This is a genomic window from Micromonospora sp. NPDC004336 (genome assembly GCF_053602615.1).
This window is the reverse complement of sequence record NZ_JBSGDY010000022.1, coordinates 1-52,624: the sequence shown is the minus strand read 5'-3', so window position 1 is coordinate 52,624 and position 52,624 is coordinate 1. Positions and strand designations below refer to the sequence as shown.

General features: G+C 74.9%; 50 protein-coding genes and 1 pseudogene. 21 read left to right on the top strand and 30 right to left on the bottom strand.

Annotated elements, in window-relative coordinates:
* The 3 genes from ACWENR_RS07980 to ACWENR_RS07970 all read right to left on the bottom strand — a co-directional run.
* Window positions 1-246: helix-turn-helix transcriptional regulator (locus ACWENR_RS07980; protein ID WP_452276279.1), on the bottom strand; the 246-nt coding region annotated here is incomplete at its 3' end.
* A 136-nt stretch (window positions 247-382) separates the two neighbouring features.
* The gene (locus tag ACWENR_RS07975) at window positions 383-1,537 is read right to left on the bottom strand and encodes an acyl-CoA dehydrogenase family protein (protein ID WP_452276278.1); all 1,155 of its coding nucleotides are present in this window, start codon (window positions 1,535-1,537) and stop codon (window positions 383-385) included.
* Between the two features lie 107 nt (window positions 1,538-1,644).
* Window positions 1,645-3,177 carry an acyl-CoA carboxylase subunit beta gene (locus ACWENR_RS07970; RefSeq protein WP_452276277.1) on the bottom strand — a complete coding sequence of 511 codons (1,533 nt, stop codon included), beginning with the start codon at window positions 3,175-3,177 and terminating at the stop codon, window positions 1,645-1,647.
* A 207-nt stretch (window positions 3,178-3,384) separates the two neighbouring features.
* On the opposite strand from ACWENR_RS07970, the gene ACWENR_RS07965 reads away from it, so the two are divergent.
* Window positions 3,385-3,945 (top strand): snapalysin family zinc-dependent metalloprotease, encoded by a 561-nt coding sequence (locus ACWENR_RS07965; RefSeq protein WP_452276276.1) that lies wholly within the window; start codon window positions 3,385-3,387, stop codon window positions 3,943-3,945.
* A 54-nt stretch (window positions 3,946-3,999) separates the two neighbouring features.
* On the opposite strand, the gene ACWENR_RS07960 is transcribed toward ACWENR_RS07965, so the two are convergent.
* The 5 genes from ACWENR_RS07960 to ACWENR_RS07940 all read right to left on the bottom strand — a co-directional run bounded on the left by ACWENR_RS07960 (window position 4,000) and on the right by ACWENR_RS07940 (window position 11,995).
* Entirely contained in the window at window positions 4,000-4,920 is a 921-nt protein-coding gene (locus ACWENR_RS07960; RefSeq protein ID WP_452276275.1) for a hydroxymethylglutaryl-CoA lyase, read from the bottom strand.
* Between the two features lie 171 nt (window positions 4,921-5,091).
* Window positions 5,092-6,459: an acetyl-CoA carboxylase biotin carboxylase subunit gene (locus ACWENR_RS07955; RefSeq protein WP_452276274.1), complete on the bottom strand. Its 1,368-nt coding sequence runs from the start codon at window positions 6,457-6,459 to the stop codon at window positions 5,092-5,094.
* An 85-nt stretch (window positions 6,460-6,544) separates the two neighbouring features.
* Entirely contained in the window at window positions 6,545-7,168 is a 624-nt protein-coding gene (locus ACWENR_RS07950; RefSeq protein WP_452276273.1) for a TetR/AcrR family transcriptional regulator, read from the bottom strand.
* Window positions 7,169-7,351: 183 nt separating this feature from the next.
* A complete protein-coding gene (locus tag ACWENR_RS07945) occupies window positions 7,352-10,204 on the bottom strand; it encodes a hypothetical protein (RefSeq protein WP_452276272.1) in 2,853 nt (950 codons plus the stop codon).
* Window positions 10,205-10,207: 3 nt separating this feature from the next.
* Window positions 10,208-11,995 carry an HSP90 family protein gene (locus ACWENR_RS07940; protein WP_452276271.1) on the bottom strand — a complete coding sequence of 596 codons (1,788 nt, stop codon included), beginning with the start codon at window positions 11,993-11,995 and terminating at the stop codon, window positions 10,208-10,210.
* 117 nt (window positions 11,996-12,112) lie between these two features.
* On the opposite strand from ACWENR_RS07940, the gene ACWENR_RS07935 reads away from it, so the two are divergent.
* The 7 genes from ACWENR_RS07935 to ACWENR_RS07905 all read left to right on the top strand — a co-directional run bounded on the left by ACWENR_RS07935 (window position 12,113) and on the right by ACWENR_RS07905 (window position 18,944).
* Complete coding sequence (locus tag ACWENR_RS07935) at window positions 12,113-13,408, top strand: MFS transporter (protein WP_452276270.1); 1,296 nt, start codon at window positions 12,113-12,115, stop codon at window positions 13,406-13,408.
* A 118-nt stretch (window positions 13,409-13,526) separates the two neighbouring features.
* The gene (locus tag ACWENR_RS07930; protein WP_452276269.1) at window positions 13,527-14,072 is read left to right on the top strand and encodes a SigE family RNA polymerase sigma factor; all 546 of its coding nucleotides are present in this window, start codon (window positions 13,527-13,529) and stop codon (window positions 14,070-14,072) included.
* Complete coding sequence (locus tag ACWENR_RS07925; RefSeq protein ID WP_452276268.1) at window positions 14,069-15,241, top strand: hypothetical protein; 1,173 nt, start codon at window positions 14,069-14,071, stop codon at window positions 15,239-15,241. The genes ACWENR_RS07930 and ACWENR_RS07925 overlap by 4 nt, the downstream gene beginning before the upstream one ends.
* A gap of 53 nt (window positions 15,242-15,294) precedes the next feature.
* Window positions 15,295-15,969, top strand: coding sequence for a response regulator transcription factor (locus tag ACWENR_RS07920; protein WP_452276267.1), 675 nt, complete (start codon window positions 15,295-15,297; stop codon window positions 15,967-15,969).
* Between the two features lie 90 nt (window positions 15,970-16,059).
* The gene (locus ACWENR_RS07915) at window positions 16,060-16,998 is read left to right on the top strand and encodes an ABC transporter ATP-binding protein (protein ID WP_452276266.1); all 939 of its coding nucleotides are present in this window, start codon (window positions 16,060-16,062) and stop codon (window positions 16,996-16,998) included.
* Complete coding sequence (locus ACWENR_RS07910; protein WP_452276281.1) at window positions 16,998-17,747, top strand: ABC transporter permease; 750 nt, start codon at window positions 16,998-17,000, stop codon at window positions 17,745-17,747. Before ACWENR_RS07915 ends, ACWENR_RS07910 begins: the two co-directional genes overlap by 1 nt.
* A gap of 63 nt (window positions 17,748-17,810) precedes the next feature.
* Window positions 17,811-18,944, top strand: coding sequence for a sensor histidine kinase (locus tag ACWENR_RS07905; RefSeq protein WP_452276265.1), 1,134 nt, complete (start codon window positions 17,811-17,813; stop codon window positions 18,942-18,944).
* A gap of 31 nt (window positions 18,945-18,975) precedes the next feature.
* On the opposite strand, the gene ACWENR_RS07900 is transcribed toward ACWENR_RS07905, so the two are convergent.
* On the bottom strand, window positions 18,976-19,878 hold the full coding sequence (locus ACWENR_RS07900; protein WP_452276264.1) for a sulfurtransferase: 903 nt from the start codon (window positions 19,876-19,878) through the stop codon (window positions 18,976-18,978).
* A gap of 108 nt (window positions 19,879-19,986) precedes the next feature.
* Here ACWENR_RS07900 and ACWENR_RS07895 point away from each other — a divergent pair, with 108 nt between their 5' ends.
* Together ACWENR_RS07895 and ACWENR_RS07890 are read left to right on the top strand one after the other, a co-directional pair.
* On the top strand, window positions 19,987-20,514 hold the full coding sequence (locus ACWENR_RS07895; protein WP_452276263.1) for an RNA polymerase sigma factor: 528 nt from the start codon (window positions 19,987-19,989) through the stop codon (window positions 20,512-20,514).
* Window positions 20,507-21,772, top strand: coding sequence for a hypothetical protein (locus ACWENR_RS07890; protein ID WP_452276262.1), 1,266 nt, complete (start codon window positions 20,507-20,509; stop codon window positions 21,770-21,772). Before ACWENR_RS07895 ends, ACWENR_RS07890 begins: the two co-directional genes overlap by 8 nt.
* Before the next feature lie 181 nt (window positions 21,773-21,953).
* On the opposite strand, the gene ACWENR_RS07885 is transcribed toward ACWENR_RS07890, so the two are convergent.
* From ACWENR_RS07885 to ACWENR_RS07870, 4 genes are all read right to left on the bottom strand, one after another.
* On the bottom strand, window positions 21,954-22,400 hold the full coding sequence (locus ACWENR_RS07885) for an imidazolonepropionase-like domain-containing protein (RefSeq protein ID WP_452276261.1): 447 nt from the start codon (window positions 22,398-22,400) through the stop codon (window positions 21,954-21,956).
* Between the two features lie 3 nt (window positions 22,401-22,403).
* Window positions 22,404-23,171 carry an SGNH/GDSL hydrolase family protein gene (locus tag ACWENR_RS07880; protein WP_452276260.1) on the bottom strand — a complete coding sequence of 256 codons (768 nt, stop codon included), beginning with the start codon at window positions 23,169-23,171 and terminating at the stop codon, window positions 22,404-22,406.
* Window positions 23,172-23,332: 161 nt separating this feature from the next.
* The gene (locus tag ACWENR_RS07875) at window positions 23,333-24,496 is read right to left on the bottom strand and encodes a hypothetical protein (RefSeq protein ID WP_452276259.1); all 1,164 of its coding nucleotides are present in this window, start codon (window positions 24,494-24,496) and stop codon (window positions 23,333-23,335) included.
* Window positions 24,493-25,023 carry a SigE family RNA polymerase sigma factor gene (locus tag ACWENR_RS07870; RefSeq protein ID WP_452276258.1) on the bottom strand — a complete coding sequence of 177 codons (531 nt, stop codon included), beginning with the start codon at window positions 25,021-25,023 and terminating at the stop codon, window positions 24,493-24,495. Before ACWENR_RS07870 ends, ACWENR_RS07875 begins: the two co-directional genes overlap by 4 nt.
* A gap of 152 nt (window positions 25,024-25,175) precedes the next feature.
* Between ACWENR_RS07870 and ACWENR_RS07865 the strand changes: the two genes are divergently transcribed.
* The 4 genes from ACWENR_RS07865 (at window position 25,176) to ACWENR_RS07850 (ending at window position 28,667) form a co-directional block, all read left to right on the top strand.
* Entirely contained in the window at window positions 25,176-26,945 is a 1,770-nt protein-coding gene (locus ACWENR_RS07865) for a proline--tRNA ligase (RefSeq protein ID WP_452276257.1), read from the top strand.
* Between the two features lie 56 nt (window positions 26,946-27,001).
* Window positions 27,002-27,427: a CBS domain-containing protein gene (locus ACWENR_RS07860; RefSeq protein WP_452276256.1), complete on the top strand. Its 426-nt coding sequence runs from the start codon at window positions 27,002-27,004 to the stop codon at window positions 27,425-27,427.
* 158 nt (window positions 27,428-27,585) lie between these two features.
* Window positions 27,586-28,014, top strand: coding sequence for a SufE family protein (locus ACWENR_RS07855; protein WP_452276255.1), 429 nt, complete (start codon window positions 27,586-27,588; stop codon window positions 28,012-28,014).
* Between the two features lie 20 nt (window positions 28,015-28,034).
* Window positions 28,035-28,667: a DsbA family oxidoreductase gene (locus tag ACWENR_RS07850; protein ID WP_452276254.1), complete on the top strand. Its 633-nt coding sequence runs from the start codon at window positions 28,035-28,037 to the stop codon at window positions 28,665-28,667.
* Window positions 28,668-28,783: 116 nt separating this feature from the next.
* Here ACWENR_RS07850 and ACWENR_RS07845 read toward each other — a convergent pair whose 3' ends face one another.
* The 5 genes from ACWENR_RS07845 to ACWENR_RS07825 all read right to left on the bottom strand — a co-directional run bounded on the left by ACWENR_RS07845 (window position 28,784) and on the right by ACWENR_RS07825 (window position 32,841).
* Entirely contained in the window at window positions 28,784-29,332 is a 549-nt protein-coding gene (locus tag ACWENR_RS07845) for a YbaK/EbsC family protein (protein ID WP_452276280.1), read from the bottom strand.
* Between the two features lie 121 nt (window positions 29,333-29,453).
* Window positions 29,454-29,648 (bottom strand): hypothetical protein, encoded by a 195-nt coding sequence (locus tag ACWENR_RS07840; protein ID WP_452276253.1) that lies wholly within the window; start codon window positions 29,646-29,648, stop codon window positions 29,454-29,456.
* Between the two features lie 37 nt (window positions 29,649-29,685).
* Window positions 29,686-30,471, bottom strand: coding sequence for an SDR family oxidoreductase (locus ACWENR_RS07835; RefSeq protein ID WP_452276252.1), 786 nt, complete (start codon window positions 30,469-30,471; stop codon window positions 29,686-29,688).
* A 165-nt stretch (window positions 30,472-30,636) separates the two neighbouring features.
* On the bottom strand, window positions 30,637-31,278 hold the full coding sequence (locus ACWENR_RS07830) for a GAP family protein (RefSeq protein ID WP_452276251.1): 642 nt from the start codon (window positions 31,276-31,278) through the stop codon (window positions 30,637-30,639).
* 165 nt (window positions 31,279-31,443) lie between these two features.
* Window positions 31,444-32,841 carry an MFS transporter gene (locus ACWENR_RS07825; RefSeq protein WP_452276250.1) on the bottom strand — a complete coding sequence of 466 codons (1,398 nt, stop codon included), beginning with the start codon at window positions 32,839-32,841 and terminating at the stop codon, window positions 31,444-31,446.
* Window positions 32,842-33,196: 355 nt separating this feature from the next.
* Between ACWENR_RS07825 and ACWENR_RS07820 the strand changes: the two genes are divergently transcribed.
* Complete coding sequence (locus ACWENR_RS07820; RefSeq protein WP_452276249.1) at window positions 33,197-37,657, top strand: HAD-IC family P-type ATPase; 4,461 nt, start codon at window positions 33,197-33,199, stop codon at window positions 37,655-37,657.
* Between the two features lie 58 nt (window positions 37,658-37,715).
* Window positions 37,716-38,519, top strand: coding sequence for an MBL fold metallo-hydrolase (locus ACWENR_RS07815; protein ID WP_452276248.1), 804 nt, complete (start codon window positions 37,716-37,718; stop codon window positions 38,517-38,519).
* Window positions 38,520-38,605: 86 nt separating this feature from the next.
* Here ACWENR_RS07815 and ACWENR_RS07810 read toward each other — a convergent pair whose 3' ends face one another.
* Entirely contained in the window at window positions 38,606-39,025 is a 420-nt protein-coding gene (locus tag ACWENR_RS07810; protein ID WP_452276247.1) for a CBS domain-containing protein, read from the bottom strand.
* An 86-nt stretch (window positions 39,026-39,111) separates the two neighbouring features.
* Window positions 39,112-40,098: an L-threonylcarbamoyladenylate synthase gene (locus ACWENR_RS07805; protein WP_452276246.1), complete on the bottom strand. Its 987-nt coding sequence runs from the start codon at window positions 40,096-40,098 to the stop codon at window positions 39,112-39,114.
* Between the two features lie 138 nt (window positions 40,099-40,236).
* On the opposite strand from ACWENR_RS07805, the gene ACWENR_RS07800 reads away from it, so the two are divergent.
* Both ACWENR_RS07800 and ACWENR_RS07795 read left to right on the top strand, forming a co-directional pair.
* The gene (locus ACWENR_RS07800) at window positions 40,237-40,773 is read left to right on the top strand and encodes a VOC family protein (protein WP_452276245.1); all 537 of its coding nucleotides are present in this window, start codon (window positions 40,237-40,239) and stop codon (window positions 40,771-40,773) included.
* The gene (locus ACWENR_RS07795; protein WP_452276244.1) at window positions 40,766-41,587 is read left to right on the top strand and encodes a MerR family transcriptional regulator; all 822 of its coding nucleotides are present in this window, start codon (window positions 40,766-40,768) and stop codon (window positions 41,585-41,587) included. Before ACWENR_RS07800 ends, ACWENR_RS07795 begins: the two co-directional genes overlap by 8 nt.
* 170 nt (window positions 41,588-41,757) lie before the next feature.
* Here ACWENR_RS07795 and ACWENR_RS07790 read toward each other — a convergent pair whose 3' ends face one another.
* A complete protein-coding gene (locus ACWENR_RS07790; protein ID WP_452276243.1) occupies window positions 41,758-42,360 on the bottom strand; it encodes a hypothetical protein in 603 nt (200 codons plus the stop codon).
* Entirely contained in the window at window positions 42,360-43,244 is an 885-nt protein-coding gene (locus ACWENR_RS07785; RefSeq protein ID WP_452276242.1) for an ABC transporter ATP-binding protein, read from the bottom strand. The genes ACWENR_RS07790 and ACWENR_RS07785 overlap by 1 nt, the downstream gene beginning before the upstream one ends.
* Window positions 43,245-43,372: 128 nt before the next feature.
* On the opposite strand from ACWENR_RS07785, the gene ACWENR_RS07780 reads away from it, so the two are divergent.
* Window positions 43,373-44,140, top strand: coding sequence for an HAD family hydrolase (locus ACWENR_RS07780; protein WP_452276241.1), 768 nt, complete (start codon window positions 43,373-43,375; stop codon window positions 44,138-44,140).
* 191 nt (window positions 44,141-44,331) lie between these two features.
* Here the strand turns inward: ACWENR_RS07780 and ACWENR_RS07775 are convergent.
* From ACWENR_RS07775 to ACWENR_RS07765, 3 genes and pseudogenes are all read right to left on the bottom strand, one after another.
* Window positions 44,332-46,008 (bottom strand): annotated as a pseudogene (locus tag ACWENR_RS07775) (TlrC/CarA/OleB/SrmB family ABC-F type ribosomal protection protein); the annotation flags it as partial.
* Between the two features lie 277 nt (window positions 46,009-46,285).
* Window positions 46,286-46,423 (bottom strand): hypothetical protein, encoded by a 138-nt coding sequence (locus ACWENR_RS07770; RefSeq protein ID WP_452276240.1) that lies wholly within the window; start codon window positions 46,421-46,423, stop codon window positions 46,286-46,288.
* Between the two features lie 191 nt (window positions 46,424-46,614).
* The gene (locus ACWENR_RS07765; RefSeq protein WP_452276239.1) at window positions 46,615-47,829 is read right to left on the bottom strand and encodes a serine hydrolase domain-containing protein; all 1,215 of its coding nucleotides are present in this window, start codon (window positions 47,827-47,829) and stop codon (window positions 46,615-46,617) included.
* Window positions 47,830-48,122: 293 nt separating this feature from the next.
* On the opposite strand from ACWENR_RS07765, the gene ACWENR_RS07760 reads away from it, so the two are divergent.
* Together ACWENR_RS07760 and ACWENR_RS07755 are read left to right on the top strand one after the other, a co-directional pair.
* Window positions 48,123-48,854 (top strand): MarR family transcriptional regulator, encoded by a 732-nt coding sequence (locus ACWENR_RS07760; protein WP_452276238.1) that lies wholly within the window; start codon window positions 48,123-48,125, stop codon window positions 48,852-48,854.
* 70 nt (window positions 48,855-48,924) lie between these two features.
* Complete coding sequence (locus ACWENR_RS07755; protein WP_452276237.1) at window positions 48,925-49,482, top strand: DinB family protein; 558 nt, start codon at window positions 48,925-48,927, stop codon at window positions 49,480-49,482.
* 50 nt (window positions 49,483-49,532) lie between these two features.
* Here ACWENR_RS07755 and ACWENR_RS07750 read toward each other — a convergent pair whose 3' ends face one another.
* The 5 genes from ACWENR_RS07750 to ACWENR_RS07730 all read right to left on the bottom strand — a co-directional run.
* Complete coding sequence (locus ACWENR_RS07750; protein WP_452276236.1) at window positions 49,533-50,027, bottom strand: DinB family protein; 495 nt, start codon at window positions 50,025-50,027, stop codon at window positions 49,533-49,535.
* 98 nt (window positions 50,028-50,125) lie between these two features.
* On the bottom strand, window positions 50,126-50,776 hold the full coding sequence (locus ACWENR_RS07745) for an HAD family hydrolase (protein WP_452276235.1): 651 nt from the start codon (window positions 50,774-50,776) through the stop codon (window positions 50,126-50,128).
* 43 nt (window positions 50,777-50,819) lie between these two features.
* Entirely contained in the window at window positions 50,820-51,884 is a 1,065-nt protein-coding gene (locus ACWENR_RS07740) for a hypothetical protein (RefSeq protein WP_452276234.1), read from the bottom strand.
* Window positions 51,881-52,219 carry a PadR family transcriptional regulator gene (locus tag ACWENR_RS07735; protein WP_452276233.1) on the bottom strand — a complete coding sequence of 113 codons (339 nt, stop codon included), beginning with the start codon at window positions 52,217-52,219 and terminating at the stop codon, window positions 51,881-51,883. Before ACWENR_RS07735 ends, ACWENR_RS07740 begins: the two co-directional genes overlap by 4 nt.
* 153 nt (window positions 52,220-52,372) lie before the next feature.
* A partial coding sequence (locus ACWENR_RS07730; RefSeq protein ID WP_452276232.1) for a hypothetical protein occupies window positions 52,373-52,624 on the bottom strand: 252 nt, incomplete at its 5' end.

Below are 52,624 nucleotides of genomic sequence, written 5' to 3'. Positions count from 1 at the left end.
GGCGGCGAGGAACGCCGACCGGGCCGCCCCGGCCAGCTCCAGCGCGTCCGCGAGCAGCTCGACGGTGGTGCGCTGGGGCCGGGACGACCGGCCCCGCTCCAGGTCGCGGACGGTCCGGACGCCGACGCCGGCCCGCGACGCCAGCTCGGCCTGGGTGAGGCCGGCGGCGAGCCGGTGCCCGCGTAACAGCTCCGGCAAGCCGGTACGACCGCCCGGATGCCGCGAACGATCATGATCCGGAGTCATGGCCAGGAAGAGTACGGACGGGGTGCGACCGCCGGCAGGCGAGCGTCGCCCTGCCGACGGCGGGGTGCGGATATCCGACAGCGGAACCGGGTCCGGCAGCGGAATCGGTCGCCCGACGCCGCCGGACCCGACGCCGTCACATGCCCAGGTCGCGCGCGATGATCATGCGCTGCACCTCGGAGGTGCCCTCGCCGATCTCCAGGATCTTGGAGTCGCGCCAGAAGCGGGCCACCGGGTACTCGTTCATGAAGCCGTAGCCGCCGTGGATCTGGGTCGCCTCGCGGGCGTTGTCCACCGCGATGGTGCTGGCGTGCAGCTTGGCGATGGCGGCCTGCCGCTTGAACGGCTCGCCGGCGAGCATCCGCGCGGCGGCGTCGTAGTAGGCCAGCCGGGCGGTGTGCGCCTTCATCTCCATGTCGGCGATCTTGAACTGGATGGCCTGGTAGTTGCCGATCGGCTGGCCGAACGCCTGGCGGTCCTTCGCGTACTTGATCGACTCGTCGACGCAGCCCTGGGCCAGGCCGACGGCCAGCGCGGCGATGGCGATCCGCCCCTCGTCGAGGATGCGCAGGAACTGGGCGAAGCCCCGGCCGCGCTCGCCGAGCAGGTTGGCCGCCGGCACCCGGCAGTCGTCGAAGGTCAGCTCGTGGGTGTCCGAGGCGTTCCAGCCGACCTTGGAGTAGCCCGGCGCGACGGTGAAGCCCGGCGTGCCGGAGGGCACGATGATGGTGGACAGCTCCTTGGCGCCGTCCGGGCGGGTGCCGGTGACCGCGGTGACGGTGACCAGCGCGGTGATGTCGGTGCCGGAGTTGGTGATGAACGCCTTCGAGCCGTTGATCACCCACTCGCCGGTGGACTCGTCGAGCACGGCCCGGGTCTGGGTGCCGCCGGCGTCCGAGCCCGTGCCCGGCTCGGTCAGCCCGAAGCCGGCCAGCGCCTCGCCGCTGAGCAGCTTGGGCAGCCACTGCGCCTTCTGCTCCTCGGTGCCGAAGCGGTAGATCGGCATCGCGCCCAGCGAGACCGCCGCCTCCAGGGTGATCGCCACGCTGGAGTCGACCCGGGCCAGCTCCTCCAGCGCGAGGCAGAGCGCGAAGTAGTCGCCGCCCATGCCTCCGTGCTCCTCGGCGAAGGGCAGGCCGAACAGGCCCATCTTGCCCATCTGCCGGATCACCTCGTACGGGAAGGTGTGCTTCTCGTAGTGCTCCGCGATGACCGGGGCGACCACCTCGCGCGCGAACTCGCGCACGCTCTCCCGGAGCGCCTCTTGCTCCTCGGTGAGCCGGAAGTCCATGGAATCCTCCTGTGTGGATGGGCCGCCGGGCGCTCGTGACGCCGGGAACGGACGGGTCGCTGGTGCGCGGTGCGGGCCCGGGCCGGCCGGATGGGCCGGCGGCGGGATCAGACCGGGGTGACGCCGTGCCGGCGCCGGGAGAAGTGCCGCTCCTTGGTGCGGGCGGCGGCGAACCGCCGGACCAGCTCGGCGCGCAGCTCGTGCGGCTCGACGATCGCGTCGACCACCAGCTCGCTGGCGAGCCGGACGACGTCGATGTCGCGCTCGTACTCCTCGCGCTTCGCGGCGACGAACGCGGCCCGCTCGGCCTCGTCCCCGATCGCCGCGATCTTGTTGGCGTAGACCGCGTTGACCGCCGCCTCGGCGCCCATCACCGCGATCTTGGCGGTGGGCAGCGCGATCGTGGCGTCCGGCTCGAAGCCCGGCCCGGCCATCGCGTAGAGGCCGGCGCCGTACGCCTTGCGGACCACCACGCAGATCTTCGGCACGGTCGCCTCCGAGATCGCGGTGATCATCTTGGCGCCGTGCCGGATGATGCCCTGCTTCTCCACCGCGCTGCCGACCATGAAGCCGGGCACGTCGCTCAGGAACAGCAGCGGCACGTTGAACGCGTCGCAGAGCTGCACGAAGCGGGTCGCCTTGTCGGCCGAGTCGACGAAGAGCACGCCGCCCTTGAACATCGAGTTGTTGCCGACCACGCCGACGACCTCGCCGTTGAGTCGGCCGAAGCCGATGGTCAGCTCCTTGGCCCAGAGCGCCTGGATCTCGAAGAAGCTGCCCTCGTCGAGCAGGCCCTTGACGTACCGCCGCATGTCGAACGCCTGCCGCTCGCTGGCCGGCACCAGCGCGGCCAGGTCGGCCTTCTCGGGCGCCGCGACGGCGGGCGCGGCCGGCGGGGCCTGCGTCCAGTTGGTCGGGAGGTAGGACAGGTAGCGCTTGACCACGTCGAGGGCGTCGGCCTCGGTCTTGCAGAGGAAGTGCCCGACGCCCGACTCGGCGCAGTGCACCTTGGCCCCGCCCATCGCCTCCAGCGTGGTCTTCTCGCCGGTGACCATCTCGACCATCCGGTCGGAGCCGAGGTACATGCTGGCGTTGCCGTCGACCATGGCGACCACGTCGCAGAACGCCGGGATGTAGGCCCCGCCGGCCGCGCTCGGCCCGAACAGCGCGCAGACCTGCGGGATGGAGCCGGAGGCGCGGACCTGGTTCCAGAAGATCTTGCCGGCGCCGCGGCGGCCCGGGAAGAGGTCGACCTGGTCGGTGATCCGGGCGCCGGCCGAGTCGACCAGGTAGACCATCGGCACGCTGGTCGAGTAGGCCCGCTCGATGATCCGGATGATCTTCTCGACGGTGCGGGCGCCCCAGCTGCCGGCCTTGACCGTGGAGTCGTTCGCCATCAGGCAGACCGGGCGGCCGTCGATGGTGGCGGTGCCGGTCACCACGCCGTCGGCGGGGAGGCCCTCGGCCATCGCGTTGGCGTAGAGGCCGTCCTCGACGAAGGAGCCCTCGTCCACCAGGAGCGCGACCCGCTCCCGGGCGAAGAGCTTGCCCTTGGCGGCGTTCGCCGCGTGGTACTTGTCCGCACCGCCGGCCCGGGCCCGCTTGCGCAGCTGCTCCAGAGCCTCACCGTCGAGCGTCACGCCGACTCCCTCGCCGAACCGGGGCCGGCCGCCTCCTGGACGGGCCGACCGACCTGAACGATCGTTAGGCTAGCGCATCCGCCCGGCGCTCGGCGAGCCGCGGGCACACCGGAGGCGGCACCAGGCGGGCCCCGTCGGCAAACCATTGAAAATCATGAATCTATGGGGCTACGCTCCGGACACCCCTCTCCCGGATTGGAGTCAGCGATGACCTCCCGACTCAACCGGTTCGCGGCCGCGTTCGCCGCGACGGCGCTCGCCACCCTCGGCGTCACGGTCGCCAACCCGACGCCCGCCTCGGCTGCCATGACCATCTGCTACAACACCAGCCAGGCGGGCAGCTTCGCCGGTACGGCCAACCAGGCCGCCTCGATCTGGAACAACGCCACGTCGAACCTGACGCTCACGGCGAACTGCGGCTCCAACCTGCGGATCTACCAGATCACCGGCGGCGGCTCGTACGCCGTCCGGACCAGCCTCGGCAACGGGCGGGTCTACATCGACACCCAGCAGGCCCAGCAGTACAGCCCGCTGCGGATCATGACACACGAGATCGGGCACATCCTCGGCCTGCCCGACAACTACAACGGCAACTGCGCGATCCTGATGTCCGGCGGCAGCGCCGGCACCAGCTGCACCAACCCGTACCCGAGCAGCACCGAGGCCAACCGGGTGACCAGCCTCTTCGCCGGCACCCTCAGCACGAACCGCGCCGAGCCCCAGATCTTCAACGACAGCTGGCCGGCCGCGCTCACCACGGTGGGCTGACCGACCGGGCACGTCGGAGGGGCCGGCACCGCGCCGGCCCCTCCCCGCCTGCCCTCAGCTCGGCAGCGGCGTCAGCCGGGTGCGCGGGCCCGCGCGGAGCACCCCGGACGGGAGCTGCCTGCCGACCAGCTCCTCCGCCAGCTCGGCCACCTCGACCAGGGCGTCCAGGTCGATGCCGGTGTCGACGCCCATGTCGTGCAGCATGTGCACCGCCTCCTCCGTGGCCAGGTTCCCGCTGGCCCCCGGCGCGTACGGGCAGCCGCCGAGGCCGCCGACGCTGGCGTCGAACTCGGTGACGCCCAGCTCCAGCGCGGTCAGCATGTTGGCCAGCGCCGTGCCCCGGGTGTTGTGGAAGTGCAGCAGCACCGGGACGTGGGCGTTGCGGTCGCGTACGGCGGTCAGCAGGTCGCGGACGCGGCGGGGCGTACCCATGCCCGTGGTGTCGCCGAACGCCACCCGGTCGGCGCCGTCGCGGACCACCCGGTCCACGATGGCGGCCACCCGGGCCGGGTCGGTGTCCCCCTCGTACGGGCAGCCGAAGCTGGTCGCGATGATCACCTCGGCCTGCGCGCCGGCGCCGTGCAGCAGGTCGATCAGCTCGGCGATGTCGTCGAGCGACTCCGCCGTGGAGCGGTTGACGTTGCGCCGGTTGTGCGTGTCGCTGGCCGAGACCACCACCTCGATCTCGGTGAACCCGGCGGCGAGGGCGCGCTGGGCGCCCCGGGTGTTCGGCACCAGCGCCGAGTAGCGCACGCCGTCGGCCCTGGCGGCCCGCCGCCACACCTCGTCGGCGTCGGCCATCTGCGGGATCGCCTTCGGGTGCACGAACGAGACAGCCTCGATCCGCCGCACGCCGGTGCCGGAAAGTGCGTCGAGCAGCCGCACCTTGGCGTCGGTCGGGATCGGCTCCTCGTTCTGGAGCCCGTCGCGCGGCCCGACCTCCCGGATCGACACGGAGCCTGGCAGTTCCGCCATAAGGGGTCACCTCACTGTGACGCAGTGCTTGTGCTGGGTCCCCCCAGCCTCCCACCCACCCCGCCCGTTCCGCACCCAGCACCATCGATCATGAGGTTGACCGCGAGGACAGCGGCGAACCGCACGGCCAACCTCATGATCGACGCGGCGCGGCCGGGAGTGGGCGCGGGGTCAGCGCATGCGGGAGACGATGCCGGTGTCGTAGTCGCCGGAGAGGAACTCGTCGTTCTCCAGCAGCTCGGCGAAGAACGGGAGGTTGCACTTCGGGCCGGTCAGCTCGAAGCCGGCCACCGCGGCCCGTGCCCGCTCGATCGCCTCGGCCCGGGTGGCCCCGCTGACGATCAGCTTCGCCATCAGGCTGTCGTAGAACGGGGTGACCGTGTTGCCCGCGACGTAGCCGGAGTCGACGCGTACGCCCTCGCCGGTCGGCTCGGTCCAGGCGGTGATCGCGCCCGGGCCGGGCAGGAAGCGCTTCGGGTCCTCGGCGTTGATCCGCAGCTCGATGGCGTGCCCGCGCGGCGCGAGCGCGTCCGGGTCGAAGGTCGGCGCGAGGCCGGCGGCCACCCGCAACTGCTCCTCGACCAGGTCGACGCCGTAGACCAGCTCGGTGACCGGGTGCTCCACCTGGAGCCGCGTGTTCATCTCCAGGAAGAAGAATTCTTCGGAGGCGGAGCCCGCACCCTTGGCGTCCCGCTGACGTGGGACCAGCAGACACTCGACCGTGCCCGCGTTGCGGTAGCCGACCGCCTCGCCGGCGCGCACGGCGGCGGCCAGGAAGCGCTCGCGCAGCTCCGGCGAGACCGCCGGGGACGGCGACTCCTCGACCAGCTTCTGGTTGCGCCGCTGCACCGAGCACTCGCGCTCGCCGAGGGCGACCACCCGGCCGTCGGCCAGGCCGAGGATCTGCACCTCGACGTGGCGCACCCGGGGGAAGTAGCGCTCGATCAGCACCGACCCGTCGCCGAACATCCGCTCGGCGAAGGCGCGCACCTTGTCGTACTCGGTGCGCAGCGCGGCCTCGTCGTTCGCGACGCCCATGCCCATGCCGCCACCGCCGGCGGCGGCCTTCACCATCACCGGGTAGCCGATCTCCGCCGCCGCGGCGACCGCCGCGTCGAGGTCGGCCGCCGGGTCGGTGGTGCCCGGCGCGACCGGCACCCCGGCCGCCGCCATCAGGTTCCGGGCGTTGATCTTGTCGCCCATCGCGGTGATCGCGTCCGCGCCGGGCCCGACCCAGACCAGGCCGCTCGACTCGACGGTACGGGCGAAGTCGGCGTTCTCCGACAGGAAGCCGTACCCGGGGTGGATCGCCTGCGCGCCGGTGGACTTGGCGGCGGCGAGGATGGCCTCGACGTTGCGATAGCTCTGGGCCGGGTTCGCCGGTCCCACGCACACCGCCTCGTCGGCCTCGGCCACGAACGGCAGGCCGGCGTCGGCCTCCGAGTGCACCGCGATCGCGCGGACGCCGAGCCGCCTCGCGGTGCGGATGATCCGGCGGGCGATCTCGCCCCGGTTGGCGACCAGCAGCGACTCGATCATGTTTCCTCCCAGCGTCCGGGGGTTGGGACGGGTGCCAGGTAACCACGACCGCTCGGTTACTGACGAGTCGCCACCCGCCCGCCGGTCAGGGGTTGGGGTGTGCCAGGAGGGCGGCCAGCGTGGCGGCGCGCAGCAGCTCGGCCCGGCGGCGCCGGTCCACCTCGCCGCCGAGGAACGGCGTCGAGTTCATCAGGCCGAACGCGGCGTGGGCCAGCACCCGCGCCTCGCCGTCGGGCATGCCCGGGTGCAGCGCCGTCAGCACCGTCACCCACTGCTCCACGTAGAGCCGCTGGAGCCGGCGGATCCGGCGGCGCGGCTCGTCGGGGAGGCGGTCCAGCTCGTGCAGGTGCAGGGCGATCACCGCCGGGTTGGCCAGCGCGAAGTCGACGTGGAAGTCGATCAGCGACTCCAGCGCGCCGCGCGGGTCGTCGGGGTGGCCGGCGGACCGCTCCTGGCCACCGGCGAGCAGCTCCTCGCTGACCGGGATCAGCGCGGCGACCAGCATGGCCTCCTTGCCGGCGAAGTGGTGGTAGAGCGCCGGGCCGGTGACCCCGGCGGCCGCGCCGATGTCGTCCATCGAGACGCCGTGGTAGCCCCGGGAGGCGAAGAGGCCGACCGCGATCTCCAGGATCTCGTCCCTGCGCGACCGACGCCGGCCCGACCCCGCGGCGCCGCTCGTCCTGCCCCGTGCCTGCTGCTCCACCGTCACCGGGCAAGCGTAGACCGAGTTCGCGGCGACGTGGAGGCTCGGTTACCGGCCGGTCGCCTCCGTCACGGCCGGGGGCGCCGCCGTCCCGAGCAACCGGCCACCGCCGGGCGCACGGCCCGGGGCCGGGCCGGGTGCGCCGCCCGGGGCCGGCGGCGGGAGGCAGCGGTCCGGGCGGCGCGCCCGTCAGTGCTCGTGGTCGAGGCCGTGCTCGTCCCGCAGCGCCGCCGCCTCGTCCGGGCGGTCCAGCAGGTCCAGCGCCCGGGCCAGCAGCCAGGCCGCCTGCTGCGCGGGACGCGTCCCCGCCGGCAGCCCGCCGAGCACCTCCCGCAGCAGCGGCTCCGCCGCGGCCGGCCGGTCGAGCCGCAGCAGCAGCTCGCCGGTGAAGACCTCCACCTGCGCGGCCTCGCCGAACGCCTCGATCGACCGGAGCCGGGCGGGCACCCCGGCCAACCGGTCGTACGCCTCCGCCTCCCGGTCGTGGGCGACCAGCACCCGCGCTCCGGCCTCGGCCGCCAGCGCCAGCTCGTACGTCACCGGCGGCGGCTCGTCCAGCTGCCCGGCCAGCCCCGCCGCCAGCTTGTCCAGCTCCTCGACGGTGCCCAGGGCCGCCGCCTCGTCACCGGCCCAGAGCCGCGCGTACGCCTCCCGGCGGCGGGCCCGGAACTCGTCGAGCGGCAGCCCGGCCTGCCGGTACGCGGTCGCCGCCGCCGCGAACCGCCCCGCCGCCAGCGCGTCCCGGTCGGCGTCGTAGAGGATCCCGCCGGCCTCCTCCAGCACCTGGGCCCGGTGCGGGAGGTTGTCGGGGCCGTCCAGGTTGTCGGCGAGCTGCTCCAGCAGGGCCAGCGCCGGATCGATCTCGCCCAGCCCCTCGTAGACACCGGCGAGCAGGTGCCGGCACCGGTCCGCCTCGGCCTGCGCGCCGAGCCGGTCGAGCCCGAGCACCGCCTCCTCCGCGACCTCGGCCGCCTCGCCCAGCCGACCCGCGACCCGGTACGCGTTCGCCAGCTCCCACCGCAGGAAGGCGTCGCCGTCGGCGCCCCGCTCGACGCAGAGCGTCACCGCCTCGGCGAAGTCGTCCACCGCGTCGGCGGCCCGCCCCACCGTCATCAGCGCCCGGCCCCGGGCGACCCGGACCGGCAGCCACGCCTCGGCCGGCGCCACCCGCAGCGCCTCGTCGCAGGCGGCGACCGCCTCGGCCGGGTCCTCGGTCGTCCGGGCGTACGCCAGGCAGGCCGCCGTCACGACGTCGCCGAGGCCCAGCTCCCGGCCCAGGTCGCGGGCCCGGACGGCGGCCTCGTGCGCCTCCGCCACCCGGTCGAGCTGTTCGAGCAGGTGGGACCGGTGCAGCGCGATCCGGGCGGCCAGCCACGGGTCGCCGCCGGCGCCGGCCGGCACCCGGTCGAGGACCTCGACCGCCTCCGACCAGCGTTGCCGGTGCATCAGCGCCAGCGCGACCCGGTCCAGGCCGGCGGCCCGCTGCCGGTCGTCGCCCCGCCGGTCGAGCACGTCGGCGGACTCCCGGACCAGGTCGAGCCCCTCCTCCGCGGTCTCGTCGGCCCCGGCCAGCAGCACCCCGAGCCGGCCGGCCACGGTCTGCGCCCGCAGCTCGGCGCCGAGCTCCCGGTAGGCCGCGACGGCCGCGCGGTGGGCCGCGACCGTGGCGGCCACGTCCTCCCCGTCGCCCAGCTCGGCGGCGCGCAGCTCCAGCCGGTGGGCCGCCGTCGCGGCGGGCACGTCCGTGGCGCCGAACCGGTCGTCCCAGGCGGCCAGCGCGGCCCGGAACGCCTCCTGGTCGTGGCGGCGCAGCCGCTCCTCGGCGAAGTCGAGCAGCGCGTCGGCGTCGGCGTCGACCGGCACCGGCGCGGTGGGGGCGAGCGCCGGCGCCGGATCGGCGGCCGGCCCGCCGCCAGCGGCCGGCGCCGGCCGGCGGCGCAGGCTGGCCGAGAGCGGCAGGTGCGCGCCGGTCGGCTCGGCGGCGAGCCGCCGGGCGATCCACTCCGACTGGTACGACGTGCCGTTGCGGGCGTCGAACCGGGCGGCCAGCGCGGTCGCGGTCGCGGTCAGCTCGGCGGCGAGCGCCGACGCGGTGACCTCGCCGGCCGGCCGGTCGCCCGCGGCCCGCCGGTAGACGGTCAGCTCGCCGGCCCGGCGCAGCGCGGCGGCGCCGGTCGCGGCGAAGTGCATGGCGGCGGCCGGCGAGGGCGCCCGGTCGAGCCAGTCGAGGTGCCGCTCGACGATCTCCACCGCGCGGGCGTCGTTGCCGGTCAGCGTGCAGAACTCGACGTGGTTGCCGATGTCCCACAGGTCCGACAGGTTGCCCCGCAGCCGGCGGTACGCCTCCCGGTGGGCGTCGCGCGCCTGCTCGGGACGGTCGGTGTGCAGGTAGGGCAGGAGCAGCGCGGTGAGGATGGCCTGCGGCTGCTCCGTGCAGCTCAGCCGGCCGGCGAGGACCGGCTCGGCCAGGGCGACCGCCTCGGCGTGCCGGCCGGTGTCGGCGAGGTACTGCACCTGCGTGGTGGGGTCGCAGCCGGCGCAGTCGGAGAGCTCGTCGCGGGGGGTGGTCTGCCAGAGCCGGTACCAGTGCTCGGCGGCTTCGGCGTCGCCCAGATGGTCCGCCACCTGGAAGCGGTGCTTGTGGACGGCCTGGAGGCTGTGCCCGCCCTCGCGGTATCGGCGCTCCATGTCGTCGAGCACCGCGTTGGCGCGGTCCAGCGGGATCTCGGGAAACCGCAGCAGGCCGGTGACCATGTACTTGAAGTGCCACAGCAACTGGTGGGCGTAGCGCTGGTGGTACGGCTGCGGGTCGCGGTCGAACTCGGCCAGGCACCAGGAGAAGGTGACGAAGGACTTCGCCGGCTCGCCGCCGTAGACGTACGCGGTGGTGGCCTGCATCCGGGTCACGAACGCCAGCTCACGGTCGTCGGCGGCGTCCACCCGGCGCAGCAGCTGCTCGACGGCGGCGATCTGCCCCGCGCCGTACGGCATGTCGGCGACCTCGCGGAGCACCCGCCACAGGTCCTCGTCCTCGGTGTTCATCGCTCACTCCTGTCCCGGCACGGCCCGGCCGAGCAGGCCGAGGAAGGAACTGTTCAGCAGCGCGGCGTCGGCCGCGCGGATCGGATGGTGCCCGAGCAGCAGCGCCTGCCCGTAGAGCGCCTCGACGGCCAGCCCGGCCAGCTCCGGGTCGGTCAGCGTGGTGACCCGGCGGACCAGCGGGTTGCGGTGGTTGAGCACCAGCTGCGGGCGGTCCGGCGGGGCGGAGGCGGCCAGCGCGTCCAGCACCCCGCCCCACAGCTCGTCGGCCCGGTCCCGGCTCGCCGCGAGCTGGTCGTTGAACGCCGCCGACCGGCTGACCAGGTAGAGCGCCGGCAGCGAGACGGGGTCGTACGCCCGGACGACCACCTCGCAGCCGAGCCGCTCCAGGGCCCGCTGGGCGGCGGTGAGGAACGGCCGCAGGGCAAGCTCGACCTGCGGGTCGAGGCTGTCGAAGCGGGTGGTCAGGTCGCTGGGCTCCAGCCGTTCGACGAGCACCGAGCGGTCCACCGCCGGCAGCCGCTCGATCAGCTCCGTGTCGTAGGTGTAGCCGCCGTTGACCACCGCCACGTCCTGCGCGGCGGCGACGGCGGCGAGCTGGCGGAACTCATCCAGGCTGGCCGCGTAGCGGAGCACACCGTGGCGCTGGCGGAACTCGGCCAGGGTGAGCGTGCCGACGTTGGTCTCCATCGGCCACCACTGGTCGACCAGGCGCAGCATCTCGTCGTCGTGCAGCGCGAGCGCCTTCACCCCGAGGTGGTGCACCTGGAGGAACTCGGCGAGCCGCCGCGGGTCGTGCCTGGCGAGCCGGACCAGCCAGCCGCGCACCTGGTCGCCGAGGGCCTCCCGGGTGGCGGCGAGCAGGCTGTCCTCGTAGAGAGCCTCGCGGCTGGCCGTCGGGCGCAGCTCGGTGGCGTCGACCACGCAGTGCGCGAAGAAGGCCCAGTCGGGCAGCAGCCCGTCGGCGTGCTCGGCGAGCAGCATCCGCTTGAGGTGGACCCGGTGGCCGGCCCGGGCCGCCGGGTTCACCGGGGTCGGCAGGATGAAGGCGGCCCCGGTCAGGCCGGCCTCCGGCACCGACAGCGGCAGCACGTCGAACGGGTCGAAGCCGAGCGTCTCGCGGGCGTAGCGGACCAGGGCGGCCCGGTCGACCGGCGCGCCCGGGGCCGTCGGCCAGGGCGGCGGCCCGGAGGTGGTCACCACGTCGCCGACCCGGACGGTGACCGGCAGCAGCGAGCCGAAGAGCCGGGCCAGGTCGACCACGGTCGGGGTGCCGAACCACTGGTCGGCGTCGCGGCGCGGCACCAGCGTCACGGTGGTGCCCGGCTCGGCCCGCCCGGCCCCGGGCGGGGCCGGCTCGACGGCGTACCGGCCGTCGGAGTGCCCCGTCCAGTGCACCGTCGGATGGTCGCCGTGCCGGGTGACCACCCGGATCTCGTCGGCCACCAGGAAGCAGGAGAGCAGGCCGATGCCGAACTGGCCGAGGAACTCGTGCCGGGAGAAGCCCAGCTCGTCGCGCTTGGAGCTGCGGCCGATGGTGGCCAGCAGCTCGTGCACCTGCGCCTCGGTGAGGCCGATGCCGGTGTCGTGCACCCGCAGCGTGCCGTCGCCGGTCAGCTCCGGGGTCTCGACGCGCACGAGCGCGGGCGCGTCGGGGTCGGCCGCCCGGCGCGCGGTGATCGCGTCGACGGCGTTCTGCAGGAGCTCGCGGACGTAGACCCGCGGGCTGCCGTAGAGGTGATGACTGAGCAGGTCGACCACGCCACGGAGGTCGACCTGGAAGGTGTGGTCCACGCTGGAGTGCTCCCCGGTCCGGTGCCGGCGCCCACCGTACCGATGATCACCGACACGCGCGGTCCCCTTTTCCGGCGGCTTGACCCTCGACCCGGTCGAGCCCCGAGGCTCGCCGCCATGACCGCACCCCCGCTCGGCCGCGACTACCGGCTGCTCTGGTCCGCCGCCGTCTCCTCGCGCCTCGGCGACGCCCTGCGTACGCCGGCGCTGGCGCTGCTGGCCGCGACGCTGACCCGCGATCCCCGGGTGATCGCCGCGGTGACCGTGGCGGGCCAGCTCCCGCCGCTGCTGTTCGGCCTACTCGGCGGCGTGTACGCGGACCGCTGGGACCGCCGCCGGACGATGGCGGTGGTGGACGCGCTGCGGGCCGTCGTGGTGGGCGGGCTGGCGGTCGCCGTGGCCGCCGACCGGGCCGGCGTCGCGGTGCTGGTGGCGGCGGCGTTCCTGCTCGCCGCGCTCGGCACCCTCTTCGACGCCGCCGCGTTCGCGATGCTGCCGTCGGTGGTGCCGCCGGCCGCCCTGTCCCGGGCCAACGGCCGGCTCCAGGCCGGCACGGCGGTGGCCGGCGGCTTCCTCGGCGCCCCCGCCGCCGGCGTGCTCTTCGCCCTCGCCGCGCCCCTGCCGTTCGCCCTCGACGCCCTCACCTTCGCCGCAGCCGCCCTGCTCACCCTCGCCCTGCGCCCCACCCCGCCGTCGGGCACGTCGCGCCCGGACGAGACCGCCCGCGAGCCGGGGAGCGCCGGCCACGGCCGCGCGACCGCGGCGGGGCGGGGACGGTCGGTGTGGCGGGAGGCCGGGGAGGGGCTGCGGTTCCTGCGGCGGGACCGGACGCTGTGGCGGCTCACCGGGTTGACCGCCGGAAGCAACCTGGCGATCAGCGGGCTGCTGGCGGTGCTGGTGATCTACGCGCTCGACGTGCTGCGGGTGCCGCCGGCCGGGTACGGGCTGTTCGCGGCGGCGGCGGTCCTCGGCGGGCTCGCCGGTGGGCTGTGCGCGGGCCGGCTGGCCGCCCGGCTCGGCACGGTGCCCGCGCTGCGCGCCGTGCTCGCCGTCCAGACCGTCGCGCTGACCGGGCTCGCGCTGGCCCGGCACCCGGTACCCGGCGGGCTGGCGCTGGCCGTCTTCGCCGCGGGCACCACCGTGTGGAACAGCCTCTGGGCCACCTACGGGCAGCGCCACGTGCCGCCCGGCCTGCTCGGCCGGGTCGGCTCCGCCCAGCGGATGGTCGGCCTGCTCGCCGCGCCGGTCGGGGCGGCGCTCGCCGGCCTGGCGGGCGCGGCGTACGGGACGGGGCCGGTGGCGGCGGCGGTGGCCGGGGTCTTCGTGCTGGTCACCCTCGCGGCGTGGCGGGCGCTGCGCCCGGCCGCGTCGGTGCCGCCCGCCGTCCCGCGCCCCGCCGTCGGCTCGGCATGACCGCCCGCCCGGAGCGGTGCCCGGCCCGCCGGAAGGCGATCGGCGAGGTCCCCCAACCTTTTCCGGGGGCCGGTGCGTCTGCCTGGTGACGGCGCGGACCCGGCCGGAGGGAGGGCGGATGGGAGCGGCGACGGCCGACGACGGGCGGGACGGCTACGTCGCCTTCGTCGAGAGCCACCAGCACCGGCTGCTGCGCGCGGCCTACCTCGTCTGCGGCAACCGGCACCAGGCCGAGGACCTGCTCCAGGACGCGCTGCTCAAGCTCGCCCTGCGCTGGCCCGCCGTGCGGCAGGGCGACCCGGCCGCGTACGTGCGGACCATCCTCTACCGCGACGCCGTCTCCTGGTGGCGACGCCGCCGCCGGGAGTGGCTGAGCGCGTACCCGCCGGAGCGGGCGGCGCACGAGGGCGACGGGGCGCTGCGGCTCGCGTTGCGCGACGCCCTCGGCCACCTGCCGCCCCGGCAGCGGGCGGTGCTGGTGCTGCGCTACTTCGAGGACCTCACCGAGGCGGCCACCGCCGAGGCGCTCGGCGTCACCGTCGGCACCGTGAAGAGCCAGTGCCACGCGGCGCTGCGCCGGCTCCGCGAGGTCGCCCCGGAGCTGGCCCGCGACGAGGGGCGGCCCGGCGACGGCCCGGTCACCGGATTGGAGGTGAACCCGTGAGGGACGACGAACTGCGAAGGCTGCTCACCGCCGCCGCCGAGGACGTCCGGCCGGCCCGCCCGGCGGCGACCGGCTGGGAACGGGCCCGCCGCGTCCGGCGCGCCCGTCGGGCCGCCGGCGCCGCCGCCGTGGCGGTCGCCCTGCTCACCGGGGGTACGGCGGTGGCCCTGCGCCCGGCCGACCCGCCGCCGCCGGCCGCCGCGACGCCCGCCCCGAGCGCCCCGCCCGTGCAGCGGCCGCCGGCCGAGCTGAGCTACCCCGGCGACCCGCTGGGCCGGCTCGGCGACCCGGTCGGCGCGAAGCTCTCCGCCCGACCCGTGCGCCAGGCGCTGGCGCTGTACCAGCCGGTCGACCGGGACACCGGCGCGGCGGGCCCGATCCGGGTGCTGGGCGACGACGGGCTCGTCCGCGAACTGGACGTCGTGACCCCGGCCCCCACCCGCGACGCCCACGGCAACGAGGCGGTCCCGCTCAAGACGGGCAGCCTCGCGCCGGACGGGCGCGTGGCCGCCCTCGCCCAGACCGACGAGGTGGTCGTGGTCGACCTCACCACCGCGGCGGTCCGCCGGTTCCCGCTGGCCGGGCACCTGGAGCACGTCCTCTGGTCCGGCGACCGGCTGCTCGTCGGCGACGACGACACCACGTACGAGATGGATCCGCGTACCGGCGCCAGCCGGAAGATCCCGGTGTCGCCCTGGGACGTGGCCGTGCCCGACCCCGGCGGCCAGCCGGACCTCCTGCTGGAGCTGGGCGGCCCGCCGGGTGGCCTGATGCTGCACCGCGTCGCCACCGACGAGCGGGGACGCGGGCAGGACCGGGTGCCCGTCCGCACCTCCGGGCTGATCCCGGAGCACCGCGTCGACGAGTTCTACGGGCGCGGCTGGCTGCGCGGCGAACGGCTCGCCCGGGCCGGCTGGATCAGCGCCGGCAACACGAGCGGGCTGGAGGGGGTCGCGGTGCTGGACGCCCGTACCGGGACGGTGACCCAGCTGCTCGACCTGGGTCGGGACGGGTGGAAGGGCTGCTGCGAGGTGCTCGGCTGGGACCGGGAGGGGGCGGTGCTGCTGCGCCACGCCCCGGGCGGGCTGCTGCGCTGGCGGCCGGAGACCGGCGAGGTCACCGGCGTCACCCGGGACCTGTACGGCGCGGTGTCGCTCGCCGCCCGCTGACCGGGCCGGCCCCTCCCGCCGGCGCCCCTTTGCCGCCTCGTACCGTGGCCGCCATGACGGACGCCCCGACCGGAGCCCCCGACCCGGCCGCCCCCGACGCCCGGTCGGCCGGTCCTGCGGCACCTGTCAGGATCCTGCTGGCGGAGGACCAGGGGATGATGCGCGGCGCCCTCGCCCTGCTGCTGGACCTCGAAGACGACATGGAGGTCGTGGCCCAGGTGGCCGAGGGCGACAGGATCGTGCCGGTCGCGCTGGACGTCCGGCCCGATGTCGCGGTCCTGGACATCGAGCTGCCCGGCCGCACCGGGCTGGACGCCGCCGCCGAGCTGCGCACCCGACTGCCCGACTGCCGGGTGCTCATCGTCACCACGTTCAGCCGGCCGGGCTATCTGCGCCGGGCGATGGAGGTCGGGGCGAGGGGGTTCCTGTCGAAGGACGGCCCGGTCGACCAGCTGGCGGCGTCGATCCGGCGGGTGCTCGACGGCGAGTCGGTGATCGACCCCGCGTTGGCGGCCGCCGCGCTCAGCGCCGGGCCGAGCCCGCTGACGGCCCGGGAGCGGGAGGTGCTGGCGGCGGGGCAGGGCGGCGCGACGGTGGCGGACATCGCGGCGAAGCTGTGGTTGTCGGAGAGCACCGTCCGCAACTACCTGTCGTCGGCCATCGGCAAGACCGGGGCCCGCAACCGTACGGAGGCGGCCCGGGTCGCCGACGAGCGCGGCTGGCTCTGACCCGCGCCGTCCGGCGGTGACATTTGTCCTGCCGGGGTCCGGATATTTTCGTCTACAAGGCACCTGACCTGCGCCCGTAGCGTTTCCGGCATGACGCAGACAGGTGGTGCGGAACCGGTGGTGACCTTCGCCGGCGCGGTCCGCGCGTTCGGAGACGTACGGGCGGTCGCCGGGCTCGACCTCACGATCGGGCGGGGCGAGCGGGTCGCGCTGCTGGGCCGCAACGGCGCGGGCAAGTCGACCTCGATCGGCCTGCTGCTGGGCCTGGACGAGCCGACCGCCGGCCAGGTACGCCTGTTCGGCGAGGCGCCGCGGCGGGCGGTCCGCGCCGGGCGGGTCGGGGCGATGCTCCAGGACGCCAAGCCCGTTCCCCGGGTCACGGTGCGCGAGCTGGTGACCTTCGTGGCCAGCACCTACCCGAAGCCCATGCCGGTCGACGAGGCCCTGGCCCTGGCCGGGCTCGGCGAGCTCGCCGGCCGGCGGGTGGACCGGCTCTCCGGCGGCCAGGCGCAGCGGGTCAGCTTCGCCGTCGCCCTCGTCGGCGACCCGGACCTGCTGGTCCTCGACGAGCCGACCGCCGCGCTCGACGTGGCGGCCCGCCGCTCGTTCTGGCAGTCGATGCGCGCGTTCACCGGCCGGGGCAAGACCGTGCTCTTCTCCACGCACTACCTGGAGGAGGCGGACCAGAACGCCGACCGGGTCGTCGTCATCGACCGGGGCCGGGTCGTCGCCGACGGCAGCGGCGCCGACATCAAGCAGGCCGTCGGCGCGAGCGTCGTCTCCTTCGACCTCCAGGGCCACCCGGCGCCCGCGGACCTCGGGTCCCTGCCGGGCGTGCTCTCGGTGGCGGTCGTCGACGGGCGGGCACGCCTGCGGACGGCCGACTCCGACGCCACCGTCCACGCCCTGACCCAGCGGGGACCGGTGCGGGGCCTCGAAGTGGCCTCCGCCGGCCTGGAGGACGCCTTCCTGGCCCTCACCTCTCCCACCGCCGCCCCCTCCGCCCCGACCCAGAAGGCAGGTTCGTGATGCTCGGCCAGATCGCCCCGGTGTACCAGTACGTCGGGCTGGAACTCCGTCGTACCTTCCGGGACGCCGGATTCGTCATCTTCGGCATCGGCACGCCCGTGCTGATGTACCTGATGTTCACCAACGTGGGCGGCGGCGTCGGCGTCGGCTCCTCCGACTGGGCCGTGACGGCGATGGTGGGCCTGGCCGCGTACGGCGCGCTCAGCGCCGGGCTGACCGCCGGCACGGCGGTCGCCGAGGACAAGGCGGCGGGCTGGCTCCGGCAGCTGCGGATCACCCCGCTGACCCCGGCCCAGGCGGTCCTCGGGCGGACCGTGACCGGTGCGCTGATGGTCCTGCCGACGATCGCGGTGGTGCTCGCCACCGGGGCGGTCGTCAACGACGTACGCCTCGATCCCGGCCAGTGGGTGGCGCTGGTGCTGCTGTTGTGGATCGGGTCGCTGCCCTTCACCATGCTCGGCCTCGCCAACGGCTACGCCCTCTCCGCCCAGACCACCAACGTGGCCAACGTGGTGACCAACCTGGTGCTCGCGTTCGTCGGCGGCCTGTGGTTCCCGGTCTCGGAGTTCCCCGGCTGGCTGGCCGCCGTCGCCCGGTGGACGCCGGCCCACCGCCTGGGCGAGCTGGGCTGGGCCACCGCCCGGGGTGACGTACCGGGCCTCGACACGGTCCTCGTGCTGGTCGCCTGGCTGGCGCTGTTCGCCGCGTACGGCGGCCACGCGTACCGTCGGGCCAGCCGTCGCGCCTGACGGCGGGACACCGGGACGTTCGGCGCGGGACGCGACCACCACCAGGCAGGAGAGGGCCGAGACATGCGGAGGTTCCGGTGGCCGGGCACGGACGTGGAAACCCAGGAGCTGCCCGAGCTGACCAGCGGGAAGGCTTTCCTGCCGTTCCTGATGCTGACCGCCGGCGCCGTCGCCGACCTCGTCCGGGGCGACGTGCCCCTGCCCTGGCTGGCCGGGACCGGCCTGCTGGCCTTCGTGGCGCTCTACGTCGCGGTGACGTTCCGGGCGTTCGACCCCCGCCGCCGGACGCAGCGGACCACGCTGGGCCTGCTCGCCGCCCAGGCCGCCGTCACCTACCCGCTGGCCCTGGGGTACGGCGGCAGTTGGATCCAGCTTTTCCTGCCGCTGGCGCTGGCGTGCGGCGTCGTACTCCGAGGTCAGCACCTCGTCGCGGCGCTGATCGTCCTGGGCGGGTCGGCGGGGGTGATCTCCGGGGAACGGGACCACGACCCGCTGGCAGCGATGATCAACGGTTACGGGACCTTCATCTCCGGCGTGGTGACGGCGGCGATCCTCGGTCTCGCGGCGACGACGGCGGAACTGCGCCGCACCCGGGAGGAACTCGCCCGGTCGGCGGTCGACCAGGAACGGCTGCGCTTCGCCCGCGACCTGCACGACCTGCTCGGGCACAGCATGTCGGTGATCGTCGTGAAGGCCGAGGCGGTGCGCCGGCTGGCGGAGCGCGACCCGGCGCGCGCGGCCGCCCAGGCGTCCGACATCGAGACCGTCGGCCGGCAGGCCCTGACCGAGATCCGGGAGGCCGTCTCGGGCTACCGGGAGAGCAGCCTCGCCACCGAACTGGACCGGGCCCGGTCGGCGCTGACGGCGGCGGGGGTGTCGGCCGACGTCCAGCTCTCCGGTCCGCCGCTCGATCCGGAGTCCGAGGCGGTGCTCGGCTGGGTGGTGCGGGAGGCGGCGACGAACGTCGTCCGGCACAGCGGCGCCACCCGGGTCGAGATCGTCATGGCGCACACCCCGCAACAGGTCCGGCTGGAGATCACCGACGACGGCGCCGGCCCGCAGCACTCCCGCCCGCCGGCCGGCTCCGGGCTGAAGGGCATGTCGGAGCGCCTCGCCGAGGTGGGCGGGTCGCTGGTGGCCCAGGCCGGGCCGAACGGCGGTTTCCGGCTGATCGCTGAGCTGCCGAAACCGACGTGACCCGGCCCGGGCCGGGCCGCGCGGGTGGGCGTCAGCTCGCGAGACCGCCGGGCTGGTCGCCCTTCACGACGGGGGCCCGGACGAGGTTGCCCCACTCGGTCCACGAGCCGTCGTAGTTGCGCACCTGCGGGTAGCCCAGCAGGTGCCGCAGCACGAACCAGGTGTGGCTCGACCGTTCGCCGATGCGGCAGTAGGCCACGATGTCGTCGTCCGGGGCGAGGCCGAGCTGGTCGGCGTAGATGGCGCGCAGCTCGTCGGGCGACCTGAACGTGCCGTCGTCGTTCGCGGCGGACTTCCACGGCTTGTTGACCGCGCCGGGGATGTGCCCGCCGCGCAGCGCGCCCTCCTGCGGGTAGTCCGGCATGTGCAGCATCTCGCCGGTGTACTCGCCCGGCGACCGGACGTCGACCAGGGGGCGGCCCGCCGCGACGTGCGCCATCACCTGCTCGCGGTAGGCCCGCAGCGGCGCGTCGTCGCGGCGCGGTACCGGGTAGTCGGCGCGCGGGCGGGACGGCTTGTCCCGGGTCAGCTCGCGCCCCTCGGCGACCCACTTCTGCCGCCCGCCGTCGAGCAGCCGCACGTCCGGGTGGCCGAAGAGCGAGAAGACCCAGAGGGCGTACGCGGCCCACCAGTTGAAGTTGTCGCCGTAGAAGACGACCGTGTCGCCCCGGCCGATGCCCTTGGCGGCGCACAGCTCGGCGAAGCTCGCCGCGTCGAGGTAGTCCCGGGTGACCTGGTCGTTCAGCTCGGTGTGCCAGTCCACCTTGACGGCGCCCGGGATGTGGCCGGTGTCGTAGAGCAGCACGTCCTCGTCGCACTCGACGACGACGAGGCCCTCGTCGCCCAGGTGCTCGGCCAGCCACGCTGTGGTGACCAGGCGCTGCGGGTCCGCGTACGACTGGAGTCGGGGATCAGGATCACTCGGCACAGACATGGTCCCCAAGGTACGCCGCATCCCGCGGGGGCCAACAGAAAACGGGTGCAGCGAACCGGACGCGCCACGCGTGACACCGGCGAAGCCGCCGACCACCGAGGATCGCCGATGACCATACGCCAGCGGACCGGGCCACCACCCACAACCGGGCCCGCCGTGGACTTCACCGACTTCTACCAGGCGCACTTCCACCGCCTCGCCGTGCAGCTCTACGCGTACCTGGGAGACCACGCGGAGGCGCAGGACCTCACCCAGGAGGCGTTCTGCCGGGTGCTGGAGCGGTGGGACCGGATCAGCGGGTACGACGATCCCTCCGCCTGGGTGCGCCGGGTCGCCTGGAACCTCGCCACCACCCGGCTGCGCCGGGTCCGTACCGCCGTCCGGCACCTGGCCCGGCAGCGGGAGGAGCACGCACCCGGGCCGGAGCCGGACCGGGTCGCGCTGAGCCGGGCGCTGGCCACCCTGCCCACCAACCAGCGGCGGGCCGTCGTGCTGCACCACCTGGCGCACCTGAGCGTCGCGGAGATCGCGGCGCAGGTCGACGCCCCCGAGGGGACCGTCCGCTCCTGGCTGTCCCGGGGCCGGGCCGCCCTGGCCACCTACTTCACCGAGCGGCAGGAGGCACACCGTGCGTGAGACCGCGCTGAACGAGATGTTCGCCGAGTTCGAGGCGGACGCCATGACCACCTTCCGGCCCCCGGGCGTACCGGCCGCTCAGCGCCGCGTCCGCGAGCGGCGGCGCCGGCGGGGCCTGCTGGCCGGCGTGGTCGCGCTCCTGCTGGCCGGGCCGGGTGGCGCGTACGCCGTGGCCGGCAGGGGCGGGGAGCCCACCCCGCCCACCCCGGCGCCCACCGTGTCGCCGTCCCCCACCACCACTCTTCCCGAGCGGCGGGCCGCCCTGCCCGGCGTGACCGGGAAGCTGGCCGACCTGCACTTCGTCGACGCCCGGAGCGGTTGGGCGCTCTTCGACACGTGCGACGCGAACGATCCGCGCGCGACCGGCTGCCGGCGAGCCGTCGGGCGGACCGCCGACGGCGGGGCGACGTGGCGGCCGACGGCGCCCCTCGACGCCCCGAGGGGGTCGGCGTACCTGTTGCCGGTCGACGAGCGGACGCTCACGGTGGCCGTCGGCGACTCGCTCGTCGTCACCACCGACGGCGGCGCGACCTGGTCCCGCCACCCGGTCGGCTCCCCGCCGCGGGCCGCGCAGGCCGGCGTCGCCACCCGCAGCGGGTTCCTCGTCCGCTGCCCGGGCTCCAGCGGCCTCGGCGACGGTACGAGGGGCACGTCGTGCCCCCGGCAGGAGCTGGCGAGGATCGGCGCCGGCCCCGTCCGGCCGCAGCCCCGGGTGGCCCTCACGCCGGAGACCGACAGCCAGCTCGTCGAGGGCGGCGACGGGCGGCTCTGGCTGACGGTGCGCGACGGCGACCGGCTCGCCGTCCTGGTGCACACGATCGGGGCGGCGACCTGGCGGGCGCTGCCGGCCGTGCCGGGGGCCGCACGGCTCCTGGTCTCTCCCGACGGCACCGACGCCTGGCTGGTCACCGTCCCGGACGGCGAGTCCGACGCGACGGGCCCCAGGAAGGTGTGGCAGCTGCTCGGGAACCGTTGGGAACGGCGGCCGGACCTGCCGAGCGACGCCAACGACGTCGCCGCGGCCAACGGCGGGGTCCTCGCCGTCACCGGGGCCTCCGGCGGCGGGTTCTGGACCGACGGACGCTACGTCGACTCGCCCGAACTGCGCGCGGGGCTGCGCGCCGGATTGACGGCCGGGACCGGCGACAGCCCGTGGGTCGACGTGCTGCGCGACGGCACGGTCGTCGTGGGCATCGGCACCGTCCGGATCGTCGGCGTCGGCTCCGGGGCCGTCCGCGCCTGGGCCCGGATCTCCTGACGCGCGGCGGGTCCCACCGCCACGGTGGGACCCGCCACCACCGTCCTGGCCGGCCAGGCGCGGCAGGACACGCCGTCCGGGCCGGTCAGGCGCGGTGGGAGCCGCCGTCCGGGCCGCTCAGGCGCGGCAAGATCCGCCGCCCGGGCCGGTCAGGCGCGGTGGGACCCGCCGTCCGGGCCGGTCAGGCGCGGCGGTGGGCGATCCGGCCCGCCACCACGGTCACCAGGCAGGCGCCGGTGGCGTCGAAGACGGCCAGGTCGGCGCGATCGCCGGGTCGCAGCTCGGCCGGCGCGGCGGCGGGCAGCACCCGCAGGTCGCCCCGGTCCACGGCCGCCCGCAGCGCCGGGTCGGCGACGTGCCCGGCGAGCACGGCGGTCACCCCCCGGCGCAGCAGCGCGTGCACCCGCTCGCGGGGAGAGTCGGCGGCCGGCAGCGGGCCGTCGTGCGTCAGCCCCGGCCCGAGGGTGCCCGGCCAGCGGCGGACCCGGGCCCCGGCGTACGCCCCGGTCAGCTCGGCCAGCGGGCCGACCGCGAGGATCCGGTCGGCCCGGACCGCGACGGCGGCCCCGGCCGTCGGCGGCTCGTCGGGGCCGGTCCGCAGCAGCGGCGCGGTGTGCAGGGTGAGCACGACTCAGTCGCCGACCGGGCCGAGCGCCGGGCGCTTGGCCGTGACCGTGTCGCCGGAGGAGCGGCCGGTGAGCCGGCGCCTGATCCACGGCGCCAGGTGCTGCCCGACCCACCGCAGGTCGGCGGCGCGGGCGGCCAGCCACGGCGTCGGCGCCGGGTGCGGCGGCACCATCAGCCACTCCTCGTCGCAGCCGACGCCGAGCGCGGTCAGCACCTGGGCGGCCACCCGCCGGTGCCCGGCGGCCGAGAGGTGCAGCCGGTCGGTGCTCCACAGCATCGGGTTCAGGTACGTGTCGTCGGCGTACAGGTCGACCAGGATCGCGCCGTGCCGCTCGGCGGTCTCGCCGACGGCCCGGTTGAGCAACTGGACGCGGGGCGCGACGAGCCGCTGGCCGGGCAGCCGGGCCATCACGTCGGCGAACCGGAACAGCACCACGTCGGCGCCACCGGAGCGCAGGTCCCGCACCACGTCGTCGAAGCGGGCGACCAGCGCGTGCGGGTCGAAGGTGCGGCGCAGCACGTCGTTGCCGCCGGCGGCGAAGCTGATCAGGTCGGGCTTCATCTCCAGCGCCGCCGGCACCTGCTCGGCCACCACGTTCGGGAAGAGCCGGCCCCGGATGGCCAGGTTCGCGTAGCGGAAGTCGGGGCCGGCCTCGGCGGCGAGCCGGGTGGCGACGAGATCCGCCCAGCCCCGGTAGGTGCCGTCCGGATAGGCGTCGTCCATGCCCTCGGTGAAGCTGTCCCCCACCGCAACGAAACTGCGCCAGCGCACGCGCGCCTCCCTCTGCCGTCCCGGTCGACCGTCGGCCAGTCTGTCACCGGGGCCGCCGGCCCGTCACCGCTCCGGCCGACCGACGTGGCGGAGGTCCCATCGGACACGCCGGAGCCGTCGCGCCCCGTGTCGCGACGGCTCCGGACGAGCGGTGGAGCGGATCAGCCGGAGACGCCCAGGATCTGCTGCCCCTTCAGCGCCGTCGGCTCCGGCACCTCGCTGATCTTCCGGCCGTCGCCGTCGAGCAGCACGAGCACGTTGTGGTCACCGGCCCTGGCCCTGGCGACCAGCGTCCCGTCCGTCTGGAAGTACGCCTGAAGCAGCTTCCGGCCGCCGAGTTCCAGGTCGACCTTCCTGCCGGTACGCGTGTCGAGCACGGCGTTGACGTCGAGTTCCCGCGCCACGTCGCCCGACTCCTCGTCCGGCCCCCGCAGGCGCAGCGCGATCCGGGAGCCGTCCGGCGAGAGGCTCGCGACGTCGAAGCAACTCCTGTCGGCGTTCCCGCCCACGTTCGGAATCGATCGGCTCTTCCGCCCGTGCTGGTCCGTCAGCACGACCCGCCCCGACGATCCGTCGGGGAAGGCGAGCACCTTGCCGTCGGCCGACCAGAGCGGGTGGCAGCCCCGCAGGTCGCCGATCCGGGTGAACTTCCCCGTCGACAGCTCGACCACCCCGACCTCGGTGACCACGCTCGGCTCCGCCGAGACGACGCGCGACACGGTGACTCGCCGGGAGTCGGGTGCCCAGGTCGGCGTCCAGCAGTCCTGCTCGACGAGGTTGCCGCGGTAGACCCGGGCGTCCGTGCCGTCGACGTCGGCGACCCGGAGGTACGAGGAGTCGTCGACCCAGGCCACCCGCTCGCCGTCGGGCGAGACGACCGCGTTGGCGATCGCCGCGCGTACCGGAACGGAAAGCAGCCGGACGGGCTCGGAGCCCGGCCGGAACGACCAGAGGCGCTCCGGGCCCGCGCCACCGGGCTGCGGGCCGTAGAAGACCCGCCCGATGGTCGCGGTCGGCCCCACCGCCCCGGAGCTCACCGCGGCGTCCGGGGAGGCGGTGGTCGTCGGCGGCGTCACGCGGGGGGTCGGGGTGGAGGTGGTCGAAGGGGTGGTGGCCGGCACGGGCGCGGGACCGTCGTCGCGGGGCATCAGCGCGAAAGCGGTGCCGGTGGCCGCGCCCAGCATCACCACGGCGGCGGCGGAGGTGGCGACGGCGCGCTGGACACCGAGCCGGTGGGAGGTACGCAGGGCCCGGTCGCGCAGGTCGGCCGGGCTGACATCGTCGGCTAGCGCGGCCAGATCGAGCCGGAGGCGGTCGTCGTTCATCGGGCGCTTCCTTCCAGGGCGTACAGCTCGGCGAGTTCCGGGGCGACGGTGCGCAGCTTCGCCAGGGCCTTGGAGGTCTGGCTCTTGACGGTGCCGACGGTGACGCCGAGCAGGTCGGCAGCCTCGGCCTCGGTACGGTCCTCGAAGAACCGCAGGACCAGCACGGCGCGCTGCTTGGCGGAGAGCTTCCGCAACGCGGCCCGCAGGGTGAGCCGGAGCGTGGTCTGCTGGGCGTGGTCGGGGGCCGAGCCGCCTCCGCGTGGCTCAGGCATGTCGCCCGGCATCGACTCGGCGACCCGGCGGCGCCGCCACCAGGAGACTTGGAGGTGGTACATCGTCCTGCGGGTGTACGCCTCGGCGTTCCCGCTGTGGTGCAGCCGGTTCCACGAGCGGTGGGTCCGGGCCAGCGCGGACTGGACGAGGTCCTCGGCGAGGTGCTGGTCGCCGGTGAGCAGGTAGGCCGACCGCAGCAGCGCCGGGGTGCGGGTCCGGACGAACGAGTCGAACTCACTCAGGAGAGGGTCCACACGAGCCGATCCTTGGGGTCAGGTGGTGCATCATCGTGACGCCTCCCCAGACGTCGTCCCGATCCGGCGTGGTTGCCGTCGGCGGCGGTGAATTTCCTCCGGGGTCACAAATCGGATCGCCCTCCCGCCGAGCCCGGTCGTACGCTGCGCCAATGCTGCTGCGCATGTCGACCCTGCTGCTCCGGACCCTGCGCGAGGACCCGGCCGACGCGGAGGTGCCGAGCCACCGGCTCCTGCTGCGGGCCGGCTACGTCCGCCGCGCGGCACCGGGCGGCTACACCTGGCTGCCGCTGGGCAAGCTGGTGCTGGACCGGGTCACGGAGGTGATCCGGCGGGAGATGACGGCGATCGGCGACCAGGAGGTGCACTTCCCGGCGCTGCTGCCGGCGGAGCCCTACCGGGCCAGCGGCCGGTGGACGGAGTACGGCGACGACATCTTCACCCTCGCCGACCGCAGGGGAGCCGAGCACCTGCTCGCGCCCACCCACGAGGAGCTGGCCGCGCTGCTGGTGAAGGACCTGTTCACCTCGTACCGGGACTTCCCGGTGACGCTCTTCCAGATCCAGACCAAGTTCCGCGACGAGTCCCGGCCCCGGGCCGGCGTGCTGCGCGGGCGCGAGTTCCTGATGAAGGACGCGTACTCGTTCGACCTGGACGAGGCGGGCCTCCAGGCGGCGTACGACCGGCACCGGGACGCGTACCGGCGGATCTTCGACCGGCTCGGGCTGGAGCACACGATCGTGCACGCGATGTCGGGCGCGATGGGCGGTTCGGCGTCGGAGGAGTTCCTGGCGGCGACGCCGGTCGGGGAGGACACCTTCGTCGGCTGCACGGCCTGCGACTACGCCGCCAACACGGAGGCGGTGACCACGCCCGCCCCGCCGGCCGGCGACCCGGACGCGCAGCCGGCGGCCCAGGTGCACGACACCCCCGAGACCCCGACCATCGCCAGCCTGGTCGAGCTGGCCAACGCCCGGCGGCTGGCCGGCCGGGACGACTGGACCGCCGCCGACACCCTGAAGAACGTGGTGCTCCGCCTGCGCCGGCCCGGCGCGGCGGAGACCGAGCTGCTGGTGGTGGGGCTGCCCGGCGACCGCGAGGTGGACCTGAAGCGGCTCGGCGCGGCGGTCGCACCGGCCACCGTGGACGTCTTCGACGGCTGGGACGCCCACCCGGAGCTGGTCCGGGGCTACCTCGGCCCGCAGGTGCTGGCGAAGCTCGGCATCCGCTACCTGGTGGACCCTCGGGTGGTGCCGGGCAGCGCCTGGTTGACCGGCGCGAACGAGCCGGGCCGGCACGCCACCGGGGTGGTCTGCGGCCGGGACTTCGTCCCGGACGGCACGGTCGAGGCCGCCGAGGTGCGTGCCGGCGACCCCTGCCCGGCCTGCGGCACGGGCGAGCTGACCATGCGGCGGGGCATCGAGATCGGGCACATCTTCCAGCTCGGCCGCCGCTTCACCGACGTCTTCGCCGTCGACGTGCTCGGCCCGGCCGGCAAGCCCGTCCGGCCGACCATGGGCTGCTACGGCATCGGGGTGTCCCGGGCGGTGGCGGCGATCGCCGAACAGCACCACGACGAGCGGGGACTGGTGTGGCCGGCGGCGGTCGCGCCGTGCGACGTACACCTGGTCGCCGCCGGCAAGGGGCCGCAGTTGGCGGCGGCGCTGGAGCTCGGCGGGCGGCTCTCCGCCGCCGGGCTGCGGGTGCTGGTCGACGACCGCACGCACGTCTCGGCGGGGGTGAAGTTCACCGACGCCGAGCTGGTCGGCGTCCCGCGCGCCGTCGTGGTCGGCCGCCGCCTCGCCGAGGGGTACGTCGAGCTGCGCCACCGCGCCTCCGACGAGCGCGTCGAGCTGCCGGTCGACGGGCTGGCGGAACGACTCGTCGCGGAGGTGCGCCGGGAGCGCGGCGACATGGTGTAGCGAACGCGCCACGGGGTACCGCACTCCGATCGGCCGGATGTTCTCTGGAGGCTCTCATGACCGGTTACCGGGTCAGCGACGTGATGACGAGGCAGGTCATCTACCTGCCCGCCGAGACCACCCTGGACGAGGCTGCCCGGGTGATGAAGGAGGCGGACATCGGCGACGTGGTCGTCACCGACGGCGCCACCCTCGCCGGCATGCTCACCGACCGGGACATCGTGGTGCGCGCGGTGGCCGAACGCAGCGATCCGGCCAGCACCACGATCGGTTCGATCATCACCCGCGAGGTGGTGATGATCGAGCAGCACTCGACCGCAGCCGAGGCGGCGGCCCTGATGCGGGAGCGGGGCATCCGGCGGGTGCTGGTCTGCGACGCCGAACGCAAGCTGGTCGGCATCGTCTCCCTGGGCGACCTCGCGATGCAGCTCGACCCCAACTCGGCGCTGGGCGAGATCAGCGAGCAGGCACCGACCGTCTGACCCCGGTGCGGCGCCGCACCCGGACCGGCGCGCGTCGGCGGTCCCGGTGCGGCGGCGCGGCGGGCCCGGTACGGCGGCACGGCGGGCCCGGCTCGCGACGGCGGTCCCGGTGCGGCGGCGCGGCGGGCCCGGCTCGCGACGGCGGTAGCCTCGGGGGCATGTCTTCCATGCCGGCCAGGCTGTCCGAGATCGTCGACGAGTTCGCCGCCGCGCCCCGCGACGTGGTGCTGGAGATGCTGCTGGAGTATTCCGACGTCGTCCCGCCGCTGCCCGCCGGTTCCGTGGACCGGGAGGGCATGGAGCAGGTGCCGGAGTGCCAGACGGCGTTCTTCCTGCGCGCCCGGGTCACGCCGGAGAAGACGGTGGAGACCCTCTTCGACTGCCCGCCCGAGGCGCCCACCACGCGGGCGTTCGCCGGCATCCTCGCCGAGGGGCTGGCCGGCGCGAGCCCGGACGAGGTGCTCGCCGTCCCCGACGACCTCTACCAGCGGATGGGGCTGGCGCAGGCGATCAGCCCGCTGCGGGTGCGCGGCGGCACGGCCATCCTCGCCCGGCTCAAGCGCCAGGTCAGGGAACAGATCGGCTGATCCGGGGGTTGTCACCCGGCATGGAGATCGAGATCTACGCCGACGTCGCCTGCCCCTGGTGCTACATCGGCAAGCGCCGGCTGGAGCAGGCCCTGGAGTCGTACGACGGCGAGGTGACCGTCCGCTACCGGCCGTACCAGCTCGACCCGTCGCCGGTGCCCGAGCCGCGCCCGCTGGTCGAGGCGGTCGCCGCCAAGTTCGGCGGGCAGGACCGCGCCCGGCAGATGTTCGGGCACGTCACCGAGGTGGCCGCGGGCGCCGGGCTGAAGCTCGACTTCGACCGGGCGGTCGCCGCGAACACCTTCGACGCGCACCGGCTGGTCGCCTGGGCCACCGAGCGGGGGCGTGCCGCCGAGACGGTGGACGCCCTCTACCGGGCCCACTTCACCGACGGGGTGGACGTCGGCTCCCGGGACGCGCTCGCCGCGCTGGCGGGCGAGGTCGGCCTCGGCGAGGCGGAGGCCCGCCGGTTCCTCGACTCCGACGAGCGGGTGGCGGAGGTCTCCGGGGAGCTGGCCGCCGCGCGCCAGATCGGCGTGACCAGCGTGCCGACGTTCGTGCTCGCCGGGAAGTACGCGGTCACCGGCGCCCAGGAACCGGAGACGCTGCTCGCCGCCCTGGCCGAGGTGGAGCGCCGCGAGGCCGCCGGCTGACCCGCGCAACCGAGCCGACCTCCCGGCTGGCGGCGGTCGGCGCGACTCGGCCCGACTCCCGGTTAGCGGGCGACCGGCGATGTTTCACGTGCAACGGTATCGACGCCGATCAGCGGCTAGGCCGGTCGGGCCAGGTCCTCCACCACCCGGGCGCCGGGCAGCGCGCCGAGCGCGGGCCCGGGCAGCGCGATCTTGCTGTGCCGTACGCCGGAACCGATGATCACGTGCGGGGTGGCGATCACCCGGGCGTCGACCAGGATCGGCCACTGCTCCGGCAGGCCGATCGGGGTGATCCCGCCGTACTCCATGCCGGTCAGCTCCACCGCGTCGGCCATCGGCGCGAAGCTCGCCTTGCGGACGTCGAGCGCCCGACGGGCCACCCCGTTGACGTCGACCCGGGTGGTGGCGAGCACGACGCAGGCCGCGTAGCGGACCGTCCCCTCGCGCTTGCCGGCCACCACCACGCAGTTGGCCGACACGTCCAGCCCCACCTCGTACGCCGCGCAGAAGGCGGCGGTGTCGGCCAGCTCGGCGTCGATCGGCGCCACCAACACGTCGTCGGCGTCCACCGGAGCGTCGGCGGGCCACTGCCCGAGGGCGGCGGCGACCGGCGGGGCGAGCAGGTCGAGCCGGGCGCGGGCGGGTTCGGTCTTCAGCGTCCCCATCACGCTGCGATCCTCGCACCACCCGGCCCGCTCCGCCCACCGGGGACCCACGCCCCGGGCCGGACCACCCGCCCCGGTGTCCGCCCGTCCGGCGACCGGTCACCGGGCGGACGGACACGGGTCAGTTGCCGGTGAGGAAGCCGTTCTCGTGCAGCAGGGCACGGTCCCGCGCGGCGGCCAGCTCCTCCGCCCGCTGGGCCTGGACCCGGCGCACCTCGATCTCCTCCAGGGCGTGGCGGATGGCGAGCCGCACGACGCCGTAGAGGAAGACGAAACCGGCGACGTACAGGATGACGGTGGCGACCATGGCGAACATGGCGTCACGGTAGGCCGGACGTGAACGCGCAGGTCGTTCATCTTGCGCCCGTTCCCCCGTACGTGTCGGCGAGGTGGTCGGCCCAGGTCCGGGCGCCCGTCGGCGTCGCCTCGGTGACCAGTCCGCCCGAGCGCAGGGCGCGACCGATCCGCCCGGGGATCCGCACCGGGAGCAGCGGGCGGCGGGACCGTCGGGCGGCGTTCCAGGCCCGGACGGCCGCGTCGAAGCGGAGCACCTCCGGGCCGCCGTACTCCTCGACGCCGCGCAGCGGGCCGGCGGCGAGCCGCCGGACCAGCCGGTCCGCGACGTCGGCGGGGTCGACCGGCTGGGCGAGCACCGCCGGGTCACCGAGCACCGGGCCGAGCCGGCTCGCGCCGCGCAGCATGCCGTCGAGGAACTCGGGGAACTGGGTCGCCCGCAGCACGCTCCACGGCACCGGCCCGGCCGCCACGACCTGCTCGGCGGCAAGCTTGTGCCGGTAGTAGGGAATCGGCACCCGGTCCACCCCGACGATCGAGACGTAGACCAGGTGCCGTACGCCCGCCTGCCCGGCGGCGACGACCAGCCGGCGGGTGCCGAGCACGTCCACGGCGTGGGTCCGCCGCCCCCGGTTCGGCGACGAGGCCAGGTGCAGGACGGCGTCCACGCCGGCCACCGCCGCCACCAGCCCCTCCCCGGTGGCCAGGTCGACCACCACCCACTCCTCGGACGCCCCGGTACGCGCCCGCCGGCTCGTGGCCCGGACGGCCCAGCCCTCGTCGCGCAACCGGGGCAGCACCACCCGCCCGAGCCGACCGCCCGCCCCGGTGACCAGCACCCGCATGGTTCTCCTCCCTCTCCTTCTCCGCGCCCCGCCGCGTGGCCGACGCGCCCTCGCCCGCCGCGTGGCCCGAGCCCTCGCCCGCCGCGCGACCGGCTGATCCGCGCCCCCGCGCGGTCACGGTGTCGACGGCGCCGCCCCGGCGGGCGTGACCGGCTGTGCGCCGGCTCACCGGAGCAGGTCGGCCGCCGTCACCAGCACGAAGAACCCGATGACGATCTCGCTGACCACCCACGAGTGCTGCCGGGCCGCGTCCCGGATCCGGGGCAGCACGGTCGCCGCCCGGCGGCCGAGCAGCAGCAGCGCCAGCAGGGGCAGGGCGAGCAGCGCCAGGGTGAGCAGGACGAACGGCAGCAGGTGCCACCAGGACAGGCCGTGCCGGGCGGCGCTCGCCCCGACGGTGGCCATCGTGAGGTCGTCCGTCGGCATGGCCAGGAAGAGCAGCAGGCCGAGCCGCAGCGCGGCGCCGGGGCCGGCCCGCTGGAGACCGCTCATCCATTTCGGGGGGCCCGCGGTGTGTCGGCGCAGGAAGACGACCACCGCCAGGACGACGAGCAGCGCCAGCACCACCACGTCGATCCGGCTCTCGACCGCGCGGCGACCGCCCCCGCCCGTCCCGACGCCGATCCGCACCGCCCGGGTGATCATCCAGCTCGCCGTCACTCCGCCCGTCACCACGATCCCCGCGCCGGCCAGATAGCCCAGCGAGGCGGCGCGCGGCCGGTCGGCCGACGCGAGGAAGACCGCCGCGACCAGCTGCGATCCGGCGACCATCACCACGGCCATCGGCAGGATCGTCAGGAAGTTCATCGCCCGCCCATCCTCCCGGGCCGCCCCGCCGGCCCGGGGTGGTTCGCCGCATCCCGCAGGGCGTACGGCGCGGAGCGGGCCGGTACGAGGCCCCGCCGGCCGGCCCGGCGCGTCGCGTCGCCCGACCGACCCGACGCGGAGCCGGGCGGCCGGCCCGGTCCGGAGTCAGTCGGCCGGACGGGCGGCGGGCGGGCCCGGCACCACCCGGCCGGCGATCAGGACACCCAGCAGGGCCAGTCCGGCGGCCACCGCCAGCGTGCCGGCGTAGCTGCCCGGCCCCGGTGCCGCGCCGGCGGCCAGCACCGCGCCGGTGAGCGCCAGCACGGTCGCCGCGAAGAGCGAGTCGCCCAGTTGCAGGGAGGAACTGTTGCGGCCCTGCTCGCCCGGGGCGGACAGCTCCAGGGTGAGCACCGACAGCGACGGATAGAGCAGCCCCATCCCGAGGCCCGCGCCCGCCCAGCCGAGCACCCCGACCCACACCGGCACCCCGGGCGCGACGGCGAGCGCCACCACGGCCGTACCGGCCGCGATGCAGGTCAGCCCGACCCTCGGCAGGGTGGCCCGGGAGCGCGGCGCGGGCAGCCGACCCTGCGCCCAGGAGCCCAGCGACCAGGCGAGGGCGCCGGTGGTGAGGACGAGACCCGCCGCCGTCGGCAACAGCCCACGCTCCCGGGAGAGCATCAGCGGGATCACCACCTCGGCGCCCACGAACGCGGCCGAGGCGAGACCGCGCAGCCCGATCACCGTCGGCAGGCCCCGGCCGGCGCGCAGGAACCCGGCCGGCAGCAGCCTCGGCGCGCAGACCAGCAGCCCGACCAGCGCCAGGGCGACCAGCCCGACGGCGGTGGCGCCGCGCTGCTGACCCCCGATGTGCAGCAGTGCGGCGCTCACCGCCGCCCCGCAGGCCCAGCCGACCCGGGCGACCGCGCCGGCCGGCACCGCCGCCGGCACGCCCGTGCCGATCGCCCGCAGCCCGGGGTGGATCAGCAGCACCGCCGGCACGGCCACCACCGGCACCGCCAGGAAGACCCACCGCCAGCCGAGGTACTCCACGATCAGGCCGGCCAGCGCCGGCCCGACCAGCGACGGCACGACCCACGCGGCGGCGAACGCCGCGAAGATCCGCCGGTGCAGCGCCTCCGGGTACGCCTGCCCGACGATGACGTACAGCGCCACCGAGAGCAGGCCGGAACCGAACCCCTGCACGATGCGGCCGACCACCAGGGCGCCCATGGCCGTGGCGCCGCCGGCGACGAGGAGTCCCGCCACGAACCACACGAGCCCGTGCCACATGGGTGCCCGGGGACCTCGGGTGTCGCACCAGATGCCGGAGACGACCATCGCCAGCACGCCGGCCGCGAACGGGCCCCCGAAGGCGATCCCGTAGAGGGCCAGCCCGTCGAGGCTGCGGGCGACGGTCGGCATCGCCGTGCCCACCGCCAGCGCCTCGAACGCCAGCAACGAGACCAGGGCGACGCTGCCGATCGTCATCGCCCGCAGCCGTGGCGCGAAGAGCCCCGCCGGAGGCGGAACCGGGCCGGCGGGCGCCGCCGTGGCGGTCACCGCCGGCTCACCGGGCGCGGCAGCCAGAGCGGTCGGTGGCGAATGCGGGTCCGTGGGTCCGACGGGCTTACCTCGGCGCGGAGGAGTTCGATCAACATGAGGCCAGCGTCCGACCTGAACCGGGCTTGAGGTCAAGGGTGACCCGGCTCTCCCCGGTCGCCCGGGCACCGCCGCCGGGCCACGAGGGCCGTCCGCCCGCCGTCCCGGCCACGAAACTTCCCCTGCTCCGGGGGCATAAGGGCCGGTCCGGCGGGAAGCCAGGCCGCCGGAGCGGAGGCGTGGGAGGCGAGATGGCGTACGGCGGCAGCGGCAACGGTGGGGAGCCCGGCCGGCGCCCGGCCGGTCGTACGCCTCGATGACGTCGCTGGGCCGTGCCGCCGGCCGGCTCCTGCCGTCGGTGGCCGTGCCACAGGTCGTCGGCGAGGCGTCCCGGAGCGTCGGCGCCGCCGCCACCCGGCTGGCCCGGGCGGCCGGGCTGACCCGCCGCCGGATCTGGTCCCGGCCCGGCCGGCACCACATCGAGGTGCACGGCGTCTGCCAGGACGGCGGCGACATCCTCGCCCGGCAGGTCGAGGCGGCGCTGGAGCGGGTGCCGGGGGTCCAGTGGGCGCGGGTCAACGCGCCGTCGGGCCGGGTGGTCGTGGCCGTCGGCACGCCGGAGCCGGAGCTGCGCGACCTCGTCGCCACCGTCGCCCGGGCGGAACGCACCTGCCCGCACGAGCCGGACCCGGAGGTCCCGCCGCCGCACCCGCCCGAGGAGGGGCCGCGCACGCCGCGCACCCTCGGCGCGCTGGCCTCCGACGCGCTGGGCCTCACCATCTCCGCCGCCACCCGGATCCTGCCCTTCACCCCGGTGCCCGCGGAGGTCGCCGGGCTGCTCGGCGCGGTCGACCTGCACCCGAAGCTGCACGCGCTGGCCGACCGGGGACTGCGCGCCGACCCCCGCGCGGACCTGCTGTTCCCGCTCGCCGAGGCGGTCGTGCAGGGCCTGGCCGGCGGGTGGACCGGGATCGTGCTCGACGGGGCGCAGCGGGTGGTGCAGTGGGGCGAGGCGCGGGCCCACAGCCGGGCCTGGGCGCGGGCGGAGCCGCGGCTGACCGGCGACCCGGAGCGGGCCGTGGCCCGGACGCCGCAGTTCGAACGCCCCCGGCCGAAGCCGGACGGCCCGGTCGAGCAGCACGTCACCCGGATGCTCGCCGCCGGCGCCGCCGCCGCAGCCGCCGCCACACCGGTCGTCGGCCGGAAGCGGGCCGCCGCGCTGGGACTCTCCGCGCTGCCGAAGGCCCCCGGCAGCGGCCGCGAGGGATACGCCGCGCAGCTCGGCCGGATCCTCGCCCGGCGCGGGGTGATCGCGATGGACCGCAGCGTGCTGCGCCGACTCGACCAGATCGACACGGTGGTGCTGGACGCCGCCGTACTCGGCTCCGACCGGGGCGTGCTCGCGGACCTGGCGCCGCTGGCCGGGGCGGACACCGGGCAGGTGGCGACGCGCGCGTTCGCGCTCTTCGACCCGGGCGACCCGGCCGGGCTGCGGCGGGCCGACGGCTGGCGGCTCGGGCCGCTGGCCGCGGTGGCGGCCGAGGACCCCGGCGACACCGAGGACAGCCGGCGGCTGCGCGAGGCCGGCGGGCTCCTGCTCGGCCTGGCCGACGGCGACACCCTCGCCGCCGTACTGCGGGTCGAACCGGAACCCGCGCCGGGCGTCGACGCCCTGCCGGCCGCCGCCCGCCAGGCCGGCCTGCGGATCGTCGTGGCCGGCGACGACGACCGACGGTACGGCTTCGCCGACGACCACCTGCCCGGCGGCGACCGGCTGGCCGAGTCGGTGCGGACGCTCCAGTTCGGCGGGGCGGTGGTGCTGGTGGTCTCCGGCGACCGGGCCGCGCTCGGCGTCGCCGACTGCGGGCTGGGGATGTCCGCCCCCGAGGACCTGCCGCCCTGGGGCGCGCACCTGCTGGTCGGCACCGACCTGCGGGTGGCGGCGCTTATCGTCGAGGCGACCGGGGTGGCCCGCCGGATGACCCGGCAGAACATCGGCCTGGCCCTGGCCGGCACGGGCCTCGGCGCGCTGGGGGCGCTCACCGCCGCGCCCGCGCAGTTGCCCGGTCGCTCCCTCTCCGCCGTCAACGGCGCGGCGGCGCTGGCCTTCGCGCACGGCGTCGTACGGGCGCGCCGGCTGCCCGGCCGGGCGGAGTCCCCCGCGCCGACGATCACCGCCTGGCACCTGATGCCGTCCCCGGCCGTCCTCGACCAGCTCGGCACGGGCCCGGACGGGCTCGCCACGGCCGAGGCCGAACGCCGTCGCGGCGACGCGACCGGGCAGCCGTCCGGGCCGACCGGGCTGCTGCGCGCCTTCGTCGACGAGCTGGCCAACCCGCTCACCCCGGTGCTCGCCGCCGGGGCGGTGCTCTCCGCGACCTTCGGCTCACCGGTCGACGCGGCCCTCGTCGGTGGGGTGGTCGGCGGGTCCGCGCTGCTCGGGGCGGTGCACCAGCACCGTACGGAGCGGTCGCTGGCCGAGCTGCTGTCCCGGTCGGCGGTGACCGCCCGGGTGCGCCGCGACGGCACGGAACGGGTGCTGTCCGCCGACGAGCTGGTGCCCGGAGACGTCGTACTCCTCGAATCGGGGGACGCCGTGCCGGCCGACTGCCGGGTGCTGGAGTCGGCCGGCCTGGAGACCGACGAGTCCTCGCTCACCGGCGAGTCGCTGCCGGTCGGCAAGACCGACGAGCCGGTCGTCGCCGCCGCCGTCGCCGACCGGCGGTCGATGCTGTACGAGGGCACCACCGTCGCCGCCGGCCGCGGCACCGCGGTGGTGGTGGCCACCGGCTCGGACACCGAGGCCGGGCGGAGCCTCGCGCTGGCCCGGCAGGCACCCCCGGCGAGCGGCGTGGAGGCCCGGCTGGGCCGGCTGACCCGGGCGGCGATCCCGCTCGCCGCCAGCTCGGCGGTGGCGGTGGCCGGCGCCGGGCTGGCCCGGGGCGTACCGCTGGCCGAGACGGCCGCGACCGCCGCGAACCTGGCCGTCGCCTCCGTGCCGGAGGGCCTGCCGTTCCTGGTCAGCGCGGCGCAGTTGGCCGCCGCGCGGCGGCTGGCGGAGCACGGCGCGCTGGTCCGCAACCCGCGCACCATCGAGGCGCTCGGCCGGGTGGACGTGCTCTGCTTCGACAAGACCGGCACCCTCACCGAGGGGCAGCTGATGCTCGCCGGGATCGGCGACGACGGCCGGTACGCACCGGTCGACCAGCTCGACGACGGGCTGCGGGCGGTCCTCGCCGCCGCGCTGCGCGCCACCCCGGCCGCCGACGACCCCCGCGAGCTGGCCCAGCAGACCGACCGGGCGGTCCGCCACGGCGCCCGCGCGGCCGGGGTGACCGAGCAGGTCGGCGCGGACGGGTGGGAGCCGGTCGGCGGCCTGCCGTTCGAGCCGTCGCGCGGCTACCACGCCACGGTCGGCCGCGCCGGGGGGCGGCTGCTGCTGAGCGTCAAGGGGGCGCCGGAGTCGGTGCTGCCCCGGTGCTCCGCCTGGCGTACGCCGGGGGGACGCGACGAGCCGCTCGACGACGAGGGGCGCGGCGGGTTGCACGCGCTGCTCGCCGACCGGGCCGGGGCGGGGCACCGGATCCTGGCGGTGGCCGAGTGCCGCGTCTCCTCGCTCGGGGTCACCGACGAGCGGGTGCACGACCTGACCTTCGTCGGCTTCCTGGCCCTCGCCGACGGGGTGCGCGAGAGCGCCGCCCCCGCCGTGCGGCGGATCCGCCAGGCCGGCGTGCACACCATCATGATCACCGGCGACCACCCGGCCACCGCCGAGGCGATCGCGGCGACCATCAGCGACCACGACGAGCAGCGGGTGGTCACCGCGACGGAACTCGACCGGCTCGACGACGACGCCCTCGCGGAGCGGCTCGCCGCCACCGACGTGGTGGCCCGGTGCACCCCCGCGCACAAGGTGCGCATCATCCAGGCGCTGCAGAGGTGCGGGCGCACCGTCGCGATGACCGGCGACGGCGCGAACGACGCGCCGGCGATCCGGCTGGCCGACGTCGGCATCGCCCTCGGCCAGCGGGGCACCCCGGCGGCCCGCGCGGCGGCCGACCTGGTGGTCACCGACGACCGGCTGGAGACCATCATCGCCACGCTGGTGGAGGGCCGGGCGATGTGGTCCTCGGTGCGGCACGCGCTCAGCATCCTGGTCGGCGGCAACCTCGGCGAGATCGCGTTCAGCGTGCTGACCGCCGCCGCCACCGGCCGGTCGGCGCTCACCGGGCGGCAACTGCTCCTGGTCAACCTGCTCACCGACCTGGCCCCGGCGCTGGCGATCGCCGTCCGGCCACCCGCCGCCGACCACGCCGACGGCCTGCTCCGGGAGGGACCGGACACCTCGCTCGGCAGGACGATGACCCGGGAGATCGGGCTGCGCGCCGCCGCCACCACGCTGGGCGCCACCGCCGGCTGGACGATGGCCCGCTACACCGGGCGGCGCCGGCGGGCCGGCACCGTCGCGCTGGTCTCGCTGGTCGGCACCCAGCTCGGGCAGACGGTGCTGGCCGGCGGCACCAGCCCGGCCGTACTCGCCTCCACCGCCGCGTCGGCCGGGGTGCTGGTGGCCGTCGTGCAGACGCCGGGGCTCAGCCAGTTCTTCGGCTGCACGCCGCTCGGGCCGGTCGGCTGGACCATCGCCACGGGCTCGGCGCTCGGCGCGACCTTCGCCAACGGCGCGCTGACCCGCCTGGTGGAGCGCCTGCCACAGGCCGGCCCGCACGAGCCGGAGCGGCCCGGCGGGGTGACTCCCGACGCCGCGTCGCAGGGGTGAGCGCCGCCGATCCGCATGGGCGGGCCGATCACGGGTACGGCCCTGCACGGAGGTGGGCATGTTGACGACGCAGCCGGAGGTCACGTTCATCGGCACCGCCACGACGGTGCTGCGGATCGGCGGGTTCACCCTGCTGACCGACCCGAACTTCCTGCACCGGGGGCAGCGCGCCTACCTGGGCAAGGGCCTGTGGTCGCGCCGGCGCACCGATCCGGCGCTGCGGATCGCCCAACTGCCGACGCTGGACGCGGTGGTCCTGTCCCACCTGCACGGCGACCACTTCGACCGGGTGGCCCGCCGGGAACTCGACCGGGAACTGCCGATCGTCACCACGCCCGCCGCCGAGCCGAAGCTGCGCCGCTGGGGGTTCCGGGCCGCCGAGGGCCTGCCCACCTGGCGTTCCCGGGAGCTGCGCCGGGGGGCCGAGACGCTGCGGCTGACCTCGATGCCGGGCAGGCACGGGCCGGGCGCGCTGGACCTGCTGCTGCCCGACGTGATGGGCACGATGATCGACCTGGAACGCGACGGCACCCGCGAGTTCCGCCTGTACGTCACCGGCGACACGCTGAACCGGCCGATGCTGGCCGACGTCCCACGGCGGTACCCGGACATCGACGCCATGCTGATCCACCTCGGCGGCACGCGGATCGCCGGCATCCTGCTCACCATGGACGCCCGGCAGGGCGCGGACCTGGTCGAGACCGTCCGGCCGAGGCTGACCGTGCCGATCCACTACGACGACTATCCGGTGTTCCGCTCCCCGCTGGGCCACTTCGTGGCGGAGGCCCGCCGGCGCGGCTTCGCCGGCAGCGTCCGCACCGTCGCCCGGGGCGAGACCGTCCCGCTCATCCCGCCGGCCTGAGTCGGCGGCCGGTCGCGGGCCCGGGTACGCCGATCGCCGCCCCCGCCGGCGGGGCCGGAGGGGCGGCGATCAGTTCACGCGTGCGGTCAGCCGCGCTCGGAGATGGCCTCGATGAGGTCACCGACCGGGCGCTCGGGCAGCGAGCGGGCCACGTCGGCGACGGCCACGATGCCGACGAGCTCGTGCCCGTCGATCACCGGCAGCCGGCGCACCTTGTGCTGGCTCATGGTCCGCAGGATCTCCGCCGCGTCGTCGTCGGCGCCGATCGTCACAGCCTCGCCCTGGGCCAGCTCACCGGCGGTGACGCTGCCCGGGTCGCGGCCCTCGGCGAGCACCCTGACCACGATGTCGCGGTCGGTCAGCATGCCCTTGAGCCGGTTGTCGTCCCCGCAGATCGGCAGCGAGCCCACGCCCAGCTGGGCCATCTGCTTCGCGGCCGTCCTGAGGTCGTCCTGCTCACGGATGCAGGTCACGTCGTTCGTCATGATCTCGCGTGCGGTCGGCATTGGCATGACACCTCACTTCCGGGGGTTGTTGCCGTTTCTCCTACCCCCGCCGCCCCGGCCCATGCGCCACCGGTCGCGCGCGGCTCTCAACCCGCCGGCTGCCAGGTCGCCGCGGCGCGGCGCAGCCGGTCGTTGACCGCGCGGCCGACGCCCGTCTCGGGAACGGGCTCGACCACGATCTCGCCGACCCCGGTGGCGTCCAGCTCGTGCAGCGCGTCGAACAGCCGCGCGGCGGCCTCGGTCAGGTCACCGGCGGCGGAGAGCACCTCGACCGCAGCCCAGTCGCCCGCCGGCGGCTCCCGGAAGGCCAGGAAGCCGCGCCGGACCCCGTCGGCCGCCGGCGGCTGCGCGCCCGTCGCCAGCCGCAGCGGCGTACGCGGGGCGTAGTGCGCCGCCAGCGTGCCGGGCGCGACGGGCTGGCCGGAGCTGCCGGGGCGTACGGTCACCGGGCCGACCGCCTCCTCCAGCGCCTCCAGCGGCAGCGCGCCGAGGCGCAGCACGACCGGCCGGCCGGCGCGGGCGTCCACGATGGTCGACTCGATCCCGCAGCGCGTCGGCCCGCCGTCGAGCACCACGTCCACGGCGGCGCCCAGGCCGCGCACCACGTGCTCGGCCCGGGTCGGGCTGAGCTGGCCGAACCGGTTCGCGCTCGGCGCCGCCACCGGCACCCCCGCCTCGGCGATCAGCGCCCGCGCGTACGCGTTGTCCGGCACCCGGACCGCCATCGTCGGCAGCCCGGAGGTGACGATCTGCGGGATCGCGGCGGGCCGGTCCACGATCAGCGTCAGCGGCCCCGGCCAGAAGCGCTCGGCCAGCGCCGCCACCGCCGGCGGCACCGCCCCGACCAGCTTCTCCAGCTCGGCCGAGTCGGCGAGGTGCGTGATCAGCGGGTCGAAGCTGGGCCGCGCCTTCGCCTCGAAGATCCGGGCGGCCGCGCGGGCGTCCAGCGCGTTCGCGCCGAGCCCGTAGACGGTCTCGGTGGGAAAGGCCACCAACCCGCCGGTACGCAGGACGGAGGCGGCCTCGGCGATGCCGCTGTCGGCCGGGAGCACGCGCGGGGATCCGGTGGTCACACCTGCGACGCTAACCTGCCGCGGCGCGGTGCCCGTGGGCGACCGGGCGGACTGTGACCGCCGGGCGTCGCCCACGCCCCGGCGGATCTCCGGCTCCGGCTTGACCCTTACGTCGCGTGAGGCCGGAGGGTGGTGGACATGAGTGACTACTTCGACGCCTTCCACCTGGGCGGCGTGCCCGTCCCGGGCCCGGACGCCGTCGCGCCCGAGCCGTTCCGGGGCATCTACGGCATGCCCGCGTTCGTGACGATCCCCACCGCCGACCTGGAGGCGTCGGTGGACTTCTGGATCCGTGGGCTCGGGTTCATCGAGCTGTTCCGCATGCCCGGCCAGGTGGTGCACATGCGCCGCTGGGTGTTCCAGGACGTGCTCCTCGTCCCGGCGGTGAGCGCTCCGGAGCGGGCGCCGGCGATGAGCGTCAGTTTCGCGTGCGTGCTCGACCAGATCGAGCCCGTGGCCGAGGCGTGCCGGGCGCTTAGCCCGGACTCGGTCGACGGCCCACGCGACACGCCCTGGAACACCCGCGACGTCGAGGTGATCACCCCCGAGAACGCGCGGGTCGTCCTCACCGCGGCGAAGCCCTGGGATCCGGCCAGTCAGGAGGCGCGCGATCTTGCGGCCGTCGGCATCACCCCACCGGGCGTCGGGCGCGGCGACAATGCGGAGCATGCCTGACATCACCGCCACTGCCAGGGCCGGCGAGGCCGACGGCCGCACCGTCGGTCAGGTCGCGGCGCGGCTGGGCGTGACGGTCCGCGCGCTGCACCACTGGGACGACATCGGTCTGGCGCGGCCGTCGTTGCGCACGGCCGCCGGATACCGGCTCTACACCGCCGGCGACCTGGAACGCCTGCACCGCATCGTGACCTACCGCGAGATCGGCCTCGGCCTGGACGCCATCCGGGCCGTCCTGGACGACACGGCCGCGGACGTGCCCGCCGCGCTGCGCGCGCAGCGCGCCGAGGTCGCCCAACGGATCGACCGCCTCCGGCAGCTCGGTGCCGGGCTGGATCGGATGATCGTCGCCCACGAGCGCGGCCTGCTGCTGACCGCCGAGCAGCAGGCCGCGGTCTTCGGCCCGGAGTGGGACCCGGACGGGCCCGCCCGGGCCCGCCAGCGCTACGGGGACACGCCGCAGTGGCGGCAGTACGCCGAGCGCTCGGCCTCCCGCAGCCCGGAGGATTGGCAGGCGGTCGCCGAGGACGTCGCCGACCTCGACCGTGCCCTCGCAGAAGCGGTGGACGCCGGGGTCGCGCCCGGCAGCCCGGAGGCGAACCGACTCGTCGAGCGGCACCGGGCGGTGTTCGCCTCCTACTTTCCCCTCACCAGGCAGATGCAGGTCTGCCTCGGCCGCATGTTCGAGTCCGACCCGGGATACGCCGCCCACTACGACGGCATCCGCCCCGGCCTCGCCGCGTGGTTCCGTCGGAGCGTCGACGCCAGCGCGCGCGCCCACGGCATCGACCCCGACACCGCCACCTGGCAGTAGCGCGGACACCCGGCCCGCGGAGGCCGGCCGCCGGTTCCGCCGCGCCCCGCCGAGCCGGACCGTCCCCGCCGCGTCGCCCCCGGCCGACACCGCCACGTCGAGCCCGGCCGGCACTGCTCCCGGCCGACACCGCCGCGTCGACCCCGGCTGGCCGGGACGGCCGGGCGCGTCTAGTCGCCGACGAGGTCGCGCCGGACGGCGAAGAGCGCACCGACCAGCGAGAGGCCCGTCCAACCCGCGAACACCAGCAGGTTGGCGCGGTCGCCGCCGCCGGCCGCGAGGTAGGCGGAGAACGGCAGCGGCGCGTCCAGCCTGCCGGCCAGCCCCTCGACGAAGATGAACCAGCCGCCGTACCCGAGGAAGAGCCAGGTCGGCCGGCGGAAGATCGCGGCGTTGGCGGCGGCGAACACGGCCATCAGGGGAACGACGGCCGCGGCGTCCCGGAACTCCCGGATGTCGCCGTCGAGCAGCACCGTCACGCCGCTCAGCGTCATGAACACCAGGGCCACCACGACGGCGGCGACGAGGTGGCCGACCAGGGTGAGGGCACGGTTCGGCTGCGCCAGGTGGAGCAGGACCGCCGTCCGGTGCTGGTAGTGCTGGCCCACGTGCATGGCGGCGAGACCGAAGGTGCCCACGCCGGCCAGGAGCTGCCACGCGGCGGCGTCGACCACGCCGAAGAGCAGGCCCAGTCCGCTCAGGATGATCAGGGAGAGCCAGGTGGACCGGACCGTCGCCATCCGGTGCAGCTCGCTGCGGACCAGCGCGACCATCACGCCGCCGCCAGGTCGAAGAAGATCTGTTCGAGGTTCGGGGTGTCCACGGCCAGTTCGTAGACGGGCACCTGCGCACCGAAGGCGATCTCGCCGGCCTGCTCGGGTGACAGCCCCACCACCTCCAACACCTGCCCCTCGGTGCTGACCTGCCCGCCGGCCTGTTCGAACGCCTGCCACAGCCGCCGCGGATCCCGCCCACGGACCCGCAGCCGATGGGTCGCCGACCCGTACAGGTCGGCCAGCGGCGTCGCGCGCCGGATCCGGCCCTTCGCGATGATGACGACGTCGTCGATCACCTTGGCCAGCTCGGCGAGCAGGTGACTGGAGATCAGTACCGTGCCGCCGTTGCGGGCGTGCTCGCGCAGGAGCTCGCGGAGCCAGGCGATGCCCTCGGGGTCGAGGCCGTTCGCCGGCTCGTCGAGGACGAGCACCGCGGGGTCGCCCAGCAGCGCGGTCGCGACGGCCAGCCGCTGACGCATGCCGAGCGAGTAATCGCCGGTGCGTTCGTCGGCGGCACCGTCCAGCCCGACGTACTCCAGCAGGTGGTCGACCCGCGCGCGGCTCGCGCCGGCGAGGACGGCCTGCGACGTCAGATGGGCCCGCCCGGTCTGGCCCGGGTGGCTGACGCCCTGCTCCAGGACCGCGCCGACCTGCCGCACCGGATCGCGGAGATCCCGGAACCGCCTGCCGTTGATCAGGGCGTCGCCGGACGTGGCGCGGCTCAACCCGAGCAGCATCCGCAGTGTGGTCGTCTTGCCCGAACCATTGAGGCCGAGGAAACCGGTCACCCGCCCCGGCGCCGCCGTGAAGCTGACGTCGTCCACCGCGGTGGTCCGGCCGTAACGCTTGGTGAGGTGCATCGCCTCGATCACGCGGCCCATTATGGACGGCTCGCCGCCTTCGGGGCGGCCCGGCATCGCGGAGCGTCACCACGCCGAGGGGAACCGGCGAACAGGTCCGCCGACCGCCGACCCCCTCGGTGGTCGCCCCGGTGCGGGAGGATCGCGGCATGCTTCGTACCCCTCGGGCCCTCCTGCTGGACTTCGGCGGCGTCCTGGCCGACGCGCCACCGCGACCGCCGGCGCCGCCGGGGCTGGTGCGGCGCCTCGCCGCACTCGTCGACGGCGCGGTCCCGGACGAGCAGATCGCCCGGGACCTGGGCGAGGGCGCGCGGGCGTACGCCCGGTGGCGCGACGACGTGGGCCGGACCGGCGACCCCGTCGAGCTGCCGCACGGCCAGGTGTGGGCCGGCTTCGTGACCCGCACCTGGCCGCCGGCCGCCCGCGCCGCCGTCGACCGGGAGGCGACCCCGCTGGCGTACGCCTGGACCTGGCGGGAGAGCTGGGCGGTGCGGCCCGGCATCCCCGAGGCGTTGCGCCACGCCGCCGGGACGGGGCTCCCGATGGCGGTGGTCAGCAACACGCTCTGCGGTGCCGCCCACCGCGACTTCCTGTCCGCCGCGGGGCTCTCCGGGCTCTTCGCGGCGGAGTTCTACAGCGACGAGGCCGGGCCCCGCAAGCCCAACCCGCAGCTGGCGCTCCTGGCAGCCGAAGCCGTCGGGGTGCCGGTCGGCGACTGCTGGTTCGTCGGCGACAGCGTGCACCGCGACGTCGCCTGCGCCCGACGCGCCGGCACGGGCGCGGCGATCCTGATGCGGTCGCCCCGCACGGACCGGGAGGCCCCGCTGCCCGGCGTCGAGCCGGACGCCCGGATCGAGGACGGCCACGGGCTGCTGGCGCTGCTACGGCAGCTGGCCGGTGGGCCGGCCCGGGGCTGACCGGGCTCGGGCCGACGCGTCCGGCACCGCTCGGCCCGTCAGTCGGCAGGCCCGGACGACGGTCGGCCGGCCACCGGGCGGGCCGACGACCCGCGCGCGGACGCCACCGCGGTGCGGCGACGTGCGGTGCACGCGGCGGGGCTGACCGACGAGGCGCGGGCGTGGGCCGCGGGACCGACCTCCCGCAGTCCCGCGACGCGGCCGGCTCGCAGCTCCAGGTGGGTGCCGGTGAACCGGGCGCGCATGCGGCGGTCGTGGGTGACGACGACCACCGCGCCCGGATACTCCGCCAGGGCCTCCTCCAGCTCCTCGACCAGGGCCGGGGAGAGGTGGTTCGTCGGCTCGTCGAGCAGCAGCAGGTCGACCGGTTCGCTGACCAGGCGGGCCAGCTCGATCCGGCGCCGCTGCCCGTACGACAGCTCGCCGATCCGCAGTCGCAGGTCGGCCGGCCGGAACAGGCCGAGGGAGAGCAGCTCGTCGGTGTGCTCGTCCGGGTCGCCGGCACGCCCGTGGGCGAACGCCTGCGCCACCGTCAGGTCGGGCGGCCACGGAACCTCCTCCTGCCGCAGGTATCCGATCCGGCCGTGCGTGCGTACCGTCCCTTCGTCCGGGTGCAGCTCCCCGGCCAGGACCCGGAGGAGGGTGGTCTTGCCCGCACCGTTGGGCCCGGTGACCAGGAGTCGCTGCGCGCCCCCGATCCGCAGCGGCGGCACGTACAGTCGGTCGGCGACGCGGATCCCGGTGAGTTCCGCCGTCGCCTCCGGCACCTGGCCCTCGGCTCCGGAGATGCCGTCAGCCCCGGAGATGCTGCCGGCTCCCGAGACGCTGCCAGCTCCGGAGATGCTGCCGGCGAAGACCAGCGGGTCGGGCGGCGGCGCGACGGGATTGCCGGTGAGGCGCTCGATGCGCTCCTTGGCGTTGCGGATGCGCCCCATCGCCCCGTGGTCGCGGCCACGGGCCCGGAAGGCGCCGTGCCCGAACTTGGCCATCGGCGCCTTGCGCGGGATCGCGTCCAGGCGGACCGCGTTCACGGCCGCCGTCCTCCGGCTGCGGGCCAGCTCGGCGCGCCAGTCCTCGTACTCCTGGATCCGGCGCCGGCGCTCGGCGGCCTTGGCGGCGAGGTATCCGTCGTAGCCGTCGCCGAAGCGCGTCACCGCGCCGTCGCCGACCTCCAGGATGGTGGTGGTGACCCGGTCGAGGAACTCCCGGTCGTGAGTCACCGCGAGCACCGTGCCGCGGTGCGCCCGCAGGTGCTCCTCCAGCCAGCCCACGGCCTGGTCGTCCAGGTCGTTGGTCGGCTCGTCGAGCAACAGCAGTTCCGGCTGGGACGCCAGGGTGGCGGCCAGGGCCAGCCGCGACCGTTCCCCGCCGGACAGCGTGCCGAGCGGCCTCGTACGTTCCAGAGCCGGAAGGCCGAGCCCGTGCAACGCGATGTCCACCCGGGTGTCCGCCGCGTACCCCTCCCGCGCCTCGTACCGGGCGACCAGCCCGGCGTACGCCTCCATCGCGGCCACGAGTTCCGCCCCCGCCAGGCCGCGCAGCGCGGTCTCGGCGTCGCGCATCCGTGCCTCGAGCTCGCGCAGGTCGGCAAGGGCGAGGTCGATCGCGTCCTGGACCGTGGCCTCGGGCGGCAGCGCCAGGGACTGGGCGAGGTAGCCGATGCCGCCGGGCGCGACCACCGTCACCTCCCCGTTGTCGGGCCGGTCCGCCCCGGCGAGGAGCCGCAACAGCGTGGACTTACCGGCGCCGTTGTCCCCGATGATGCCCGCCTTCTCGCCTGGCCTGACGGTGAAGGACACCGCGTCCAGCACCACGCGGTCGTCGTAGCGGCGGGTGACGTCGTGTAGCGACAGTTGGGCAGTGAGCAAGGCAGAACCCCCTGACCTCGGCCGAGCCGAGCGGCACGGGCGGGCCCGTGCGGACGCGTTACGGATCTCGATTGGCGACGGGCCCGATCGGCGGTGTCACCGGTAGGTGGACGGACGGCCCGACGAGACGGTGCGTCTCGCCTATGTTCCGATGACGGTAGGCGATCACGACCCACCAGTCAAGACGATACGGTCCGTCTCGTATGTGCCCGGCGTCACCACCCCCGACCCGGAAGGTCGGACGCCGGGGCGCTAGCGGGCTCCTGGCGGTACGAGATCAGCGTCGGAGCAGGCCGAGCACGGTGAACCACAGGAAGATCCAGGTGAACCACGCCCGCTGGGCGAGGCCCGCGAGTCCTTCGTTGTCCGCCGTGGTGGCCTCGTCGAAGCTGGCGCCGTAGATCCCGAAGAGCACCAACGTGATCGCGCCGGCGGCGATCAGCCATCCGCCGAGACGATGCTGTCCCTGGCGCCGGGTCGCGATCCCGGCGACGAAAGCCAGCCGAGCGTGAACAGCAGGGATCCGACCGCGGCGCAGGGGGCGAGCCTGCGATCGACACGACGCGTACCGGAACCGGGCATGGTGCCTCCAATCCGTACTGATCGTCACTCCGGGGAAGCGGATGGGCAGAACTCGGCCTCGAGCACGGCCTTCACCATGTCGAGCGAGTTGCGCGGGCCGTACGTGTCGATGTTCATGTTGGTGGCGATCATGTGCGCGGCGTCGCGGGTGCCCATCGCGAAGGAGAACCCGCCGGTGATGGCGCCGCCGATGCCCCAGACCCGCACGCCGCACGACAGCCGCCAGGTGAAGACCCCCGTGCCGTAGGTGGTGTCGGGGATCCACGTGTCCGTCCAGGAGCCGTCCGGCGCCGCGATACCGGTCCTGACCATGGTGAACATCTCCTCCTGCTGGTCCGGCGGGAGAAGTTCGCCGCGCAGCAGTGCGGCGGCGAATCGGTGGAGGTCGCCGATCGTGGAGATCAGTCCGCCGGCCGCCCAGCCGGTGGTGGCGCTCTGCTCGGTGACGTCGTAGGTCCTGGCGTCGGGCTCGGTGGCGAACAACGTCGAGTAGTGCCGGGGGTGCGGGCCGCGTATCTGCGTTTCCGCACCCGGCAGGTAGGTCCCGGTCAGCTCCAGCGGGTCGACGATCCGCCGCGAGATCTCGTCGGCGAGCGTCCCGCCGGTCACCCTCTCGACGATCATCCCGGCGAGGATGTAGCCGGTGTTGGAGTACACGAAGCCGTCACCGGGCGCCTCGAAGGAGCGCGGATTACGCAGGCCGATCTCCACGAGCCGCTCGGGCGGGTAGGTGTCGTGGCGATGTTCCAGCCACGCCGGGCCGGAGAACTTGGCGAACTCCTCCGTGTCGTTGCCGTAGTTGAAGATCCCGCTGGTGTGGTTGAGCAGGTGCCTGACGGTGATCGTGGCGCCGTCGTTGTCGCCACCCCCGACCAGGCCGGGCAGCCACTCGTCCACCGTGTCGTCGAGGCTGAGCCTCCCTTCGGCCTCCAGCTGCAGGACCACGGTGGCCGTGAACGGCTTGGTGGCGCTGCCTATTCGGAACCGCTCCTCCGGCCGGCGCTCGCGGCCGCTTCGGAGGTCGGCCATCCCCGCCGAGCCGAACCATCGCCCGTGCCGGTCGCGAACTTCCGCGACCATGCCCGGCACGCCGCCGTCGGCCACGGCCCGGTCGAGCGCCTGCTGGACCCGGGAGTGGCCCGCGACGCCGGCCGCAGGGGAAGCCGCGCCGGCGGTCGCCCCCGCCAGTGCCGCGGCGCCGACGAGCGGCCCGGCCGTCGAGGTAGGAGACTTGGTCATGCCGACCCCTTCCGGGCGAGGGACGTCAGCTCGACGCCCGTCGCCTCGCTGCGATGACGATCATCAACGTTCAGTGGTGACGAAAAGCTAGCTTGCATTCAGAAAACTCGCAACAGTGGATTCGTCGAATTTCCTTGTTCGGCAGCTCAAAGCCGGCGCTATTTGCAATGGGCTTGTGAACGAACGCAAGACGAGCCAGGGGCTTCTTGCAATGAGATGCCGACGAACGCAATACTGCGTCCGCTTCGGACAGCACGCGGGCTGTGCGGCACAGGGACAGGAGGGCCCACCCGATGCCGGGAGGCAGGCTGACCTACCAGGATCGCCAGGACATCGCAGCGGGGCTGACCGAAGGCCTCACCTACACCGAGATCGCCAAGCGCCTGCACCGGCCGATCTCCACCATCACGCGGGAGGTGACCCGCAACGGTGGAGCCGACGGCTACCAGGCCGCCCGGGCGCAGCAGGCAACCCAGGGCCGGGCCCGCCGGCGCAAGCCGGCCCCCGTCCGGGCCCCGGCGCCGTCGACCGCCATCGGCGCCGTCGGACGAGACCCCCACGCCGTCCACGGCCTGGAGGAACGATTCACCGCGGCGATGATCACGACAGGGCTGCCCCGCACGACCGCCCGAGTGCTCACCTGCCTCTACCTCACCGACAGCGGCAGCCTCACCGCCGCCGAACTCGCCGAGCGCCTCCGGGTCAGCCCGGCGTCCATCTCCAAGGCCATCGGCGAACTCGAACAGCAGGAACTGATCCGCCGCGAACGCGACCCCCGTCGACGACGCGAGCGGTACGTCATCGACCCCGACGTCTGGTACCGGGCCTGGCTGGTCAGCGCCCGACAGAACGCCACGATCGCCGTACTCGCCCGGGACGGGGCCGAGATCCTCGACGCGACCACCCCCGCCGGCGCCCGGCTACAGGACATGAGCCAGTTCCTGGATCACGTCAGCCACAGCCTGATCCGGGCAGCCGAGCAGTGGCGGCAGGACTACCTGTCGAGACGGGCGACGGATCGTTAGGACAGATCCTCGCGCCGACCACGCATCGACGCCCGACCTGCGCCGGCGAGCGCTGGCTATGCTCCGGCTCATGAGCGAAGCGAGCCGCCGCCCTTCCCCGCCCGCCGTCCCCACCGAGGCCGATTCGCTGCGGGCGGTCCTCGAACGTAACCGGCGTACCTTCGCCTGGAAGACCTTCGGGCTCGACGAGAAGGGCCTGCGCGCGACCACGGCGGCCAGCACCATGACGCTCGGCGGCCTGGTCAAGCACATGGCCCTGGTGGAGGCGGACTGGCTCGCGGTCAAGCTCGCCGGCCGCGAGTACGGCGCTCCCTGGGACGCCGTCGACTTCGACGCCGACCCGGACTGGGAATGGCGCACCGGGGCGCTGGACCCGGCGGACGACGTCTACGCCGGGTGGCGGGCCGCCGTCGAGCGCTCCCGCGAGCTGGTGGCCGAGGTCGTCGCCGAGCGCGGCCTCGACGGGCCGGCCTCCTTCACCTGGCCGGACGGGCGCACCCCCACCGTCCGCGCCATGCTCCTGGACATGATCGAGGAGTACGCGCGACACACCGGGCACGCCGACCTGCTGCGGGAGGCGGTGGACGGCCGGGTGGGCGAGGGCGCGCCCGCCGACTTCACCTTCTGAGCGCCCTCCGGCCCGAGTCACGGTCTCCCACCGGCCGGTGGCACGATCTCCTACCGGCCGGTGGCACCGTCGACGAGTTCCCGCAGGATGTCGGCGTGACCGGCGTGCCGGACCGTCTCGCCCATCATGTGGGCGAGCACCCAGCGCAGCGTACGAGGCGAGTCGGAGACCGGCTGCGCGGTACGGGCGTCGGGGCCGGCGGCTGCGGCGATGTGCGCGTCGCTCTCGGCGATCGCGGCCCGATAGTCGGCGATGACCTCGTCGGCGGAACGCTCCGGCCCGACCACCATGTCGAAGTCGAGGTCGGCGTAGCGCGCGTCCCCGGCGAGCGTGTAGCCGAACCAGTACCGTTCGGCGTCGGTCAGGTGCTGCACCAGGCCCAGCAGCGTGGTGTCGGAGACGACCAGGCGGCGCCGCAACTGCTCCTCGCTCAGACCGGCGACCTTCTTCAGCACGCAGGACCGCGCGAAGGACAGGAAGGCGAGGGTGGTGTCCAGCTCGCCGCCGTCGTTGCTCGGCACGGCTTCGCGTTGGGACTCAAGCATGTCCCGACCCTACGTGCCGTCCCGGACGCCGCGACCGCCGTGACCGGCCGGCTGCGACTCGGGGCCGAGATCGATCAACGAGACCGGCTGCGAGGGGATCAGGCTGTGTTCAGCAGAGCGGGGAGTTTGCGCATGTCGTCGAAGACCACCGTGTCCGGGCCTTCCAGCCGGTGCGCGGGGGTCAATCCGCCCGCATAGCCGAAGCAGCGCATACCGGCGGCGCGGGCCGCTTGGACTCCGTACAGGCTGTCCTCGACTACGACGCACGCCGCGGGCGGGACACCCATCGTCGCCGCCGCGTGCAGGAAGAGGTCGGGGGCGGGCTTGCCGTGGGCGACCTCGGTCGCGCTGAAGATGCGGCCCTCGAAGCGGGAATACAGGCCGGTGCGGCCCAGGGTGTGCCGCATCTTCTCGTGCGTGCCGCTCGACGCCACGCACGTCAACTGGGTGATCTCATCGAGCGCGTCGTTGATCCCGTCGACGGCGGTCAGTCCGGCGTCCACCGCTTGACGGTGTGCCAGATCGAACCGTTCAGCCCAGGTGGCAGCCACGCCCTGTCCGAGGCGGGCCGCGATCTGCTCACCGATGGACGTGCTGGACCGGCCGATGAAGCGCTCGATGACCTCTGCCTCGGTCAGGGCCCAGCCCAGTTCCGCGCCAAGCGCGACGTTGACGCGGACCGCGATGCGCTCGCTGTCCACCAGCACCCCGTCGCAGTCGAAGATGACAAGCCCGATCGCGTTGATCATCCGGACAGGCTAGTCGAGTGTGGGGCGAGCCTGCCGGCGCCGACTAATTCTGGTCGAGGTTGGCCTCGTGGGTCAGATGACTGGCTGAGCCGGGGTCGGTGGCGGGTGCCGGCCGGGGCGGGCAGAGCACGGCCACGGCGATGGCTGCTGTTATCGCCGCCCCGGCGGGGTAGGCCAGGCCGCCGAACTCGTCGGTGGGCACCAGGCCACGCCAGAACGGCGAGTCAGGCACGGCCGTGTCGGACAGTGCGCCCAGGAATTGCAGACTACCGAGCAGCCAGGCGGGGATCAGCAAGACGAGACCGGCAATGGCGGCGGTGGCCGCGAGAGGAGCAGCCAACGGACGGTGCTCGAGACGGCGGCTGGCCCAGCCGGTTAGCAGCCAGCCGGCCAGCATACCGAGCACGCCGACGGCGAGCGTCGAACCAGTGAGCCAGCGCGGTTCCGCCCGGTAGATCGAGACTCTGAGCCCGCCTTCGGCGTACGCTGCGTCGAAGTAGTCCTCGAACGACAGCACGAGTGCGTCGTTGCGTGCGGTCAATGCCTGCGAGTTGTTCTGCCGGGCGCCGGTTTCGATGTCGGTCGGGCTGGTCGAGTAGGTGTCGGTGACGCGCCAGCCGGCCGCCTCCAGGCGTTGCTGCAGGCCGGCTAGATAGGCGTCGACGTCCTCGGTCGCAGGCGTTCGATCGGTGCCGTAGCTGACCGACGCCGCATCGGTCTCACCACCGTTGTTGTGGAAGGAGTCGTCCGACATTTCGTACCATTGTGCCGATAAGCCTGGGGTGAGCATCTCGGCCAGCTGAGTCCGCTCTGCCCCGGTTGGGAGCGCCGGCGCAGCCTCCCAACCAATACGGTTCGCCAGCGACGCGCTCAGAAAGCCGGAGAAGACTGAGGCGAAGATTGCCAGCACGACCACGCCTCTGCTGAGTGGACGACCGAGTCGGGCCCGCATGCCTTGCCGAAGCAGGTTGAGCGTCTCAACAAGGCCGGGCCGGACGTGCCCGGCCTCGGCCGCCATGAGCAGCGTGTCTGCCAGTTCTCCGCGACGTGAGCCCTTCGGGTAGACGTGCAGCAGCAGGCGATATGGGGTGGCGAGGCGGCGGCTCATGCGAACGCCGGGCCAGGCCGCGAGGCGTTCAGCCGCCGCGATGCGATGCGAACGTTGTGGGCCAGTCGCGCTGTCTCCTCAGCGAGTGCTGCCGCGCCGCCGTCGGTGAGGCGGTAGTAGCGCCGAGGACGCCCTTCAACGGTCTCCTCTCTGTCGATCGCGACCAGTCCTTGGGCGGCCAACCGGTCCAGCGCCGCATAGAGGGTGCCGGCCTGCAACCTGACCTGGCCTTCGGAGAGCGCCTCGGCCGTCTGGATCACGCCGTACCCGTGCCGTGGTTGATCGACCAGCGCGGTCAGGATCCAGAACGTCGGTTCTCGCATGGCCTTCGACATGGCCGCCAATATAAAGATTATCTGACTATGGGGCAACGGCGCCGGTGCCACGCTGGCCAGGGCGCTTACATCGCCCGCTTGCAATCCCGAGCCACGCCCCGCGACCGGCAGACCCGAACAAGCCACACGAGCACTCTCCGGTGGCTGGACGCCTCAGGACCACATGCCAGAGGCCATCTCGTCCAGCACGGGCAGCCAGAGGCTGTCGCCCTGGAAGGGCAGCGGATCCCGCTCCTCCACCGCAGCGCGGACGCCTTCCACGGCCTCGTCGAGGCGCGCGAAGTCCTCGTCCCCGCCGTCGCTCCAGTCGAACTCTCGGAGGAGGCGATGGAGCGAGAAGGCCAGGTAGGCGAGCGAGGAGAGGTCGGCATGGAGGGACTGGACCGGGCCGCCGTTGTCGCAAAA

Coding starts and splice junctions, on each gene's coding strand:
- ACWENR_RS07855 (WP_452276255.1), top strand. CDS start 27,586: ATGTCTTCCATGCCGGCCAGGCTGTCCGAGATCGTCGACGAGTTCGCC.
- ACWENR_RS07860 (WP_452276256.1), top strand. CDS start 27,002: ATGACCGGTTACCGGGTCAGCGACGTGATGACGAGGCAGGTCATCTAC.
- ACWENR_RS07800 (WP_452276245.1), top strand. CDS start 40,237: ATGAGTGACTACTTCGACGCCTTCCACCTGGGCGGCGTGCCCGTCCCG.
- ACWENR_RS07820 (WP_452276249.1), top strand. CDS start 33,197: ATGACGTCGCTGGGCCGTGCCGCCGGCCGGCTCCTGCCGTCGGTGGCC.
- ACWENR_RS07900 (WP_452276264.1), bottom strand. CDS start 19,878: ATGTCTGTGCCGAGTGATCCTGATCCCCGACTCCAGTCGTACGCGGAC.
- ACWENR_RS07920 (WP_452276267.1), top strand. CDS start 15,295: ATGACGGACGCCCCGACCGGAGCCCCCGACCCGGCCGCCCCCGACGCC.
- ACWENR_RS07750 (WP_452276236.1), bottom strand. CDS start 50,027: ATGCTTGAGTCCCAACGCGAAGCCGTGCCGAGCAACGACGGCGGCGAG.
- ACWENR_RS07810 (WP_452276247.1), bottom strand. CDS start 39,025: ATGCCGACCGCACGCGAGATCATGACGAACGACGTGACCTGCATCCGT.
- ACWENR_RS07905 (WP_452276265.1), top strand. CDS start 17,811: ATGCGGAGGTTCCGGTGGCCGGGCACGGACGTGGAAACCCAGGAGCTG.
- ACWENR_RS07755 (WP_452276237.1), top strand. CDS start 48,925: ATGAGCGAAGCGAGCCGCCGCCCTTCCCCGCCCGCCGTCCCCACCGAG.
- ACWENR_RS07740 (WP_452276234.1), bottom strand. CDS start 51,884: ATGAGCCGCCGCCTCGCCACCCCATATCGCCTGCTGCTGCACGTCTAC.
- ACWENR_RS07835 (WP_452276252.1), bottom strand. CDS start 30,471: ATGCGGGTGCTGGTCACCGGGGCGGGCGGTCGGCTCGGGCGGGTGGTG.
- ACWENR_RS07930 (WP_452276269.1), top strand. CDS start 13,527: ATGGGAGCGGCGACGGCCGACGACGGGCGGGACGGCTACGTCGCCTTC.
- ACWENR_RS07795 (WP_452276244.1), top strand. CDS start 40,766: ATGCCTGACATCACCGCCACTGCCAGGGCCGGCGAGGCCGACGGCCGC.
- ACWENR_RS07865 (WP_452276257.1), top strand. CDS start 25,176: ATGCTGCTGCGCATGTCGACCCTGCTGCTCCGGACCCTGCGCGAGGAC.
- ACWENR_RS07895 (WP_452276263.1), top strand. CDS start 19,987: ATGACCATACGCCAGCGGACCGGGCCACCACCCACAACCGGGCCCGCC.
- ACWENR_RS07960 (WP_452276275.1), bottom strand. CDS start 4,920: ATGGCGGAACTGCCAGGCTCCGTGTCGATCCGGGAGGTCGGGCCGCGC.
- ACWENR_RS07840 (WP_452276253.1), bottom strand. CDS start 29,648: ATGTTCGCCATGGTCGCCACCGTCATCCTGTACGTCGCCGGTTTCGTC.
- ACWENR_RS07975 (WP_452276278.1), bottom strand. CDS start 1,537: ATGGACTTCCGGCTCACCGAGGAGCAAGAGGCGCTCCGGGAGAGCGTG.
- ACWENR_RS07965 (WP_452276276.1), top strand. CDS start 3,385: ATGACCTCCCGACTCAACCGGTTCGCGGCCGCGTTCGCCGCGACGGCG.
- ACWENR_RS07910 (WP_452276281.1), top strand. CDS start 16,998: ATGCTCGGCCAGATCGCCCCGGTGTACCAGTACGTCGGGCTGGAACTC.
- ACWENR_RS07745 (WP_452276235.1), bottom strand. CDS start 50,776: ATGATCAACGCGATCGGGCTTGTCATCTTCGACTGCGACGGGGTGCTG.
- ACWENR_RS07830 (WP_452276251.1), bottom strand. CDS start 31,278: ATGAACTTCCTGACGATCCTGCCGATGGCCGTGGTGATGGTCGCCGGA.
- ACWENR_RS07790 (WP_452276243.1), bottom strand. CDS start 42,360: ATGGTCGCGCTGGTCCGCAGCGAGCTGCACCGGATGGCGACGGTCCGG.
- ACWENR_RS07780 (WP_452276241.1), top strand. CDS start 43,373: ATGCTTCGTACCCCTCGGGCCCTCCTGCTGGACTTCGGCGGCGTCCTG.
- ACWENR_RS07850 (WP_452276254.1), top strand. CDS start 28,035: ATGGAGATCGAGATCTACGCCGACGTCGCCTGCCCCTGGTGCTACATC.
- ACWENR_RS07815 (WP_452276248.1), top strand. CDS start 37,716: ATGTTGACGACGCAGCCGGAGGTCACGTTCATCGGCACCGCCACGACG.
- ACWENR_RS07735 (WP_452276233.1), bottom strand. CDS start 52,219: ATGTCGAAGGCCATGCGAGAACCGACGTTCTGGATCCTGACCGCGCTG.
- ACWENR_RS07765 (WP_452276239.1), bottom strand. CDS start 47,829: ATGACCAAGTCTCCTACCTCGACGGCCGGGCCGCTCGTCGGCGCCGCG.
- ACWENR_RS07875 (WP_452276259.1), bottom strand. CDS start 24,496: ATGAACGACGACCGCCTCCGGCTCGATCTGGCCGCGCTAGCCGACGAT.
- ACWENR_RS07760 (WP_452276238.1), top strand. CDS start 48,123: ATGCCGGGAGGCAGGCTGACCTACCAGGATCGCCAGGACATCGCAGCG.
- ACWENR_RS07785 (WP_452276242.1), bottom strand. CDS start 43,244: ATGGGCCGCGTGATCGAGGCGATGCACCTCACCAAGCGTTACGGCCGG.
- ACWENR_RS07845 (WP_452276280.1), bottom strand. CDS start 29,332: ATGGGGACGCTGAAGACCGAACCCGCCCGCGCCCGGCTCGACCTGCTC.
- ACWENR_RS07945 (WP_452276272.1), bottom strand. CDS start 10,204: ATGAACACCGAGGACGAGGACCTGTGGCGGGTGCTCCGCGAGGTCGCC.
- ACWENR_RS07915 (WP_452276266.1), top strand. CDS start 16,060: ATGACGCAGACAGGTGGTGCGGAACCGGTGGTGACCTTCGCCGGCGCG.
- ACWENR_RS07955 (WP_452276274.1), bottom strand. CDS start 6,459: ATGATCGAGTCGCTGCTGGTCGCCAACCGGGGCGAGATCGCCCGCCGG.
- ACWENR_RS07935 (WP_452276270.1), top strand. CDS start 12,113: ATGACCGCACCCCCGCTCGGCCGCGACTACCGGCTGCTCTGGTCCGCC.